Source organism: Rhizobium sophorae (assembly GCF_013087515.1).
GTDB lineage: Bacteria > Pseudomonadota > Alphaproteobacteria > Rhizobiales > Rhizobiaceae > Rhizobium > Rhizobium sophorae.
In genome coordinates this window covers 1-55790 of record NZ_JABFCN010000034.1, presented here as the reverse complement: position 1 = coordinate 55790, position 55790 = coordinate 1, and the positions used below count along the sequence as shown (strand labels likewise).

General features: G+C 58.1%; 60 protein-coding genes and 2 pseudogenes. 45 read left to right on the top strand and 17 right to left on the bottom strand.

All coding sequences use genetic code 11. The annotated features are described in order from the left end of the window. Positions 1–87 precede the first annotated feature (87 nt). The 5 genes from G9X64_RS20380 (at position 88) to G9X64_RS20360 (ending at position 5443) form a co-directional block, all read left to right on the top strand. Positions 88–786 carry a GntR family transcriptional regulator gene (locus tag G9X64_RS20380; protein WP_168312562.1) on the top strand — a complete coding sequence of 233 codons (699 nt, stop codon included), beginning with the start codon at positions 88–90 and terminating at the stop codon, positions 784–786. A 104-nt stretch (positions 787–890) separates the two neighbouring features. Beyond that, positions 891–2252, top strand: coding sequence for an aspartate aminotransferase family protein (locus tag G9X64_RS20375; RefSeq protein WP_171377328.1), 1362 nt, complete (start codon positions 891–893; stop codon positions 2250–2252). Positions 2253–2254: 2 nt separating this feature from the next. Beyond that, complete coding sequence (locus G9X64_RS20370; RefSeq protein ID WP_171377327.1) at positions 2255–3964, top strand: acetolactate synthase catalytic subunit; 1710 nt, start codon at positions 2255–2257, stop codon at positions 3962–3964. Beyond that, on the top strand, positions 3961–4737 hold the full coding sequence (fabG, locus tag G9X64_RS20365) for a 3-oxoacyl-ACP reductase FabG (RefSeq protein WP_171377326.1): 777 nt from the start codon (positions 3961–3963) through the stop codon (positions 4735–4737). Before G9X64_RS20370 ends, fabG begins: the two co-directional genes overlap by 4 nt. A gap of 37 nt (positions 4738–4774) precedes the next feature. Next, positions 4775–5443 carry a winged helix-turn-helix transcriptional regulator gene (locus tag G9X64_RS20360; RefSeq protein ID WP_171377325.1) on the top strand — a complete coding sequence of 223 codons (669 nt, stop codon included), beginning with the start codon at positions 4775–4777 and terminating at the stop codon, positions 5441–5443. Between the two features lie 87 nt (positions 5444–5530). Here the strand turns inward: G9X64_RS20360 and G9X64_RS20355 are convergent, their stop codons facing one another. Beyond that, positions 5531–5884, bottom strand: coding sequence for a MarR family transcriptional regulator (locus tag G9X64_RS20355; RefSeq protein ID WP_171377324.1), 354 nt, complete (start codon positions 5882–5884; stop codon positions 5531–5533). Between the two features lie 91 nt (positions 5885–5975). Here G9X64_RS20355 and G9X64_RS20350 point away from each other — a divergent pair, with 91 nt between their 5' ends. From G9X64_RS20350 to virB11, 13 genes are read left to right on the top strand one after another with little or no spacing between them, the layout of a single operon-like run. Beyond that, positions 5976–6515 (top strand): hypothetical protein, encoded by a 540-nt coding sequence (locus tag G9X64_RS20350; RefSeq protein ID WP_171377323.1) that lies wholly within the window; start codon positions 5976–5978, stop codon positions 6513–6515. A 3-nt stretch (positions 6516–6518) separates the two neighbouring features. Beyond that, positions 6519–7181, top strand: coding sequence for a lytic transglycosylase domain-containing protein (locus G9X64_RS20345; protein ID WP_171377322.1), 663 nt, complete (start codon positions 6519–6521; stop codon positions 7179–7181). Continuing rightward, positions 7178–7477 (top strand): TrbC/VirB2 family protein, encoded by a 300-nt coding sequence (locus tag G9X64_RS20340; protein WP_171377321.1) that lies wholly within the window; start codon positions 7178–7180, stop codon positions 7475–7477. The genes G9X64_RS20345 and G9X64_RS20340 overlap by 4 nt, the downstream gene beginning before the upstream one ends. Before the next feature lie 5 nt (positions 7478–7482). Beyond that, positions 7483–7818 (top strand): VirB3 family type IV secretion system protein, encoded by a 336-nt coding sequence (locus tag G9X64_RS20335; protein ID WP_171377320.1) that lies wholly within the window; start codon positions 7483–7485, stop codon positions 7816–7818. Continuing rightward, positions 7811–10177, top strand: coding sequence for a VirB4 family type IV secretion/conjugal transfer ATPase (locus G9X64_RS20330; RefSeq protein ID WP_171377319.1), 2367 nt, complete (start codon positions 7811–7813; stop codon positions 10175–10177). The genes G9X64_RS20335 and G9X64_RS20330 overlap by 8 nt, the downstream gene beginning before the upstream one ends. Then, the gene (gene virB5 / locus G9X64_RS20325) at positions 10177–10872 is read left to right on the top strand and encodes a P-type DNA transfer protein VirB5 (protein ID WP_171377318.1); all 696 of its coding nucleotides are present in this window, start codon (positions 10177–10179) and stop codon (positions 10870–10872) included. Before G9X64_RS20330 ends, virB5 begins: the two co-directional genes overlap by 1 nt. Then, positions 10869–11102: an EexN family lipoprotein gene (locus G9X64_RS20320; RefSeq protein WP_171377317.1), complete on the top strand. Its 234-nt coding sequence runs from the start codon at positions 10869–10871 to the stop codon at positions 11100–11102. Before virB5 ends, G9X64_RS20320 begins: the two co-directional genes overlap by 4 nt. A gap of 3 nt (positions 11103–11105) precedes the next feature. Continuing rightward, positions 11106–12026, top strand: a complete 921-nt coding sequence (locus G9X64_RS20315) for a TrbL/VirB6 family protein (protein ID WP_171377316.1) — start codon at positions 11106–11108, stop codon at positions 12024–12026. Between the two features lie 52 nt (positions 12027–12078). Next, positions 12079–12360 carry a hypothetical protein gene (locus G9X64_RS20310; RefSeq protein ID WP_171377315.1) on the top strand — a complete coding sequence of 94 codons (282 nt, stop codon included), beginning with the start codon at positions 12079–12081 and terminating at the stop codon, positions 12358–12360. A gap of 1 nt (position 12361) precedes the next feature. After that, entirely contained in the window at positions 12362–13033 is a 672-nt protein-coding gene (locus G9X64_RS20305; RefSeq protein ID WP_168312567.1) for a VirB8 family type IV secretion system protein, read from the top strand. Further along, a complete protein-coding gene (virB9, locus tag G9X64_RS20300) occupies positions 13030–13887 on the top strand; it encodes a P-type conjugative transfer protein VirB9 (protein ID WP_171377314.1) in 858 nt (285 codons plus the stop codon). Before G9X64_RS20305 ends, virB9 begins: the two co-directional genes overlap by 4 nt. 9 nt (positions 13888–13896) lie before the next feature. Next, on the top strand, positions 13897–15069 hold the full coding sequence (gene virB10 / locus G9X64_RS20295) for a type IV secretion system protein VirB10 (protein WP_171377313.1): 1173 nt from the start codon (positions 13897–13899) through the stop codon (positions 15067–15069). An 8-nt stretch (positions 15070–15077) separates the two neighbouring features. Continuing rightward, complete coding sequence (gene virB11 / locus G9X64_RS20290) at positions 15078–16127, top strand: P-type DNA transfer ATPase VirB11 (protein WP_171377312.1); 1050 nt, start codon at positions 15078–15080, stop codon at positions 16125–16127. Positions 16128–16218: 91 nt separating this feature from the next. Here virB11 and traG read toward each other — a convergent pair whose 3' ends face one another. From traG to G9X64_RS20275, 3 genes are read right to left on the bottom strand one after another with little or no spacing between them, the layout of a single operon-like run. Further along, complete coding sequence (gene traG / locus G9X64_RS20285; RefSeq protein ID WP_168312571.1) at positions 16219–18132, bottom strand: Ti-type conjugative transfer system protein TraG; 1914 nt, start codon at positions 18130–18132, stop codon at positions 16219–16221. Next, positions 18132–18359 (bottom strand): conjugal transfer protein TraD, encoded by a 228-nt coding sequence (locus G9X64_RS20280; RefSeq protein ID WP_168312572.1) that lies wholly within the window; start codon positions 18357–18359, stop codon positions 18132–18134. The genes traG and G9X64_RS20280 overlap by 1 nt, the downstream gene beginning before the upstream one ends. Beyond that, positions 18349–18636 (bottom strand): TraC family protein, encoded by a 288-nt coding sequence (locus G9X64_RS20275; RefSeq protein ID WP_168312573.1) that lies wholly within the window; start codon positions 18634–18636, stop codon positions 18349–18351. The genes G9X64_RS20280 and G9X64_RS20275 overlap by 11 nt, the downstream gene beginning before the upstream one ends. A 216-nt stretch (positions 18637–18852) precedes the next feature. Here G9X64_RS20275 and G9X64_RS20270 point away from each other — a divergent pair. The 3 genes and pseudogenes from G9X64_RS20270 to G9X64_RS20260 all read left to right on the top strand — a co-directional run. Further along, positions 18853–19399, top strand: a pseudogene (locus G9X64_RS20270) (MobA/MobL family protein); the annotation flags it as partial. A gap of 212 nt (positions 19400–19611) precedes the next feature. Further along, on the top strand, positions 19612–20049 hold the full coding sequence (locus G9X64_RS20265) for a DUF4174 domain-containing protein (RefSeq protein WP_168312574.1): 438 nt from the start codon (positions 19612–19614) through the stop codon (positions 20047–20049). A gap of 43 nt (positions 20050–20092) precedes the next feature. Further along, positions 20093–20287 (top strand): hypothetical protein, encoded by a 195-nt coding sequence (locus G9X64_RS20260; RefSeq protein WP_130674713.1) that lies wholly within the window; start codon positions 20093–20095, stop codon positions 20285–20287. Here the strand turns inward: G9X64_RS20260 and G9X64_RS20255 are convergent. Both G9X64_RS20255 and G9X64_RS20250 read right to left on the bottom strand, forming a co-directional pair. Further along, on the bottom strand, positions 20259–21140 hold the full coding sequence (locus tag G9X64_RS20255) for a LysR family transcriptional regulator (RefSeq protein WP_130674714.1): 882 nt from the start codon (positions 21138–21140) through the stop codon (positions 20259–20261). The genes G9X64_RS20260 and G9X64_RS20255 overlap by 29 nt on opposite strands. Further along, positions 21137–21451 carry a putative quinol monooxygenase gene (locus G9X64_RS20250; protein ID WP_168312576.1) on the bottom strand — a complete coding sequence of 105 codons (315 nt, stop codon included), beginning with the start codon at positions 21449–21451 and terminating at the stop codon, positions 21137–21139. The genes G9X64_RS20255 and G9X64_RS20250 overlap by 4 nt, the downstream gene beginning before the upstream one ends. Before the next feature lie 192 nt (positions 21452–21643). On the opposite strand from G9X64_RS20250, the gene G9X64_RS20245 reads away from it, so the two are divergent. The 8 genes from G9X64_RS20245 to G9X64_RS20210 all read left to right on the top strand — a co-directional run bounded on the left by G9X64_RS20245 (position 21644) and on the right by G9X64_RS20210 (position 30423). After that, positions 21644–23140 (top strand): CoA-acylating methylmalonate-semialdehyde dehydrogenase, encoded by a 1497-nt coding sequence (locus G9X64_RS20245; protein WP_168312577.1) that lies wholly within the window; start codon positions 21644–21646, stop codon positions 23138–23140. Positions 23141–23482: 342 nt separating this feature from the next. Then, positions 23483–23965: an iron-responsive transcriptional regulator RirA gene (gene rirA, locus G9X64_RS20240; RefSeq protein WP_003545647.1), complete on the top strand. Its 483-nt coding sequence runs from the start codon at positions 23483–23485 to the stop codon at positions 23963–23965. 338 nt (positions 23966–24303) lie between these two features. Next, entirely contained in the window at positions 24304–25899 is a 1596-nt protein-coding gene (locus G9X64_RS20235; RefSeq protein ID WP_171377311.1) for an ABC transporter substrate-binding protein, read from the top strand. 87 nt (positions 25900–25986) lie between these two features. Continuing rightward, positions 25987–26991 carry an ABC transporter permease subunit gene (locus G9X64_RS20230; RefSeq protein WP_017959055.1) on the top strand — a complete coding sequence of 335 codons (1005 nt, stop codon included), beginning with the start codon at positions 25987–25989 and terminating at the stop codon, positions 26989–26991. 9 nt (positions 26992–27000) lie between these two features. Next, positions 27001–27891: an ABC transporter permease subunit gene (locus G9X64_RS20225; protein WP_171377310.1), complete on the top strand. Its 891-nt coding sequence runs from the start codon at positions 27001–27003 to the stop codon at positions 27889–27891. After that, complete coding sequence (locus G9X64_RS20220) at positions 27891–28907, top strand: ABC transporter ATP-binding protein (RefSeq protein WP_168314408.1); 1017 nt, start codon at positions 27891–27893, stop codon at positions 28905–28907. Before G9X64_RS20225 ends, G9X64_RS20220 begins: the two co-directional genes overlap by 1 nt. Then, positions 28904–29857, top strand: coding sequence for a peptide ABC transporter ATP-binding protein (locus G9X64_RS20215; RefSeq protein ID WP_171377309.1), 954 nt, complete (start codon positions 28904–28906; stop codon positions 29855–29857). The genes G9X64_RS20220 and G9X64_RS20215 overlap by 4 nt, the downstream gene beginning before the upstream one ends. A 26-nt stretch (positions 29858–29883) precedes the next feature. Beyond that, complete coding sequence (locus G9X64_RS20210; RefSeq protein ID WP_171377370.1) at positions 29884–30423, top strand: gluconokinase; 540 nt, start codon at positions 29884–29886, stop codon at positions 30421–30423. Here the strand turns inward: G9X64_RS20210 and G9X64_RS20205 are convergent. The 3 genes from G9X64_RS20205 to G9X64_RS20195 all read right to left on the bottom strand — a co-directional run bounded on the left by G9X64_RS20205 (position 30413) and on the right by G9X64_RS20195 (position 33289). Next, the gene (locus G9X64_RS20205) at positions 30413–31660 is read right to left on the bottom strand and encodes an NAD(P)/FAD-dependent oxidoreductase (RefSeq protein WP_171377308.1); all 1248 of its coding nucleotides are present in this window, start codon (positions 31658–31660) and stop codon (positions 30413–30415) included. The genes G9X64_RS20210 and G9X64_RS20205 overlap by 11 nt on opposite strands. Positions 31661–31736: 76 nt before the next feature. Then, positions 31737–32240, bottom strand: a complete 504-nt coding sequence (locus G9X64_RS20200; protein ID WP_171377307.1) for an isoprenylcysteine carboxyl methyltransferase family protein — start codon at positions 32238–32240, stop codon at positions 31737–31739. Further along, complete coding sequence (locus tag G9X64_RS20195; protein ID WP_171377306.1) at positions 32237–33289, bottom strand: type III polyketide synthase; 1053 nt, start codon at positions 33287–33289, stop codon at positions 32237–32239. Before G9X64_RS20195 ends, G9X64_RS20200 begins: the two co-directional genes overlap by 4 nt. Positions 33290–33456: 167 nt before the next feature. Here G9X64_RS20195 and G9X64_RS20190 point away from each other — a divergent pair, with 167 nt between their 5' ends. From G9X64_RS20190 to G9X64_RS20165, 6 genes are all read left to right on the top strand, one after another. Further along, positions 33457–33993, top strand: coding sequence for a tetratricopeptide repeat protein (locus tag G9X64_RS20190; RefSeq protein WP_171377305.1), 537 nt, complete (start codon positions 33457–33459; stop codon positions 33991–33993). 48 nt (positions 33994–34041) lie between these two features. Then, the gene (locus G9X64_RS20185; protein WP_171377304.1) at positions 34042–34647 is read left to right on the top strand and encodes an RNA polymerase sigma factor; all 606 of its coding nucleotides are present in this window, start codon (positions 34042–34044) and stop codon (positions 34645–34647) included. After that, positions 34644–35453 (top strand): anti-sigma factor family protein, encoded by an 810-nt coding sequence (locus tag G9X64_RS20180; protein WP_171377303.1) that lies wholly within the window; start codon positions 34644–34646, stop codon positions 35451–35453. Before G9X64_RS20185 ends, G9X64_RS20180 begins: the two co-directional genes overlap by 4 nt. Positions 35454–35841: 388 nt before the next feature. Continuing rightward, positions 35842–37125 carry a nucleotide sugar dehydrogenase gene (locus tag G9X64_RS20175; protein WP_171377302.1) on the top strand — a complete coding sequence of 428 codons (1284 nt, stop codon included), beginning with the start codon at positions 35842–35844 and terminating at the stop codon, positions 37123–37125. Beyond that, on the top strand, positions 37125–38111 hold the full coding sequence (locus G9X64_RS20170; protein WP_171377301.1) for an NAD-dependent epimerase/dehydratase family protein: 987 nt from the start codon (positions 37125–37127) through the stop codon (positions 38109–38111). Before G9X64_RS20175 ends, G9X64_RS20170 begins: the two co-directional genes overlap by 1 nt. 250 nt (positions 38112–38361) lie before the next feature. Continuing rightward, entirely contained in the window at positions 38362–39249 is an 888-nt protein-coding gene (locus G9X64_RS20165) for a GumC domain-containing protein (protein WP_171377300.1), read from the top strand. On the opposite strand, the gene G9X64_RS20160 is transcribed toward G9X64_RS20165, so the two are convergent. The 7 genes from G9X64_RS20160 to G9X64_RS20130 are packed head-to-tail and all read right to left on the bottom strand — an operon-like array spanning position 39230 to position 46641. Next, a complete protein-coding gene (locus G9X64_RS20160; RefSeq protein ID WP_171377299.1) occupies positions 39230–40624 on the bottom strand; it encodes a lipopolysaccharide biosynthesis protein in 1395 nt (464 codons plus the stop codon). The two genes, G9X64_RS20165 and G9X64_RS20160, sit on opposite strands and share 20 nt — an antisense overlap. After that, the gene (locus G9X64_RS20155) at positions 40621–41910 is read right to left on the bottom strand and encodes a hypothetical protein (protein WP_171377298.1); all 1290 of its coding nucleotides are present in this window, start codon (positions 41908–41910) and stop codon (positions 40621–40623) included. Before G9X64_RS20155 ends, G9X64_RS20160 begins: the two co-directional genes overlap by 4 nt. A 57-nt stretch (positions 41911–41967) precedes the next feature. Then, a complete protein-coding gene (locus tag G9X64_RS20150; protein WP_171377297.1) occupies positions 41968–42810 on the bottom strand; it encodes a class I SAM-dependent methyltransferase in 843 nt (280 codons plus the stop codon). A 3-nt stretch (positions 42811–42813) separates the two neighbouring features. Next, positions 42814–43539 (bottom strand): acylneuraminate cytidylyltransferase family protein, encoded by a 726-nt coding sequence (locus tag G9X64_RS20145; RefSeq protein ID WP_171377296.1) that lies wholly within the window; start codon positions 43537–43539, stop codon positions 42814–42816. Then, the gene (locus G9X64_RS20140) at positions 43511–44461 is read right to left on the bottom strand and encodes an NAD(P)-dependent oxidoreductase (RefSeq protein WP_171377295.1); all 951 of its coding nucleotides are present in this window, start codon (positions 44459–44461) and stop codon (positions 43511–43513) included. Before G9X64_RS20140 ends, G9X64_RS20145 begins: the two co-directional genes overlap by 29 nt. Next, positions 44445–45611, bottom strand: a complete 1167-nt coding sequence (gene neuC, locus G9X64_RS20135; protein ID WP_171377294.1) for a UDP-N-acetylglucosamine 2-epimerase — start codon at positions 45609–45611, stop codon at positions 44445–44447. Before neuC ends, G9X64_RS20140 begins: the two co-directional genes overlap by 17 nt. Next, on the bottom strand, positions 45604–46641 hold the full coding sequence (locus tag G9X64_RS20130; RefSeq protein WP_210259703.1) for an N-acetylneuraminate synthase family protein: 1038 nt from the start codon (positions 46639–46641) through the stop codon (positions 45604–45606). The genes neuC and G9X64_RS20130 overlap by 8 nt, the downstream gene beginning before the upstream one ends. A gap of 245 nt (positions 46642–46886) precedes the next feature. Between G9X64_RS20130 and G9X64_RS20125 the strand changes: the two genes are divergently transcribed. The 10 genes and pseudogenes from G9X64_RS20125 to G9X64_RS20080 all read left to right on the top strand — a co-directional run. Further along, positions 46887–48008 (top strand): polysaccharide pyruvyl transferase family protein, encoded by a 1122-nt coding sequence (locus tag G9X64_RS20125; RefSeq protein ID WP_171377293.1) that lies wholly within the window; start codon positions 46887–46889, stop codon positions 48006–48008. Between the two features lie 10 nt (positions 48009–48018). Then, positions 48019–49284: an O-antigen ligase family protein gene (locus G9X64_RS20120; protein ID WP_171377292.1), complete on the top strand. Its 1266-nt coding sequence runs from the start codon at positions 48019–48021 to the stop codon at positions 49282–49284. Between the two features lie 5 nt (positions 49285–49289). Further along, positions 49290–50402, top strand: coding sequence for a glycosyltransferase family 4 protein (locus tag G9X64_RS20115; RefSeq protein ID WP_171377291.1), 1113 nt, complete (start codon positions 49290–49292; stop codon positions 50400–50402). Further along, positions 50399–51370: an NAD-dependent epimerase/dehydratase family protein gene (locus G9X64_RS20110; RefSeq protein ID WP_171377290.1), complete on the top strand. Its 972-nt coding sequence runs from the start codon at positions 50399–50401 to the stop codon at positions 51368–51370. Before G9X64_RS20115 ends, G9X64_RS20110 begins: the two co-directional genes overlap by 4 nt. 16 nt (positions 51371–51386) lie before the next feature. Beyond that, positions 51387–52157 (top strand): glycosyltransferase family 2 protein, encoded by a 771-nt coding sequence (locus G9X64_RS20105; protein WP_210259702.1) that lies wholly within the window; start codon positions 51387–51389, stop codon positions 52155–52157. A 183-nt stretch (positions 52158–52340) separates the two neighbouring features. Further along, positions 52341–52751 (top strand): IS66-like element accessory protein TnpA, encoded by a 411-nt coding sequence (tnpA, locus tag G9X64_RS20100; protein ID WP_171377289.1) that lies wholly within the window; start codon positions 52341–52343, stop codon positions 52749–52751. Then, the gene (gene tnpB, locus G9X64_RS20095) at positions 52748–53095 is read left to right on the top strand and encodes an IS66 family insertion sequence element accessory protein TnpB (protein ID WP_046631527.1); all 348 of its coding nucleotides are present in this window, start codon (positions 52748–52750) and stop codon (positions 53093–53095) included. The genes tnpA and tnpB overlap by 4 nt, the downstream gene beginning before the upstream one ends. A 45-nt stretch (positions 53096–53140) precedes the next feature. Further along, a complete protein-coding gene (gene tnpC, locus G9X64_RS20090) occupies positions 53141–54796 on the top strand; it encodes an IS66 family transposase (RefSeq protein ID WP_171377288.1) in 1656 nt (551 codons plus the stop codon). Positions 54797–54804: 8 nt separating this feature from the next. Then, positions 54805–55080, top strand: a complete 276-nt coding sequence (locus tag G9X64_RS20085; RefSeq protein ID WP_080954139.1) for a hypothetical protein — start codon at positions 54805–54807, stop codon at positions 55078–55080. Between the two features lie 30 nt (positions 55081–55110). After that, a pseudogene (locus tag G9X64_RS20080) lies at positions 55111–55209 on the top strand (IS5/IS1182 family transposase); the annotation flags it as partial. Between the two features lie 110 nt (positions 55210–55319). Here the strand turns inward: G9X64_RS20080 and G9X64_RS20075 are convergent. Then, positions 55320–55790: polysaccharide biosynthesis protein (locus tag G9X64_RS20075; RefSeq protein ID WP_171377287.1), on the bottom strand; the 471-nt coding region annotated here is incomplete at its 5' end.

The window sequence follows — 55790 nt, the reverse complement described above, 5'->3', positions numbered from 1 at the left end:
ATGCTGTCACATTACGTGATCAATTTTTGCGTAATGCATTTTTGTTGCAACAAAAATGTGAAGATGTCAACTCGTGGGGAGTTAATTTTGAACGAGAATACAACTGGAGAAGAATCATCGGTGTCGGATTTGCAGTCTGGGCGCCTCAGCGACTTCGCCTATTCATCTATCAAGGAGCAACTCACGCGGGGTGCTTACAAGCCCGGTCACAAGTTACCAATCCGTTCGGTTGCCGAAATGCTGAACGTTGGTGCCACGCCGGCGCGCGAGGCGATCAACCGACTGGTCTTTGAGGGTGCGCTCGTCATGGTGGGTCCTAAAACCGTCATCGTTCCGCATCTCGATCTTGCTGCACTCTACGAAGTCACGCAGATGCGGCTTGCGCTCGAAGGGTTGGCGACGGAAAAGGGCGCGCTTCGCGCGACCAATGATGTAGTGGACAAGCTCTTGTCGCTGCAGGAGAAAATCACACTTTCGCTCGACGAAAAGCGCTACGGTGATGCTCTGCACGATAATAAGGAATTCCACTTTGCGATCTACCGGTTGTGCGAGATGCCCCACCTCCTTTCGACCATTGAGGCTCTGTGGTTAAGGGTCGGCGCTTCGTTCCACGACCTCTATCCAGAGTTTGCGGAAGCAAAATACGGTGTCCACAACCACCTGGCCGCGATAGAGGGGCTGGTGGATAAAGATCCCTCTGCGGTCCGTGCCGCAATGGAAAACGATATTCGAGACGGCTATCGGCGCCTTAAGAAAGCAGCGCAAGAGCGTCTCAAGCGGCAATAACATCGCGACCGGATTTTTTTGTTGCAACTTCTTTCGGTTCATGATTTTTGTTATAACAAAATTATGAAGGGTTGCGCCGCGACCCGTTTGCCGGAGAAGATTGAATGTTTCATCCTGATATCTTGCGCAATGACCGGGGATTTCCCCGGTCGCGGTCCGAACATTTTTTCAAAAAGGGTCGCCGCGTGTTTCCGACCGGGATCACGCGGGTCACGGTGGATCACGAGCCCAGCCCGCTTTACATTTCGCGCGGGGAGGGAGCCTACCTCATCGATGTTGACGGCAATCGCCTTCTCGACCTCAACAATAATTTCACGACGCTGATACACGGCCACGGCTTCCTTCCTGTTGCCGACGCGGTTGCGGATCTGCTTCATCGCGGAACGTGTTTTTCCAATCCGACCGAGCACGAGATCACGCTGGCAGAGCTATTGATCGAGCGCATTCCGGCGATCGAACATATCCGTTTCGTCAACAGCGGGACCGAGGCGGTAATGTTTGCGATCAAGGCCGCCCGCGCGTTCACCTGCCGACCGGGCATCGCACGGATAGAAGGCGCCTATCACGGCGCTTACGACTGGGCGGAAACGGGGCAGGCGGTGTCGCCGGCTATATGGAACGACCCATTGCGCTCGCTGGCCGTACCAGCCTATCGCGGTATGCCGCCTTCGGTAGGTGAGGAGGTGACCGTTATCCGCTTCAACGACATCGCGGATCTGGAGCGCCGGATTGCTTCGGCTGCCCCTTCACTGGCCTGTATCCTGATCGATCCGATGCCGAGCCGAGCCGGGCTGATAGCTCCCGAACCGAGCTTTTTTGCCGCTGTCGAGGCGATCGCGAAGCAATACGGAATTCTCATCGTTGCCGATGAGGTCCTCAATCTGCGGCAGTCATATCTGGGGGCTTCGGCCCGCTATGGTCTCCACCCGGACCTGGTCGCCGCCGGAAAAATCATCGGCGGAGGTTTTCCCGTCGGGGCGATCGGCGGGCGCAAGGAGGTAATGCGGGTGTTCGCAAGCGACAGTGGTAAGCCACTGCTGCCGCAAGGCGGCACGTTTTCGGCAAACCCCGTATCGATGGTCGCTGGCCGTGTTGCTATGGAAGCGATGACGGATGGCGCTTTCGCTTCACTCGAGAGCCTTGGCGATCGCATCCGGGCTGGGCTTCGAACGGAAATCGAACGCCACGGTGCAGCCTTCAGCGTGACGGGCGCGGCATCCTTATTTCGCATCCATCCGAAAGGAAAGCAGCCAACGGACTTCCGCGAAGCGTATCTCGCGCCGGAAGAGACCGAGTTGATGGCGCGCCTCTCCAGACATTTCCTCAATTGCGGCATCCTGCTTCCCCATGGTGCTGCGGCTTGCCTTTCGACGGCAATGACAATTGCCGACGGTGACGCCGTCATCTCAGCCTTCGCAGACTTCCTTTCAATCCTTGAAGTAACTCCAACTGAAGCAGGCATGTGACCATGGCAACTGATCATCTAACCGTCGCCGAGCGGATCGCTCTTTCCCTCAAGAGGCACGACGTCACCCATATTTTTGCTCAGAGCCTGCCTTCGGCGGTTATCCTCTCGGCCGAAGCAATCGGCATCCGCCAAGTCGCCTACCGACAGGAAAACATGGGAGGGACCATGGCCGATGGCTATGCGCGCCTGTCCGGCAAGGTCGGAGTAGTAGCAGCGCAGAACGGACCAGCCGCAACGCTTCTCGTTCCGCCGCTGGCCGAAGCGCTGAAGGCGAGCGTTCCGGTCGTTGCTCTCGTCCAGGATGTCGAACGAGACCAGGCCGATCGTAATGCATTCCAGGAGCTCGATCATCTTACCCTATTCCAATCCTGCACGAAGTGGGTGCGCAAGGTGCTTGTTGCGGAGCGCATCGACGATTATGTCGATGCTGCCTTCACGGCAGCCGCCTCGGGCCGGCCAGGACCGGCAACTCTCCTGCTCCCCGCCGACCTCTTGCGAGAGCAGATAGCCCCTTCTCCCTTTCGTCGTGAGGCTGTCCTAGGCCACTGGCCGCTCGATCGGTTGCGCGCGCGCGATAGCGACATCGAGCGTGCGGCCTCGATGATCACCGCAGCCCACGCACCCATTGTCATCGCTGGAGGAGGCGTCCATGCAAGCCATGCCGCCGGTGAGCTTTCCGGGCTACAGGACGAAGCCTCGCTTCCCGTGCTGACAACCAATATGGGAAAGGGCGCGGTCGACGAATACCACCCGCTGTCAGCCGGCGTTCTCGGCACTCTCGTCGGGCCAAGATCGCTTGGACGCCATACACTTGCGCTTGTCGAAGAGGCCGATCTCGTCATTTTGGTCGGGACACGAACCAATCAGAATGGCACTGACAGTTGGCGCCAAATTCCCCGGTCCGCGTCAGTCATCCACATCGACGTCGATCCCACCGAAATCGGACGTACCTACGAGGCGGTCCGATTGGCGGGCGATGCGTCGGAAACCATCAGCGCGCTGCGTAGCGCGCTCGCCCGACGCGATCTGTCGCACCGCGCATCGCAGCGCGAGAGGTTGACAGCTCGGATCGCTGGTTTCTGGCGCTCGTTTGAAGTTGAGCGCCAATCTGTTGCTCGTTCGGAGAAAAGTCCGATCCGCCCCGAGCGGGTTATGTCCGACCTGCAGCAAGTGCTTACCGCAGATACGACCGTTGTTTCCGATGCGAGCTATTCCTCGATGTGGATAGCCGGCCAGTTGCGGGCCCTTTCCCCGGGTATGCGCTTCCTGTCGCCGCGGGGCCTTGCTGGACTCGGGTGGGGCTTGCCACTTGCGCTCGGCGCAAAAACGGCAAAGCCGGACAAACCAGTCGTTGCTATCGTGGGAGATGGAGGTTTCGCGCACAGCTGGGCGGAGCTGGAAACCATGGTTCGGAGCAAGCTTCCCATACTCATCATCGTTTTGAACAACGGTATCCTCGGCTTCCAACGTGATGCCGAAACTGTCAAGTTCGGCAGCTTCACGACTGCTTGCAGCTTCGCCGACGTCGATCATCGGCGGATTGCCGAGGCTTGCGGCTGCCCGGCAGTCCGCATCTGCGATCCCGCGGATCTTCCTCGATACCTCGAGCGCGGCCTGCGTGAAGAAGGTCCCTTGCTGATCGAGGTAATAACAGATGCGGCCGCCCATCCGCCACTTTCGCTGTTTGCTGCAATGGATCAAGCGGCATGAGCCGTGGTTGCATCTCACGTGTTGCGGTGGTCAGCGGTGGCACGACCGGGATCGGTCTTGCCACTGCGTTTCGTCTGCTCAGGGCCGGTCATCGGGTTGCCGTCTTCAGCCATGGCGAAGCAAGCGTCATGGCCGCGGGCGCCGCGCTCGCCGAGGCATTTGGACCAGAGCGCTCGCTTGCGAGAAAGGTTGATCTCTGCGAACCGGTGGCAGTCGATTCGTTTTTCGGCGAAGTCGCCCGTGTCTTTGGCGCACCTGGGATCCTCGTCTGCAACGCGGGGATCTCGCCGAAAGGTCCCGACGGCCCTCGTCACGTCGCCGACCTTACCCTTGAAGAGTGGAACGACGTGCTCGCCGTCAACCTGACAGGGACGATGTTGTGCTGCCGGGCCGTTCTGCCTGCCATGAAGGAAAACGGTTATGGGCGCGTTATATTCGTTGGATCTCTTGCCGGCCGGACGAGACCACGGATCGCGGGCGCGAGCTATGCGACGTCCAAAGCTGCACTTTCAGGATTGTCCCGCGTGCTGGTCTCTCAATATGGTCCCTACGGCGTAACATCGAATGTCGTGGCGCCAGGTCGCATCCTGACGCCACTGACAGGCTCCCCGCAAAGCAAGACCAACATCGACGCGCTCGCCCGTATTCCAGCCGGCAGGCTCGGTGCTCCGGACGACGTCGCCGCGGCGATCGCGTTCCTGGCATCGGAGGATGCCGGGTTCGTCAATGGAGCCATCATAGATGTCAACGGTGGCGAGTTCGCGCCGAGCTGAGCTTGCCGTTTCGTCACGGGGGGAAAGGGCGATAAACATGGCTCCGATCATTCTGGTTTGCTCGCAGGACGCCGAGCTTTATCTGCTCCTCGCGCACATTCTGCGTGGTGAGGGTTTCGAGACTCGTCTTGCTGCAAATGACGACGATGTCGTGGACGCTTGCGCATCAGCAGAGCTTTCCGCTGTCGTCTTGGATTGTGCAGGCTGGCCGAGTGATGTTGCGCCCTTATTTGCGCTTTTGAAGGATTCAGGGCTTCCGGTAGGTGCACTTGTCAGCGAGGACACACGTGCACAGCACCTGCAATTGATCAAGGCCGGGCTCGACGAAGGCATCACGCGCCCTTTGTCGCCTTCAAAGCTTCTCGCCTTTCTCCACGGCATAAGCCCGCGGTGGGAGGCTTCGACTTTGCCAAATTTTGCTCCCGTCGAGGTTGTCTTCGCGCGGCACGCCGTCGTGGTTTCAGGCAAGACAATAACGCTCGCGCCTATGGAGGTGAAAATTCTTAGATTTCTATTAGAAAGGCAGGGTCAGATCAGTTCCCGCGAGCAACTCATTGAGGCGGTTTGGCCCGATCCGCACACAGTGGAAAGCCGGACGGTTGACGTGCATATCGGCCGGCTCCGAAAAGCGTTTGCAGGACTCCGCAATTTGAGGATTCGCACCGTTTATGGGGCGGGTTACGTTCTTGACTACCACGACCATTGATGCCGCATATCATGGTCTCTGACGGGCTTGCGGGGGCCGTTTATTGCAATTCAACGACTCGGGAAATTCGTCGCTTTAATTCCTTGGTCACGCAGCTCCGAACGAGCTCAGCTTCTCTAGAAGCTCCTCCGAAATCTCGAACTGGCGCGCCGTTCCACGCCCCATCGAATTCTTGACAATCCTCTCATCCAACATCCCCCGTTTGACCAAGAGATCGACCGTCTCCTTGACGCCACTGCGCGTCAGAGCCGTAATTTCCATGATACTGGAAAGAGTTAGATTTTGATGCGCCTGGTTCATGCTGTAGAGGATCGTCATCATACCGACCTGCTTCAGCCTTGCTTGAGGCGTCTCGTCGTCGAGGGGATGATCGAGGATCTCATGCAGGATGAGACCTGAGAAAGCCAGATTCCGCCATTGGGTCGTGAGTGCTCTTGTCATGTTATTTTACTGTGTTATATAAATCGGTATAAGTTGCTCTACGGGCAAACCACCTCTTCCGCAATGGGATGTCCTTTGGAGGGTCGTCTTCATGAAAAACCTTCTGCTAAACTCAGTCGTGGCTGTCTGCTGCATATTGCCACCTTACCTTACTTCACCTGGCAGGGCGCTAGCAAATGACTGGGGTTGCGAGGTTATCCTATGCCTCTCCAACCCCGGAGGCCCGACGCAATTTGCAGAATGCCGGCCGCCGATCGAGAAGCTCTGGCGCGAGCTTGCCGAGGGGCATTCGTTCCCGACATGCAGCGGCGCCACTTTCCACAGTTCGCGTCCGGGCTATGAGCCGTATTACTGCGAAACCGGGTACCGGCTGGAAAGCAATTATGGTCCGCGCGGGCAAGAAGGAACCTGCGTGTCGACAGCCCTCCAGCCCGTGAGCGATGCATTTTGCCCTCATGTCGGGGACGGGTATAATTTCAGCAACGGCTCGGTTCTGTCCCCGCGATGGCAACTGCTGGATGGACGGCGTCAATGCATGGGCTACTCGACGGCCCGCCCGAACGTCAGATCGCAGCCGCATTATGTCGACGTCACGATCGACGGGGCAGCGACGCAGCGGGTATGGTACTGATCGATGGCCGTCACGTTCGTGGATCTCGCCCAGAACTGCGCGCCCGTGGTGGACGTCAGGACGCTGGCCGCCGTCATCAGTCTCGAGAGCGGCTTCAAACCCTTCGCCATTCGTATCAACAGCGGCCCACCGCTTGAGCGCCAACCCGTATCAAAGGCGGAGGCAATTGAACTCGCGACCTCCCTCGTTGCCGATCGGCAGGACATCCAGATCGGCCTCGGCGGCATTGGCGAGGCGGAGTTGCGCAGACTCAAGCTTTCGATTTCGGATGCGTTCGATCCCTGCCTGAACCTCAAGGCGACGGCCACCTTGCTCGACGGCTATTATCGCCTGGCCTTGCGCGCCGGCGCCGATGCGAAGCAGGCCGAAAAGGTGATGCTTCAGTCCTATTACGGGCGTGACGATCCGTCTGTTGGCGAAATGATCAAATATGACGAGCAGGTCCGCCAGGAAATGGTCCACCTGCCTTCCGACCTGACCTCTCTCGCTATCGCCGAGCCGCATGAAAAAGCCCCTCGCGCGGATCGGCCAGTCAGCCGGGAGACATCCCCGCCCGAACGATTCCTTTCCCAATCCGGTGAAGCCGCATCATGGGACGTCTTCGGCGCCCGGCGGTCATCCCAGGTTCTCGTGTTTCAGAATGATCAATCGGAGCATAGTGAATGATCTCGAAAGCAAACCTTCGCCCTGTCGCGGCCTCTCTCCTGATGGCAGCAGCCATCGTTGTCTGCCTGGTGGAGCCGGCCTTCGCCCAAGCAGCCGGCGTCGAAACCGTCCTGCAGAACATCGTCGACATGCTAACCGGCAACATCGCCCGACTGCTCGCAGTGATCGCCGTCATCATCATCTGCATCGCCTGGATGTTCGGCTACATGGATCTGCGCCGCGCCGGCTTCTGGATCATCGGCATCGGCGGGATTTTCGGCGCGACGGAACTCGTCAATACGATCGTCGGAAGCTGATCATCATGCCGACCGCCGCGATCGAGGAGGATATCCTGTTCCTTGCCTGCACCCGCCCGGCGATGGTCGCCGGCGTGACGATGGAGGCGATGGGCGTGAACGTCATGCTGACGACGATCCTCTACATCACCGCGGGATCAATTGCCTACGCGCTTGTCGGCGTGGTGTTCCAGTTCATATTCCGGACGCTCGTCAAGCACGACCACAACATGTTCCGGATCCTGATCTCCTGGATCGAGACGCGCGGCCGGTCGCGCAACGCGGCCTATTGGGGTGGCGCCACGCTCTCACCCCTGGCGCTCATCCGGTGTTATGACGAAAGGGATTTGAGCCTTGCCTAGCATCGCAACGCTTCGCTCGCGTGAACTCGGGCCGGAAACCTTCATTCCGCACGTCCGCCATGTTGATGAGACAACGATTGCGCTCGAATCCAGGGCGCTGATGGTGATGCTCGCGCTCGATGGCATATCCTTCGAGACCGCCGATGTCCTGGATCTCAACAGTCTGCACCGCGACCTCAATACGCTCTATCGCAACATCGCCGATGAGCGCCTGGCGCTCTGGACACATGTCATTCGCCGCCGCGACAACGACTATCCGGACGGAGAGTTCGCCAATCGTTTTTCGCAGGGGCTGAATGCAAGATACCGCGAACGCATGATCGGAGAGGATCTGTTTCGAAACGATCTGTACCTCTCGCTTGTCTGGCATCCGGGCCGCGATCCCGCCGAAAAAGCAGCCAACCTTCTTTCGCGCCTGCGCAGGGCGCGCCGGACCGGCGTCGAAGTCGACGAGGTTGCCCTGAAGCACCTGCAGGACAAAGTGTCGGACGTGACCGCCGGGCTGAAACGCTTCGAGCCTCGGGTGCTCTCCCTCTACGAGCAGGACGACATCGTCTTCTCCGAACCGAGCGAGGTTCTGCATCAGATCGTCGGCGGCCGGCGGGAGCGCGTTCCGCTGACCGAGGGCAGGATATCCTCGGCGATCTATTCGGATCGGGTGATCTTTGGGCGCGAGACCATCGAGATCCGTCATGAGGCCGAAAGCCGCTATGCCGGCATATTCGGGTTCAAGGAATATCCGGCGACGACCCGCAGCGGCATGCTCGACGGCATCCTGACGGCGCCGTTCGAACTCATCCTGACGCAGTCTTTCGCCTTCGTCTCGAAAGCCGATGCGCGCACGATCATGGGGCGAAAACAGAACCAGATGGTGAGCGCCGGCGACAAGGCAGCGTCGCAGATCGAAGAACTCGGCGATGCCATGGACGACCTGGAATCGAACCGCTTTGTGCTTGGAGAGCACCATCTGGCGCTGTCGGTCTTTGCGCCTTCGGTGAAGGAACTGACTGATCATATGGCGAAAGCACGGGCCTACGTCACCAACGGCGGCGCGGTCGTCGCCCGCGAGGATCTTGGGCTCGAAGCGGCCTGGTGGGGGCAGGTGCCGGGCAATTTCCGCTATCGTGCAAGATCGGGCGCGATCACCTCGCGAAATTTCGCGGCGCTCGCCCCCTATCATTCCTATCCCGCAGGCAAGAAGGACGGCAATGAATGGGGACCGGCCGTCGCCATGCTGAAGACAGCCTCCGGCTCGCCCTTCTATTTCAATTTCCACCATAGCGACCTTGGCAACACCTTCGTCTGCGGCCCGTCGGGCACCGGCAAGACGGTGTTCCTCAACTTCATGCTCTCCCAGCTCGAAAAGCATGATCCCCACATGGTCTTCTTCGACAAGGATCGCGGAGCCGACCTGTTCGTCCGTGCCGCGGGCGGGACTTACCTGCCGCTTCGAAACGGTGTCGCCACCGGTTGCGCGCCGTTGAAGGCACTTGAACTCACCCCGGAGAACAAGGTGTTCCTCGCCCGCTGGGTCGGCCAGCTGGTCGGATCGCCAAAGCGCGAACTGACGGTCTTGGAGCTGCGCGACATCGCCTCGGCAATCGATGGCCTGGCGGATCTGCCGGTCGAAAGACGCTCGATCGGCGCCCTGCGCACCTTCCTCAACAATACCGACCCCGAAGGCATCGCATCGCGGCTCAGGCGCTGGGAGAGGGGAGGGTCGCTCGGCTGGGTGTTCGACAACGGGACCGACGACATCGGGATCGGCGCCAAGTTGATCGGATACGACATGACCGACTTCCTCGACAATGAGGAAATCCGCACCCCGTTGATGGCCTACCTGTTCTTTCGCATCGAGCAGTTGATCGACGGGCGGCGCATCATCATCGTGATCGACGAGTTCTGGAAGGCCTTGCAGGACGAAGGCTTTCGCGACCTCGCGCAGAACAAGCTGAAGACGATCCGCAAACAGAACGGGCTGATGTTGTTTGCGACCCAAAGTCCGCGCGACGCGATCGCCTCGCCGATCGCCCACACGATCATCGAGCAGTGCCCGACGCAGATCTTCCTTCCCAATCCGCGCGGCGACCATGCCGATTACGTCGACGGGTTCAAACTGACGGAGCGCGAGTTCGAACTTCTCTCCCGCGAGCTTTCGGTCGAGAGCCGACGCTTCATCGTCAAGCAGGGGCACAACAGTGTCGTCGCCGAACTGAACCTCAGGGGTTTCGATAACGAACTCGACATCCTGTCCGGTCGAACGGCGAACGTCGAACGCGCCGAGGCGATCCGGGCGGAGGTCGGCGACCGTCTCGAAGACTGGCTGCCGGTGTTTCAGCAAAGAAGGAGAACGGATTGATGGAAAGGGTCAGATTAAGGTGTGCACTCTTGATGGCCATGCTGTCGCCTGTTGGAACCGCATTCGCACAGGGCATTCCTGTTATCGATGAGACGGCGATCGCCAAGCAGATCGAGAGCATCACCCAGCTTAAATCCCAGCTCGACGCGCTCAATCACCAGCTTCAGCAAGCGCAGCAGCTATACGCATCGCTGAACAAGATCACCAATATGGCCGATGTCGCCGGTCTCCTGAACGATCCGTCGATCCGCAAGGCATTGCCGCAGGATTTCAAGGACATCGAAGGGCTGCTCAAAGGGGCGGGCACCGGTGTCTTCGGTAGCTCCGCCTCGAAATTCCTCGACGCGAATTCGACCTATCGCACCAACGCCAATGATTTCTATGCGCAGGAATTGGCCCGCGCCCAGAACCAGAATGCCGGCCAGATGAGCCTCGGCCAGCAGATCTACGATGCCGCCACCAAGCGCATCGCCGGTATCGATGAGCTGCGCCAGCAGATCTCGGGTGCTGCGGATGCCAAGGATATCGCCGATCTTCAGGCACGGCTGCAGGCCGAAACCGCGTTTCTGCAAACCGACGTGCTGCGCATGCAGGCTCTGCAGATGGTCCAGCAAGCACAGGTTCAGGTCGACGACCAGCGCAAGGCCGAGGATTGGCGCAAGCGCCTGGATGCGATGGGAGAGGCGCTCAAATGAAACATCTCCTGCTCGGCATCGTCATGCTCACACTTTCCGGCTGCTTCGGTCGGGGGGACAAGATCTATACCGTCGACGAGCTCATGGCCGATGAGGCCCTGCTGGCGAAGATCACAAGCGAATGCCGCAACAACCCCGGCGCCTTGCGTCAGACGCCCAACTGCCAAAACGCGGAGGCGGCGGACTGGAGGGTTCGGCTTCAGCTTCCGCGTAAATCGCCAGGAGGCTGAGTGATGTACCAGGTCTTCAGCTTCGTCGATGGCCAATTCAAGTCGCCGCTGGAAAATTTCATCTCGTCAGGCACCTCGAACATCGCCAGCTGGATCAGCGGCCCGCTCACCGCGGCGCTGACGCTCTACGTCGTGTTCTATGGCTATCTTGTCTTGCGGGGCTCGGTCCGGGAGCCCATTCTCGAATTTGCGTTTCGGGCGATGAAGCTTGCGGTCATCGTCATGCTGGTGCGCAACGCCAGCGAATATCAGACCTATGTTACCAACATTTTCTTCGAGACGCTGCCGCGCGAGATCTCACAGGCGCTGAACTCGGGGACGGCACCCAGTGCCTCCACCTTCGACAGCCTGCTCGACAAGGGCCAGAATTGCGCGCGCGAAATCTGGGCGCGTGCCACTTGGCCGGCCGACATTGTCACCGGCATCGGCGGGATGATGGCCATCGGCGCGAGCTTCACCGTGGCGGCGATCGGCTATATCGTTTCGCTCTATGCCCGGCTGGCGCTCGCCATCGTGCTGGCGATCGGCCCGATCTTCGTCGCACTTGCGATGTTCCAGTCCACCCGTCGCTTTACCGAATCCTGGATCGGCCAGCTCGCCAATTTCGTCATTCTCCAGGTCCTGGTCGTCGCGATCGGTTCACTGTTGATCAGCTGTATCGACACGACCTTCACGGCGGTCGAAAGCTATACCGACGTCATGATGCGCCCGGTCGCCCTTTGCGCCATCTGCCTTGCCGCCCTTTACGTCTTCTACCAGCTGCCCGGTATTGCCTCCGCACTTGCCGCGGGCGGCGCGTCGCTGACCTACGGCTATGGTGCTGGCCGAGACGCCCACGAAAGTACGCTCGCCTGGGCAGCCACCCATAGCGCCAGAGCGGTTGGGCGGGGCGCCCGTTTCGTCGGCCGGCGCCTCAGATCTTGAGGGGCCGGATGACGACTTCTCCACGACAAACGTTTCAGAGGTTTGCGTTCAAATGATCCGCATTATCGTCTCGCTTCTCCTTGCCATGGAGCTCATCGGCTGTGCTGCGATGTCCCGCCCTTTGCCCAAATGCGACGGCTATTCGCGCCGGCCGCTCAACCGCTCCATGTGGCAATCGGAGGACAACAAGCCGGCCAAGCAAGACGACGCCGACGCTGTCCAGCCGACTGCGACCGGCCACATGTTCCATGGGGAGCGGCCGCCGACGGAGGAGCCGCCCGCCTTCGCGCATTTCGATGCCGTGGGTTCCTATCGGCAGTGCCAGGAGGGGTAAGATGGTGAGAACGGACAGTCTGAAGAGCTATTTCGAAAGAGCGCGCCGCTTCGATCAGGATCGGCTGCTGCAGGTGGAGCGGTCGGCGCGCATCGCCTGGTCCATCGCGATCGCCGCAAGCATGCTTGCCGCCGCTTCGATCGTCGCGGTTGCCGGCCTGACGCCGTTGAAAACGGTCGAGCCCTTCGTCGTGCGGGTCGACAATTCGACCGGCATCGTCGACGTCGTCTCGGCGCTGACTGCGACCGCCGGCACCTATGACGAAGCGGTGACCAAGTACTTCGCCGCCAAATATGTGCGGGCGCGGGAAGCCTATCTCTGGAGCGAGGCCGAGGAGAATTTTCGCACCGTCGCGCTGCTCTCGACCCAGCCGGAACAGACGCGTTTCGCGGCAATTTATCGAGGCGCCAATCCGGACTCTCCGCAGAATATCTACGGCCGCGGTGCAACGTCGCGCATCAACGTCGTCTCGATCTCGCTGATCAACGCCAATGTCGTATCTGTGCGCTATACCAGAACCGTCACCCGCGGTGACGACGTCAGGACCACCCACTGGGTGGCGACACTCACCTTTTCCTATGTCAACGTGCCGATGTCCTCGACCGACCGGCTGACCAATCCGCTTGGTTTTGCCGTCAGCGAGTATCGCGCCGATCCGGAGGCCATCAATTGAAGCCGAGTTTCCTGATCGCCCTGACCATGGTCGCCAGCCTCTCCACGAAGGCGCTGGCGCTCGATATTCCGCGCGGCGCATCGCAGGATAGTCGCGTCCGTTTCATCGACTACCAGCCCTATAACATCACCAAGATCGTCGGCACCTTGCGCTCCTCGGTGCAGATCGAGTTCGCCGCCGACGAGGAGATCGCCCACGTCGCGCTCGGCAACAGCGTCGCATGGGAAGTGGCGCCTGCCGGCAATATCCTGTTCCTGAAGCCCCGCGAAAACCAGCCGGTGACCAACATCTCGGTCGTCACGACCCGGCGGGACGGCTCGACCCGCAGCTACCAGATGGAGCTGACGGTTCGCGATGGCACCGTCGAGGCAGGGCAGAACACCTACTTCTATGTGAAGTATCGTTATCCCGCCGACGAGGCCGAACGCCGGAGACTGGAGGCCGCTGCCCGTACGCAAGCAGCTCAGGCCGGCCAAGCGGACAAGGTCCTTGCTCTTCACGAGGCCTATGGCCCACGCAACTGGCGCTATTCGGCGCAAGGGGCCGTGTCGCTTGAACCGCAGGCCGTCTACGACAATGGCAAGGTCACCACCTTCGCCTTTGTCGGCAACCAGGAAATGCCGGCGATCTACATGGAAAATTCCGATGGCAGCGAGAGCCTCGTGCCGAAATCCGTCGATAACAACCTGGTGCTGGTACACGCGATCAGCCGCAAGTTCATCCTGCGCAGGGGAGGCGACGTTCTCTGCGTCTTCAACGAGGCCTATGATCGTATCGGCATCAATCCCGATACGAATACGACCTCACCCTCTGTCGAGCGCGTCGTGAAGACGCAGGCAGCGGCAGGACAATAGGAGGACGTCATGGCCGAGGAAGACAGCACCCACATTCCCGGGGAGCGCGCGGAGACGACGACGGGCCGCGGCCTCGACAACAATCCGACAGTGAGACGTGGTGCGGTGGCGCTGGCAATCATCGCCTTCGTCGGCTTTGCGCTCTGGTCGATGCGCGGCCAGGATGAGCCCGCCGACGGCGTCCAGCCCGAACGCGTCATCATCCGGCAGACATCGGATTTCGAGCCGGCAAAGGAGCCGGTCGAACCGGTTGCCACGACGTCGGAAACAATTCTGCCGACGCCCGGGATGCCCGAGCAGGCGGGCGAGGATGAGAAGCTTCTCGACGCCGCCCGCCGCGCGCCGGTCATCGCCTATGGTGGTGAAAAGTCTCCCCAGTCTCCCCGAGACCAGAATGCCAGCACCGATGCCGCTTCGAACTACGTTCCGTTCGGAAATAATCCGGGCGGTCTCGGTGCCCAGGCGGAAAACGAGGACCAGCGCTTCAATCGGCTGTTGACGCCGACACAACTGCAGGGCTCGCGCGCCGGAACCCTTGGAAATCGCGACTTCATTGTCGCCATGGGCACCTCCATTCCATGCGTCCTGGAGACGGCACTGTCCTCCGACCAACCCGGATTCACGAGCTGTGTCATCAATCGCGACGTTCTTTCGGACAACGGCCGCGTCGTGCTGATGGAAAAGGGCACGCAGGTCGTCGGTGAATATCGCGGCGGCCTTCGCCGCGGCCAGAAACGCCTGTTTGTGCTCTGGAACCGGGCAAAGACACCGAAGGGCGTGATCATCACCCTGGCGTCGCCGGCAACCGATGCCCTTGGACGTGCCGGTGTCGACGGCTACGTCGATACCCATTGGTGGGAGCGTTTCGGCAGCGCGATCCTTTTGTCGATCGTCGGCGACGCGACCTCCTACGCCAACAGCCAGCTGCAGGATAGCGATGTCGAGGCGGACAACACGACGAGCGCCGGCAAGCAGGCCGCAACCATTGCCGTCGAACAGTCGATCAATATTCCGCCGACCCTGTTGAAGCATCAAGGAGAGCTGGTCTCGATCTTCGTGGCGCGTGATCTCGACTTTTCGAGCGTCTATCGGCTTCGTGTGACCGAACCGCGCAACCGCGTCTTCGATCGGGCGGTTCTTGGCGACTTCAGTCCAGCCTCAACGACCCTGGTCACGAAATAGAGCCGCTCATGACAGAGGGAGCCGACTCCGGCGTCGTGCGCGAGCTGCTGGTACCGCTGTCGCCCTTTCTCCGCGACAAGTCCCTTTACGAGATCATCATCAACTGGCCAACCCAGGTGGTCACCGAGGGGACAGTCGGGTGGCAGACCCACGATCTGCCGGATCTGTCGTTCGACAAGCTGATGCGTCTCGCGCGCGCTGTCGCCAGCTATTCCAACCAGTCGATCGACGAAACCCGACCTATCCTCTCGGCAACGCTGCCCGGCGACGAGCGGATCCAGATCGTGATCCCGCCGGCCACGACAAAGGGAACGGTCAGCGTCACGATCAGAAAGCCGTCGTCGGTGTCGCTGAGCCTGAACGATCTTGATCAAGGCGGCTTGTTCGCCGAGGTGGCAAGGGAAGAAGCAGACGTCTCTGCAATCGACCATAGGCTCCTGGACCTCCATCGAACGGGTTCATACCAGGCCTTTCTTCGAGAAGCGGTCCATGCGCGCAAGAACATCATCATCTCCGGGGCGACGGGCTCCGGTAAGACGACGCTTTCAAAGGCGTTGATCCGCCATATCCCTTCCAGCGAACGCATCATCTCCATCGAAGACACGCCCGAGCTCGTCATCCCGCAGCCGAACCATGTCCGCCTCTTCTACTCCAAAGGTGACCAGGGACTGGCAAAGGTCGGGGCGAAGGATCTGCTCGAATCCTGTCTGCGCATGCGACCCGATCGCATTCTTCTGCAGGAGCTGCGCGACGGCACTGCGTTCTACTACATTCGCAGTGTGAACTCAGGTCATCCGGGTTCGATCACCACCGTCCACGCCGACTCGGCTAGGCTTGCCTTCGAACAACTGACACTGCTGGTGAAGGAATCCGAAGGCGGGCGGGACCTGGAGCGAAACGACATACGCGAGATGCTGAAGATCGCGATCGACGTCATCGTCCAGTGCAAACGCATCGATGGTCGATTTCGGGTGACCGAGATCTATTATCGGGCCGCCGCGATCGGTCCAAACGGTTCATCAAGCGGAGAAGGCTTGAGCTTTTTAACCTCGCGATAGGTATGATCGTCCTCGAGCAAAGCTTCGATCCTAGCTTCTCAATAGGGAGCCGGCACGCTTCCGAAAGATAGCCATGCGACGTGTGAGATCGTCAAGTCCGCACGAAGCGATTGGCCTTTGCTTGCGCGTCCATATCCTTCCGCCGGAAATAAATCGCTCGGCCGCAGCGGATCGGGCTGTGGCCCTGCACGATGATGATCTGCTCGTCCTTGCGCATCGACTGGGTGATCTCGTGCGGCATGATCAGCGGCCGGCGTTGGAAATTGACACTCTCGGATTTGCGCGTGCCGCCGCCTTTCGTGTCCCAGCCGATGTTGCGCGAACGCCCCTGTACTTCAACCGTCATTTCCCCGCATTGGGCGGAAACATTGCGCGCCGTATCGAGCGCCTTAATCGCGGCGTATGAGGCGAAAGCGCAGCCATCGATCCATGACGTCGCGCCATCCTTGCCGAAGTGCCGCTCCAGCTGCCCGACCGATTGATAGAGCAGCATCATGCTGATCCCGTACTTGCGACCGCGATCGCGCGCTTCTTCCAGCACTCGCATATAGCCGAGTAGGTCGACCTCATCGAGCATGAAGAGCGCTCGGCGGCTGAAGCCGCCATCGGCCTGGACCATCGCATTGATCAAAGAGCCGATGATGACGCGCCCGATGCCGGGATAGGAGCGCAGGATCGACGCCGGGATATTGAGGAATACGTCCGTCTTGCCGGTGACGATATCGCTCGACCTGAAAGCGTTGCCGCAGACGAGCGCGGCGTAACTATCCAATGAGAGCCATTGTGTATCCTTCGACGCCGTCGAATAGACACCCGAAAAGGTTTGCTCGGTCATGTTGGTGAAGACACCGAGCGTTTCGCGGATAAAGACAGTTTCCGAGTGTTCCTGAATGTCGCGCAGCATGGCGAGGACGGAGGGTTCCGGCTCGGACACGATCTGGCGCAGGCTGCGTAGGCTTCGCCGGCCGGCATATTCCGGCGACAGCATGACATGGGCGAGCAGTCCGGTCAGGAGATTGTGCGCCTGGTTCTGGAAGTAGGAGCCGGTCGAGGATTCAAAACGCAGGCTTTCGGATAGAAGCATGTGGGCGATGCCGACGATGTCTTCCTCCTTTCGCTTCGAATGCTCGATTCCGTCGAGGACATTGAAGCCCATGATCGGGTTGGCCGGATCGAGCACCATGACCTCGCGTTCGAGAACGCGGGTGCGATGCTCGACCACCATCGGCGCGACCTCGGTGGAAGGATCGAGGCAGATCAAAGGGCCGGTATAACGCAGTGCGGTCGGCAGGACGTTGCTGGTCGTCTTGTATCCACCCGATCCGGCAAAGAAGAGCATATGGGTGGAATCGAAGTCTTGGCTGTAGGTGAGGAGTGGCGCCTTGCCGCCCTGTCCCCACGTGCTGCGATCCTTCGGATCGAAGGGCACTTGGTGGACGGTTTCCTTGTCGACGCGGTAACGCTCGCCGACGACGATCTCGCCTTCGGGCGGAAAGAGCTTTGCCGCCGCTGACATCGAAAGCCAATCGGCATCGCCAAAGGTTCCGCCCCTTGCCCGCTTGACTGCCTCGGGCACGACAACGGAGATCCGGGCGGCGACTGCCACGGCCATAAAACCCGCCAGGGCACCGATGACAGCAATGAAATCCAGGTAGGAAAGGGCCTGGTTCCACGTGACGATGCCGCGCTCCACCGACGGGACCAGGCGCCCATACTCGCGCAACGCGTAAAACCCGGCGATGACTAGAAAGCACAAGAGGCTGGCCACGGCGATCGGCCGCCGGCGATGCAGCGGCAACGCCCAGACGGTCAGAAATCCTGCGAGCGGCCCGAACAGGAGCGCCGGCACGGGTGCCGCTCGCAGGAACCAATATTCGATCTTGCCGGATAGGCCGTAGGCCAGTGCCGTCCATCGCCAGCCGGTGATGTAGACGGTGATCGCTGTCACGACGATAGGCACGAAGACCAGCAGCAGGCTCGGATGAAATCGACTCTTCAACGCCATCAGGCGTTCTCCTCGACGCGCGGGGAAGAAGGATCGAGCGAAGCCCTGAACACCTCTTTGCCGATATCGCGCAACCGCCAATGTTCTTCCGATCCCGTTATCACCCTCGCCAATTCGATGAGGCCACCGAGCAGAAACGCCCGGTCGGCCTTTGATAGGCCGGCCTTCACGACGATGCCGCCGAGCAAGAACTTATCGCGGGCTTCTTTTTTGCGGTCAGCCGTCATGTGAAACTTCCGACGTCGATCCAGCGCCACCAACTGCTGGTGGGCGTGTTTGAGGAGATAGGCCACCAGCCCCTTTCTTCTCCTCTTTGCAAAATCGCGCGGCGATCTCTTCGAAGATCCGCTCGACTTCCTCATCAGCGATCTCCATTTCCGCCAGCCCGGACTTCGTCGCCGCGCGGGCAAACCGCTCGGCCGATTTAACTATCAGAATTCGCCGACGTTCTCGCAGTCTCTCAATCTGCGCATCGAGATCAGAAATCGATGATTTTACGGCCATTGGTGACTCCTTTCCTGAAAATAGCCCCTGAAGATCGATTATACTAACTAGAAAGCAATAGTTAAACGGGCTTTTGTACCTGCCCCAAAACGTCGCAGCCGAATTTTCGGCCGATGGCCGTCTTCTGGAAAAGCGGTATCGGCCCTTCGGTCCGATCGGTTTGAGGGCGCAATATACGTCGCTGTCGCGACGTGCTCGGGAGATCAGGAGACGGCAGTGGCGATCATGTTCGTCAGGGCGCAGGTGATCAGCAGGGGAGCGGGACGCAACGTCGTCTCGGCCGCCGCCTATCGCCACCGCGCCCGGATGATGGACGAACAGGCCGGTACGTCCTTCAGCTACAGGGGCGGGGCCTCCGAGCTGGTCCATGAGGAACTGGCCCTGCCGGACCACATGCCGACCTGGCTGCGGACGGCGATCGGCGGTCGTTCCGTTGCCGGCGCCAGCGAAGTGCTGTGAAATGCGGTCGACGCCTTTGAGAAACGGGCAGACGCGCAGCTGGCGCGTGAGCTTATCATCGCGCTGCCGGAGGAACTGACGCGGGCCGAGAACATCGCGCTGGTGCGGGTTCGTGCGAGACAATCTCACTTCGAAGGGAATGGTCGCGGATTGGGTCTATCACGACAAAGACGGTAATCCGCATGTCCATCTGATGACCACGCAAAGACCACTGACGGGGAGGGGTTTGGACGCAAGAAGGTGGGTCACCAGCGAAGGCGGCGCTCCCTTGCGGATCGTCACCCCTGATCGTCCGAACGGCAAGAACGGCGCCGACCTGATACCGAGAAGCCAACCCCTCTAGTGAGTCCAGGCGTCACCTGGCAATCGTTGAAGGAGAATTCCACGCTCACGAAAGCCTCCGTAGTGCCAAACGAACGGATGAATTTGGGACGCGAAACCAAAAGTTCGGTTCCTATCGCTTCGATGGAACCCATGCCGCACCGGGTCGTTCACCATAGTAACGGGAGAATATGCATGTCGAAAACCCTGCTCTACGGTGCGACGAAGATCGACGAGACCAACAGCGCTTATGCGCCGATCGAAAGTCTCGCCCAGTTCCAGTGGAAGAACCGCGTCTTCGTTGTTTTCGCCGACAGAGATAATTCCCGCGCCGCCCGGCAGGAAAATCAGCTGCTCGCCAGCCGCTCGGCCCTCGATGAGCGTGACCTGGTGGTGCTGAAGGTTTCCGGTGCCGGCGTTCGACCGCTATTCGGTGCAACTGACGGCCTCGACGGCGAAGCGATCCGCCGCGATCTTGAGGCGCCGGAGGTCGGCGAGTTCGCCGCGTTCCTTCTCGGCAAGGACGGCACCGTGAAGCTCAAGGCCAGCGAGCCGATTACCGATGGCGAGCTCTTCGCCATTATCGACAGCATGCCGATGCGCGCTGCCGAATCGCTGAAGCCGGACAAATAACCCCGAACGTCGCGTAAACTGAAATCATGAAAGGGAGGCGGTCATGTCCGTGCCCAACGAACCCATTCCCGATCAGCCGCCAATGCCCGGGCCCGGCTGGAAGCCGGTGCCGCCGATCAAGGAACCGGAGCCGGACAGGCTGCCCGACGAGGCACCCGTTCCCAATCCCGACGAGAACGACGAACCGGCAAAACACACATTCGAGGCTTTTAGAGAAAAATGTGCCGTTCGGCGCTGACGAGTTCCTGCAGGAAATCGGCGACACTCCTGACGCGTAGCAGGTCGCGCGCCGTTTCGTGATAGGTCGTCCAGTAGGCGCGCCGGATCGAAACCTCCGGCAAAATGCGCTGGAGTTCCGGATATTGCCTGGCGATATAATCGTGCAGGATGCCGATGCCGGCGCCTGTTCGTACCGCCTCGGTCTGTCCGATCGCCGTCGAAATCTCGAAGCCTGCATCCCAGCTCCGCATGACTGCGCCGGAAAAATTCAGGGACGCGGTGAAGATCAGGTCTTCGACATAGCCGATGCGGCGATGCGCCTTGAGCGCGTCGACATCGGCGGGTGCTCCCTGTGACGCCAGATAATCCCGCGAGGCATAAAGGCCGAGCGTGTAGTCGGTGAGCTTGGAGGAGACGAGCCGGCCTTGTTCGGGCCGCTCCAGTGTGATGGCGATATCCGCCTCGCGCAGCGACAGTGAGAAAGAGCGCGGCACCGGCACGAGCTGGATCTTCAGCTCCGGATGGCGCTCGATCAACCTGCCCATGCGCGGTGCAAGAAAGGAAACACCGAACCCATCAGGCGCCCCGACACGCACGGTCCCGGCAATTGCCGTATCGGTGTGGCCGAGGCTGGCCTGTACTGCGAGCATTTCCGTTTCCATCCGCTCTGCGGATGCCAGGAACACTTCTCCTTCGGCCGTCAACTCGCAACCATTCGTGCGACGGATGAAAAGCCGCGTCTTCAGCGCCTCTTCCAGCGACGTCAGTCGACGTGAGAGCGTGGCGTGATTGAGCCCCAGCCGCTTCGAGGCGGCAAGGATCTGGCCGGTGCGGGCGACGGCGAGGAAAATACGAACATCGTCCCAGTTCATGGCTTGGCACGCATGGCGATCGGATCGACCTCGATAAGCGTCAACGAGGTCACCATGTGTGCCGTCTGGTTCTTGTACTTAAGGAAATGCGGTGTTCGCAGATGGGCCTCGTATGCTTCCTGGTCGGCGTAGACCTCAAGAATACGGATCCAGTTTGGGTTGTCTCTGATGGAAACAGCGCTCAGGGAAAGGACGCCGTCTTCCAGCGCGAAGGATGCTTCGATTTCTTCCGTGAGCAATGCGCGATAGGTTTCAAGCGTGTCCGGATCGATCTCCAGCTCTGCCATTCTGACGACGGGTTTCCGGCTCATCGGTTTGATCTCCCCAGGGTCTGACTTGTCGACATTTGACTTGTTGGCGTGCAGTGCCAAGTTTGGAAGCAGCCGCAGGGCCTGATGCAATGATAGGGCTATAATTTACGCACAACGGTTGCTTATATCAGCGCATTGATTTGTGCAAATTGAAGTGCGATTGTCGGCCATCCAAAAACAGGAGGAACACCCATGCGTGAGATCGGTCATTTCATCGGCGGCAAGCAGGTTGCCGGCACCAGCGGCCGCACAAGCAACGTCTACAATCCGGCGACGGGCGAAGTGCAGGCGACGGTCGCACTCGCAAGCGTCGAGGAACTGCGCGCTGCCGTCGAAAACGCCAAGGCTGCGCAGCCGAAATGGGCGGCCACCAATCCGCAGCGCCGCGCCCGCGTCTTCTTCAAGTTCGTCGAACTCCTGAACAAGCACATGGACGAGCTTGCCGAAATCCTCTCCAAGGAGCACGGCAAGACGATCGAGGATGCCAAGGGCGACGTCATTCGCGGCCTCGAAGTCTGCGAATTCGTCTGCGGCATTCCCCATCTCGCCAAGGGCGAGTTCACCGAGGGCGCCGGGCCTGCGATCGACATGTATTCGATCCGCCAGCCGGTCGGCATCGGCGCCGGCATCACCCCCTTCAATTTCCCGGGCATGATCCCGATGTGGATGTTTGCGCCGGCGATCGCCTGCGGCAATGCTTTTATCCTGAAGCCCTCCGAGCGTGATCCCTCCCTGCCGATCCGCCTCGCCGAACTGATGATCGAAGCCGGTCTGCCCGCCGGCATCCTCAACGTCGTCAATGGCGACAAGGGTGCCGTCGACGCGATCCTCACCGATCCCGATATCGGCGCCGTCTCCTTCGTCGGCTCGACGCCGATCGCCCGCTACGTCTATGGCACGGCGGCGATGAACGGCAAACGCGCCCAGTGCTTCGGTGGCGCCAAGAACCACATGATCATCATGCCGGATGCAGACCTGGATCAGGCCGTCAACGCGCTGATGGGCGCAGGCTACGGTTCGGCTGGCGAGCGCTGCATGGCGATCTCGGTTGCCGTTCCAGTCGGCGAAGAGACCGCCAACCGCCTCGTCGAGAAGCTGACGCCGAAGATCGAATCCCTGCGCATCGGCCCCTATACCGACGACAAGGCCGACATGGGCCCGCTCGTCACCAAGGAAGCCTATACCCGCGTTCGCGGCCTGATCGACCGCGGCATCGAGGAAGGCGCCAAGCTCGTCGTCGACGGCCGCGATTTCAAGCTCCAGGGTTATGAAGACGGCTATTTCGTCGGCGGCTGCCTGTTCGATCATGTCACGCCCGAGATGGACATCTATAAGACCGAGATCTTCGGACCTGTCCTTTCCGTCGTTCGCGCCGCGAACTACGAGGATGCGCTGTCGCTGCCGATGAAGCACGAATATGGCAACGGCGTCGCCATCTACACCCGTGACGGCGATGCCGCCCGCGATTTCGCATCGCGCATCAACATCGGCATGATCGGCATCAACGTTCCGATCCCGGTTCCGCTCGCCTATCACTCCTTCGGCGGCTGGAAGGCCTCGAGCTTCGGCGACCTCAACCAGCACGGCACGGATTCGATCAAGTTCTGGACGAAGACCAAGACCGTCACCGCCCGCTGGCCCTCGGGCATCAAGAGCGGCGCGGAATTCGTCATGCCGACGATGAAGTGAGCTTCACGACATTCCGATCTGAAATCTGTGATTCGGGGGCTTTTTGGCTCCCGAATTTTTCCTCGTCGTGCTGATTGCCGGCGATATCGGCCGACATCGAGGATGTCCTGAGACAAGGGCGCGGTCTGTTCGCCCTCTCCTATTCCCCCAGTCCGAGGTCAAACTGATGCGCAAGGCAGGCCCGAGCGCAGGCGAGCCAGCCTCGACTACGTCGAGATCCTGGAGCGGGATTGACGTCGCGGCAAATGGCCTCATAAGCTGAATGCGAATTTCATATTTTGGAATTGTTCAAAACTAGCAAACCGCCTATATAGGTCTGAACAGACGAGTCAGGAGAATGGCATGCGGTTGACGAAGCAGACGAACTATGCGGTTCGCATGTTGATGTATTGTGCTGCCAACGACGGGCACTTGAGCCGGATTCCGGAAATCGCCAGGGCCTATGGCGTTTCCGAGCTCTTTCTTTTCAAGATCCTCCAGCCGCTGAACAAGGCCGGTCTGGTCGAAACCGTGCGCGGTCGCAATGGCGGCGTGCGCTTGGGCAAGCCAGCCGCCGACATTAGTCTTTTCGACGTCGTTCGGGTGACGGAAGACAGCTTCGCCATGGCCGAGTGCTTCGAGGATGACGGTGAGGTCGAATGCCCGCTGGTCGACAGCTGCGGTTTGAATTCGGCGCTGCGCAAGGCGCTCAACGCCTTCTTCGCCGTGCTGTCGGAATATTCCATCGACGACCTTGTCAAGGCGCGTCCGCAGATCAATTTCCTTCTCGGAATCACCGGCGAGCCGGCCTATCGCAAACCCGCGATCGTTGCCCCGGCCGCCTGATCAAAAGACCAGGATGAACTTCTGAACCGCGGTTGCCCTGGCAACCGCGGTTTTTGTTTTTGCGGTCATCTCACATAGCCTCCGGACGGGGAAAATGCCGGCTGCGTGTCGCGACGGGCGCGTTTTTATACCAAATGCGACAAAATTTCGGTCTTTTTTGTGCGAATATTTCCGAATGAGGCTGATTTTTGACGGAAAATTTCTAAAATTGTCCAGCTGGAAAAATTTTCTGCGTAGCCCGTTGCTTTCAGTAAATAAATATCGTTCCATCGAGCGTCGACCGAGATGGCAATCTACGGTCTCCAAACATCAAAAAAGAACAACCGGGAAACAATATTATGAAAAAGATCTCTGTCCTGCTGGCAGCGACGGCCTTGATTTCCGTCATGGCGACGTCGGCCTGGTCCAAGACCCTTGTTTATTGCTCCGAGGGCTCGCCGGAAGGCTTCGACCCCAGCCTCTATACGGCAGGCACGACCTTCGACGCGTCGTCGCGCACAGTCTATAGCCGCCTCGTCGAATTCAAGCATGGCGGGACCGAGATCGAGCCGGGCCTGGCTGACAGCTGGAGCGTTTCGGCCGACGGCACGGAATACACCTTCAAGCTTCATCCTGGCGTCAAGTTCCAAACTACCGAGTTCTTCACGCCGACGCGCGATCTCAACGCCGACGACATCATCTTCTCGTTCGAGCGTCAGCTCAAGGCTGACAATCCGTGGAACAAGTATGTCGAGGGCGGCTCTTACGAATACGCCGCCGGCATGGGCTTCCCGGAGCTGATCAAGTCGATCGAGAAGGTCGATGACCTCACCGTCAAGTTCACGCTCAACCATCCCGAAGCGCCGTTCCTCGCCGACCTCGCCATGGACTTCGCCTCGATCGTCTCCAAGGAATATGCTGACAAGCTCGCCGCCGACGGCAAGATGGCGCAGCTCAACCAGCAGCCACTTGGCACCGGCCCGTTCACCTTCGTCGCCTACCAGCCGGATGCCGTCATCCGCTACAAGGCGAACGAAAGCTATTTCAAGGGCAAGGAAAAGATCGACGATCTGGTTTTCGCGATCACCTCTGATGCCGCCGTCCGCGCGCAGAAGCTGAAGGCCGGCGAATGCCACCTCATTCCGTATCCGAATGCGGCTGACGTCGCCGAACTCAAGAAGGACGAGAACCTGACCGTGCTCGAGCAAGCCGGCCTGAACGTTTCGTATCTCGCTTACAACACCTTAATTGCTCCCTTCGACAAGGTCGAAGTCCGCAAGGCGCTGAACATGGCGATCAACAAGCAGGCGATCGTCGACGCCGTCTTCCAGGGTGCCGCAGCCGTTGCCAAGAACCCGATCCCGCCGACCATGTGGTCCTATAACGATGCCGTCGTAGACGACAAGTATGACCCCGATGCGTCGAAGAAGATGCTGGCAGATGCCGGCGTCAAGGATCTGAAGATGAAGATCTGGGCGATGCCGGTTTCGCGTCCGTACATGTTGAACGCGCGCCGCGCCGCAGAATTGATGCAGGCCGACTTGGCCAAGATCGGCGTCGATGCGGAAATCGTCACCCATGAATGGGCCGAATATCTGAAGCTCTCGTCCGACAAGAATCGCGACGGTGCCGTCATCCTCGGCTGGACCGGCGACAATGGCGACCCTGACAACTTCATGGATACGTTGCTTGGCTGCGACGCTGTCGGCGGTAACAACCGCGCTCAGTGGTGCAACAAGGAATTCGACGATCTGATGACGAAGGCCAAGCAGACGGCCGACGTCGCCGAGCGCACGAAGGCTTATGAACAGGCTCAGCTGATCTTCAAGAAGGAAGCTCCCTGGAATACGCTCGACCACTCATTGGTCTTCGTTCCGATGAGCAAGAAGGTCTCGGGTTTCTTCATGGACCCGCTCGGAATTCACCGCTTCGACGGTGTGGACATTTCCGAATAATAAAAAATCTGTAAACTGCCCGGTCAACGCCGGGTGCGGCCGGCGGTCAGGTTCCCCTGACCGCCGGAAACTATTGGAAAACCTGCTATGTTGCGTTTTTTCATCGGCCGCCTCGCGGTGCTGATCCCGACATTCCTTGGCGTTTCGCTGATAGCCTTCTCGTTCATCCGCATGATCCCCGGCGATCCCGTCATGCTTTTGTCGGGTGAACGTGTGATGGCGCCGGAACGTCACGCCCAGATCATGCACGATCTCGGTTTCGACCGGCCCATATATGTGCAGTATTTCGATTATCTCGGAAAAGTGCTGCAAGGCGATCTCGGCACTTCGATCGTCACCAAGCGGCCCGTTCTCGGCGAGTTCTTCACATTGTTCCCGGCAACGCTGGAGCTTTCGCTCTGTGCCATCATTATCGCCGTCTGTCTTGGCGTGCCCGCCGGCGTCTTTGCGGCCGTCAAGCGAGGCACGTGGTTCGATCAGAGCGTGATGGGTGTTGCCCTCATCGGTTATTCCATGCCGATTTTCTGGTGGGGTCTGCTGCTCATCATCTTCTTCTCCGGCTATCTCGGCTGGACGCCGGTTTCCGGCCGCATCTCGCTGATGTATTTCTTCAAGCCGGTCACCGGATTCATGCTCGTCGACAGCCTGCTGTCGGGGCAGAAGGGCGCTTTCGCCTCGGCCGTCAGCTACCTCATTCTGCCGACCATCGTGCTGGCAACCATCCCGCTCGCCGTCATCGCACGCCAGACGCGTTCGGCGATGCTCGAGGTGCTGGGTGAGGACTATGTTCGCACGGCACGCTCCAAAGGCTTGAAGCCGCTGCGTGTCGTCGGCGTGCATGCGCTGCGCAATGCGATGATCCCTGTTATCACCACGATCGGTCTGCAGATCGGCGTTCTTCTTGCCGGCGCCATCCTCACCGAGACGATCTTCTCCTGGCCGGGTATCGGCAAATGGATGGTCGATTCGGTCTTCAAGCGCGATTATGCCGTGGTCCAGGGCGGCCTTCTGCTGATCGCCGGCGTCATCATGCTGGTCAATCTGATTGTTGATGTTCTCTACGGCTTCATCAATCCGCGCATTCGTCATTAGGAGCGGCCCATGAGCACGGTCACCGTCAAAACCGGCCAGCCATCCGCCGTCGCGGAGTTCTGGCATTATTTCTCCCGCAACAAGGGCGCCGTCATCGGCCTGGTGGTTTTCATCATCATTCTGGTCGTCGCAATCCTTGCGCCGCTCTTTGCGCCGCATCAGCCAAACGAGCAGAACCGCCAGGTGCTGCTGGCCGTACCGTTCTGGATGGAGGCGGGCAGCGCCTCCTACCCGCTCGGAACGGATGCCGTCGGCCGCGATATCCTTTCGCGCCTGATCTACGGCGCGCGGTTCTCGCTCTTCATCGGCGTCGTCGTCGTCACGCTTTCGGTCATTTCAGGCGTGCTGATCGGCCTCGTCGCCGGATATTTCCGCGGCAAGATCGATACGGCGATCATGCGCCTGATGGATATCATCCTGGCCTTCCCGTCGCTGCTGCTCGCTCTCGTTCTGGTGGCCGTGCTGGGACCCGGTCTGACCAATGCGATGATCGCGATTTCGCTGGTCAACCAGCCGCATTTCGTTCGGCTGACGCGCGCCTCGGTCATTTCAGAGCGTGAGAAGGAATATGTGATCGCTTCGCGGGTCGCGGGTGCTGGCACCTTCCGGTTGATGTTCAAGACGATTTTGCCGAACTGTCTAGGGCCACTGATCGTTCAGGCGACGCTCGCCTTTTCGGCCGCGATCCTCGATGCCGCCGCCCTCGGCTTCCTCGGCATGGGCGCCCAGCCGCCGACACCCGAATGGGGCACGATGCTCGCCGAATCCCGTGAGTTCATCTCGCGCGCCTGGTGGGTCGTAACATTCCCGGGTCTTGCCATCCTCATCACCGTTCTCGCCATCAACCTGATGGGTGACGGCCTGCGCGATGCGCTCGACCCCAAACTGAAGAGGTCGTGATGCCACTCCTCGAAATCGAAAATCTGACCGTCGAATTCCAGACGTCATCGGGTCTGTTCCGCGCCGTCGACGGCGTGTCGCTCACCTGCGACAAGGGCGAGATCCTGTCGGTCGTCGGTGAATCCGGCTCGGGTAAATCCGTTGCCATGCTGGCACTGATGGGGCTTCTGCCCTGGACGGCGAAGATCACTGCCGATCGCCTGCAGTTCGACGGCCAGGATCTGCGCGGCATTTCCGCCCGCCAGCGCCGCAGGATCGTCGGCAAGGACATGGCGATGATCTTCCAGGAGCCGATGTCGAGCCTCAATCCGTGCTTCACGGTCGGCTTCCAGCTCGGCGAGACACTGCGCTTCCATATGGGCCTCAACCGGAAGGAACGTCGCGAACGTTCGATCGAGCTGCTGAACCTCGTCGGCATTCCGGCGCCTGAAGACCGCCTGTCGAACTTCCCGCATCAGATGTCCGGCGGCATGAGCCAGCGCGTCATGATCGCCATGGCACTCGCCTGCAATCCGAAGCTTCTGATCGCCGACGAGCCGACGACCGCGCTCGACGTGACGATCCAGGCACAGATCCTCGATCTGCTCGTGCGCCTGCAGAAGGAGCACGGCATGGCGCTGGTGCTGATCACCCACGACATGGGTGTCGTTGCTGAAACCGCCGAGCGTGTGCAGGTGCAATATGCCGGCCAGAAGGTCGAGGAGCAGCCGGTGAGGGCGCTGTTTCGCGATCCGCACCATCCCTATACGGCAGCCCTGCTCGCCGCTTTGCCGGAGCGCGCCAAAGTCGGCCAGCGCCTTCCCTCGATCGCCGGTGTCGTTCCGGGCCAGCATGGCCGCCCGACAGGCTGTCTTTTCGCGCCGCGCTGCGGCTACGCCACGGTCGAATGCGATCGTGGCGTCGTCCGCCAGGGGCCGGAGCTCGGGCTGGCGCTGTGCAACTATCCTTTGAAGGATGGCAAGCCGCTCGGGCATCCAGGCGTCATGGCCAATGAAACCGCAGGAGACCTGGTATGACCGGCGCTGTTCTCGAGGGCAGGGATCTCGCCCGCTTCTACACCGTCAACCGCGGTCTCTTCAAAGCCGATGCCACCGTCAAGGCGCTGAACGGCGTCAGCTTCAGTCTCTATTCCGGCAAGACGCTTGCCGTCGTCGGCGAATCCGGCTGCGGCAAGTCGACGCTCGCCCGCCTGGTCACGATGATCGAGGATCCGACGGCCGGCGAATTGCTGATCGACGGCAAGCCCGCCCGCGTCGGCGACCGCAGCCTGCGCAGCCAGGTGCAGATCGTCTTCCAGAATCCTTACGGCTCGCTCAACCCGCGCCAGAAGGTCGGCGCGATCCTCGACGAGCCGCTGAAAATCAATACCGATCTCGATGCGGCCGCCCGCCGCCGCAAGGTGGAGGAGATGATGGCCCGCGTCGGCCTGCGTCCGGAGCATCACGGCCGCTATCCCCATATGTTCTCCGGCGGCCAGCGCCAGCGCATCGCCATTGCCCGCGCCCTGATGCTGCGGCCGAAAGTGCTGGTGCTCGACGAGCCGGTTTCGGCCCTTGATCTGTCGATCCAGGCGCAGGTGCTGAACTTGCTGATGGACCTGCAGAAGGAGATGGGCCTTGCCTATCTCTTCATCTCGCACGGCCTCTCGGTCGTCCATCACATCGCCGACGAGGTGATGGTCATGTATCTCGGCCGCCCGATCGAAACCGGTCCCGCCGCCGAGGTCTTCGCCCGGCCGCGTCATCCCTATACGGCCGCCTTGCTGTCGGCCACGCCGATCGCCGATCCCGAGCGCGAGAAGCACCGCATCCGCTTGCAGGGCGAATTGCCGTCACCGCTGAAGCCCCCCTCCGGCTGCCACTTCAATCCGCGCTGCTGGAAGGCGCAGGACCATTGTCGCCAGGTTTCTCCCGAATTAAGAGGAGAGGGGGCACAACAATATGCCTGTCACTTCCCGCTCGATTGAGCAGGAGATATGGCGTGGGAGAAAACATGCAGGATGAGCGGATGAACAAACCCCATGCGATTATCGTCATGGGCGTCAGCGGCTGCGGCAAATCCTCCGTCGGCGAGAAGCTCGCCGAAGCCCTGCACTTGGCCTTCGTCGAAGGCGATGCGCTTCATCCCGCCGCCAATGTTGAGAAGATGTCGAAGGGCATTCCGCTGACCGATGAGGATCGGATGCCCTGGCTCGACCGCATCGGCGAAGACATCAAGGCCTCGTTGGAGAAGAGCAAGGGCATCATCGTTTCCTGCTCGGCGCTGAAGCGCCTCTATCGCGACAGGCTGAGGGCTGCCGCCGGCGGCAATCTGTTCTTCGTCTATCTCGAAGGTTCCAGGGCGCTGCTGATGAAGCGTATGGGCGAGCGCAAGGGACATTTCATGCCGGTCTCGCTGCTCGATAGCCAACTGGCGACGCTTGAGGTGCCCACAGGCGAGCCGGGCGTCGTCACCGTCGATATCGACGACACGGTGGACGGCATCGCCGGAACGGCGCTCAAGAGCCTTGCAGCACTCGGTATTACGGCTTGAAACGCTGCGGCGAATAGGCCGCGATATCGATGAACGGCGTCTCGCCGGTGATGAGTTCGGCAAGCACGCGGCCGGTCACCGGCCCGAGTGTCAGACCGTGATGGGCATGGCCGAAGGCGAACCACAGGCCCAGATGGCGCGGCGCCTTGCCGATGATCGGCATCATGTCTGGCGTGCATGGGCGCGCGCCCATCCAGGGTTCGGGATCGAGCCTGCCTCCGAGCGGGAAGATGGTGCGCGCCACGGCTTCGGCGCGGTCGAGCTGGACCGGCGTCTTCGGCGCGTCGAGCGTTGCAAACTCCGCTCCTGTCGTCAGGCGGATGCCGCGGTTCATCGGCGCCAGGAGATAGCCGCGTTCGGCATCGAGCGTCCAGTTGTTGAGCACGGCATTGCCCTCGGCGGCATAATGCATGTGATAGCCGCGCTTGACGCCGAGTGGGAAGGAATAGCCAAGCCGGCGCGTCGCAACGGCCGCCCAAGGGCCGAGTGCCATCACTGTATCCTCGGCTTCGAGCGGTCCTTCCCCAGTCATGATCTTCCAGCCGGAGCCGGATGGACCGAGCGAGGCGGCATCACCCGTGACGAACTTGCCGCCGAGGCTCTCGAAATAGCGGCGATAGGCCGAAGTCAGCGCATGCGGGTCGAGCACCGACCAGGGATCGCGCCAGCGGATACCGCCGGCGAAATCGCCGGTCATATAAGGTTCCATGCGGGCGATATCGGCCGGAGCCAGGCTGTCATACTCCACCCCGAATTCGCTCTGCCAAAGTGCTGCCTCGGCAAGAGCGGCGTCGCGTTTGGCTTCAGTGCGGAAAAGCTTCATCCAGCCGTCCTTGCGGATCAGCTCTTCGGCCTGCGACGCCTCGATCAGATCTTTGTGTTCGACAATCGAATTTTCGATCAGCGGCGCATAGGCCCGGGTGATGATCGCGTGACGCCGGGCATTGGAGTTCCACCAGTAGCGGGCGAGAAAAGCGATCTGGCTCGGCAGCGTCCGCAGGTGATAATGCGCGTCGATGCGGTTATTCACAGCATAACGCAGCAAAAGCCCGAGTTGCTGAGGAAAGCCGTAAGGCGCGACACCTTCGCGCTGGATCAGGCCGGCATTGCCGAAGGAGGTTTCGTTGCCCGGATCCTTGCGGTCGATCAGCGCCACCTGCCGGCCGCGCCGCTGAAGATGGATGGCCGTGGAAACCCCGACGATGCCGGCGCCGAGCACGATTGCGTTCTTCGTCATTTCCGCTTGCATTCCGCTTTGTCTATCGGGGTGAAAATGCCCGTGCCGATACCGCGACGCAAACGGAAAATCGCCTTCATTTCAAAATCATTGCGCTTTTCAGTGCGGCATTTTCGGCCTTTACGCGGACATAGAGGACAAGCGCGTTGAGAAGGGAAAAGACGATCGCGTAAAGCGGCAGGCCGAAGGCGAGGGGAAGGGCGGCGATCTCGCCGACGACGATTGTATAGTTCGGATGCCGGAGGAAGCGATAAGGCCCCGATCTGACGAGCGGCGCACCTGGCAGGATGATGATACGCGTCGTCCAGCGGCCTTTCAGCGTCGCCAGCACCCAGAGCCGCAGCACCTGCAGCCCCATGAACACCAGAAACCAGAAGAGCGCGATCGGCCTGCCGGAGGCAAGCAGCCAAAGGCCGATGATCCAGCCGGCATGCAGCGCCACCATGACGGGATAATGCTCGGGTGCCACCTCTTTGGCGCCACTGGCAAGCAGCGCCGCCGTGTTGCGCCGGGCAAGCACCAGCTCCCCCAGCCGCTGCAGCGTCACGAAGGCCAGAAGCGCGATCGACGGCCACATCATGCGATCCTCCTGAGCGTCACGCAGCTGGCCGAAAAGCCCGGCCCCATGGCGATCATCGCAGAGCGCTCCGGCAATCCGGCGCGGATTGCCCGCTCCAGCACGAACAGAATGGTCGGCGACGACATGTTGCCGTATTCGGCAAGCACCGCGCGCTCGTGATCGAGCGTGCCCGGCACCAACGACAGCGCGCTCTCCATTGCGGCCAGCACCTTCATGCCGCCGGGATGGCAGATGAAACGGCCGATATCCTCCACCCTCAGCCCGTTGCGCGCCAGAATGGCCGTCACGGCCGGGCCGAGCTCCTTTTCGGCAAAGGGCGGCAGCGATTGCGCTAGCACGATGCCGAAGCCGCCGTCATCGATCTTCCAGCCCATGATGTCGAGCGTGTCGGGAAAAAGATGCTCGCCGGTCGATTCCACTTCCGCCAGCCCGTCTTCGCCTGATCGCAGCACGCAGGCAGCAGCGCCGTCGCCGAAAAGCGCCGTCGCGATGATGTTCGGCCGTGTCAGTTCGTCCAGCCGGAAGGCCAGCGTGCAAAGCTCGATCGAGACGAAAAGCACAACAGTCCCCGGCCGGTTTCTCGCCAGCCGCGAGGCGATCGCAAAGCCCGACACGCCGGCGGCACAGCCAAGCCCGAAGACCGGAACGCGTTCGATGTCGGGTCTGAAACCCATCCTGCGGCTAAGCTGCGCATCAAGGCTCGGTGTTGTAAAACCGGTGGAGGAGACAGTCACGACACAGTCGACATCGCCGGCCTCAAGCCCTGCCTGGCGAAGGGCGGAGCTGGCGGCCTCGACGAAAAGCCCGCCCGCCACCTCTGCAAAGGCCTGCATCCGGTCCTGCCAGCCATGGGGCTCGTCGAACCAGGCAAGCGGCCGCGCCGCATGGCGCTTGTCGATGCCGGCGCTATCGAAGACGCGGGCAAGATGGCGGAAATCCTCGAAGCGGTCGGCAAACAATCGGGCCGAGGCTTCGACCGCCTGTTTTTGGAAAATGATATGTTCGGGTGCGGCGACGGCGAGGCTGACGAGTTTCACGGTATCGGTCACAGAATTCTCCTTGTCGTTCCCGGCGGAACGAAAAACACGCGGTGCCGATGATTTATTCGACCTCGTCTGCTTCACGAAGCAGTGATGAAGAAAATGGAGACGCCGGCGAATAAAGCCAGATGCAGCGGTGTTCTCTCCTCGCAACGTCACCTTTGAGGAGTTTCCCCATGACGATCACGACAATCCGTATCGCTTCCATCCTTCTCGGCGGCTGCCTCGCCGCTTCAGTTCTCTCCGGCCCGGTCTTTGCGATCGGCGATGACAGCAGCACCACGCCCACCTGCAAGAAGGGCGAGATCTACGACCAGAAGACCAAGAAATGCGTCAAGCAGCAGAGCGCCAACGTCTCCGATGAGAACCGTGCCGACTACGCCTATTCGCTGGCCAAGGCCGGCCGCTATGAAGAGGCGCTTGCCATGCTCGACACGGTCAAGGACCAGAACACCGCCGAGGTGCTGAACTATCGCGGTTACGCCACCCGCAAGCTCGGCCGCACCGACGAGGGCATCTCCTATTATCTGCAGTCGGTAAAGATGGACCCGCAATATGCCAAGGTCCGCGAATATCTCGGCGAAGCCTATGTCATCAAGGGCCGGCTCGATCTCGCCAAGGACCAGCTGAAGTCAATCAAGGCGATCTGCGGCACGACTTGCGAGGAATATCAGGATCTGAACGCCGCAATCCTCAACCCCTCGAAGATCTGATCAGCAGGCCATGGGGCGGGAAAATGGAAGCACGAAAGGGATGTGAGAATGTCGGTCGCGCGCACCCATTTTCCTGCCTATAGTCACGCGAGAACGGAATCGCCCGTTCACGCGGCGGTTTCGACAAATGCAGGATCGGCGGAGGCGGCCATCGCGAGCGAAGCGGATATCAGGAGCGGCCTGACGGAAAATCTGGCAAGGCTCTGGCGTTATGGTCTCGTTCTCTCGCATCAGCGCGATGTCGCCGACGACCTGGTGCAGGCGACCTGCCTTCGCGCGCTGGAGCGCGCCGATCAGTTCATCCCCGGCACCCGGCTCGACCGCTGGCTGTTTTCGATCCTGCATTCGATCTGGTTGAACGAGATCCGCTCCCGCCGGGTGCGCCAGGGCCAGGGTTTCGTCGATGCCGGGGAGACGCTGACCTTCGACGGCGCGCACGACACCGAAACCCATGTGATGGCGGGTCAGGTGCTGAAACAGGTGAATGCGCTGCCCGAGGCGCAAAGGACGGTGGTTTTCCTCGCCTATGTGGAAGGACTTTCCTATCGCGAGGTTGCGTGCATTTTGGATATTCCGATCGGAACCGTGATGAGCCGGCTGGCGGCTGCCCGCGCCAAGCTCTCCGACGCCGGACCGGAAGGGGGACGGCAATGACGACGAAACACACCATTCCCTCCGACGAGGACCTGACCGCCTTCATCGACGGTGAACTGACGGCTGAAGATGCCGCGCGCATTCAAACCATGGTGAACGAAGACGAGAGAACCGCCGAACGGCTGGAATTCCTGGCGCGCGCCAACCTGCCCTTCGAGCAAGCCTTCGCCCCGCTCCTATCGGAAGCGCCGCGCGAGAAGCTGGCGGCGATGCTCGCCGTCATCCCTGTGCAGCAAAGCGCAAGATCCGGCCCCGCGCCCGCATTCGCCACTCGTCGCCGCTTCCTCGGCGCGCTCGCCGCCTCGCTGATCGCCGGCATCGCCATCGACCGCGCTGTCATCGGCATCGGCATCGGCAAAGGCTTTTCGGCCAAGGACGAAAACAGCGAATGGCGCGCCGTGGTTGCCGACTATATCTCGCTCTATACCGCCGAAACGCTCGCCGGCCCCGTCCCTGGCAGGGAGGACCAGGCCGCCCAGCTCGCCGGTCTTGACGAGAAGCTCGGCCTCTCACTCTCCCCCGAAGCCGTCTCGCTTCCGGGCATCGATTTCAAACGCGCCCTGTTGCTGCAATATGATGGTAAGGCGCTCGCCCAGATCGCCTATCTCGACCCCGAAACCGGGCCGATGGCGCTGTGCATCGTCAAGTCTGACGCGGGGCCGAAGGCGGCGGACCTCGAAAGCCGCAAAGGTATGAATGTCGTCTACTGGTCGAGTGCGACGCACGCTTTCATGCTGATCGGCCACGCGGCGGCGGAGCGGATGTCGGCGATTGCGAGCGAGGTGCGGGGGAGGGTGGCGGCGTGAGGACTATGCGAGATAATCGACCACTGCCGTTTTTCAAATCAGGACGGCGTTGATCGCATCTTCTATGAGGCCGGCTTGACCTCCTGAGGATGGGTACGAACGAGCTGTTCACACCTCGAAATAAGGTGCGGGATATTGCCCCAGTCAACAGGTCTGCTGCCCAGCGGGACGGATGTTCGGCTTCATGTTCCGTCCCAGCCGAACCAAGTGGACACGCACTTCAAGGGGAAATTTATCCGTCGTCTTGCTTGTTATAGATCCCACCTTCTCACGAGTTAGGTCTCCGGCAAAGCCGGGGCGGTTCAGCCGTCATTCTGAGCCTAGCTTTCTTCGAAGATATCGTTTAGGTGCCATGCAAGGTGTGGTGGCAAAGAATTATGAGGATGACATGGTGGCCCGAAAGATAGCTGTCATCGGTCTCGGATATGTCGGCTTGCCGGTCGCGGTGGCTTTGGCGGAAAAGTTTCCCTTGGTGGTGGGATTCGACGTCAAAAGATCCCGTATTGAGGCCCTGAAATCTGGCAAGGACGTGACCGGCGAGGTCGACAGTACGGTACTGCATAGTTCATCTCTTAAGATGACCTATGATATTGCCGATGTAAAGGAGTGCAACTTTTATATCGTAGCAGTTCCCACACCTATCGATGACAACCGTCAGCCGGATCTCAGGCCGCTCATTGCAGCGTCCCGCACGGTGGCTTCGTTGCTCAAGGTCGGCGATATCGTCGTTTTCGAATCGACGGTATTCCCGGGCGCTACCGAGGACATATGTGGTCCGATTCTTGCCGAAGTCTCGGGGCTTCGCCAAGGCATGGACTTCAACCTGGGCTATTCGCCTGAACGCATCAATCCAGGTGACAAAAGGCACACGCTCAAGACGATCACGAAGGTGGTGTCGGGAGATACGGCGGAGAGCTTGGACGAGATTGCCGCCGTATATGAAGCCGTTGTTGACGCCGGTGTCTACAGAACATCATCCATCAAGGTGGCGGAAGCGGCAAAGGTTATTGAAAATACCCAGCGCGACTTGAACATCGCTCTCATGAATGAGCTTGCTATCATCTTCGAGCGAATGAATATTCGAACCAGCGAGGTCCTGGCTGCTGCCGGTACCAAATGGAATTTTCTTCCGTTCAGCCCCGGTCTTGTCGGCGGACACTGTATTGGGGTTGATCCATACTACCTGACCGCAAAGGCTGAATCGCTGGGATACCATCCGCAAGTCATCTTGTCCGGGCGACGTATCAACGATGGCATGGGCGCCTTCGTAGCCCAGAAGATGATTAAGATGCTGGTTGCCGCAAAGCGTCCGCTGAATGATGCGCGGATTGGCATTTTCGGACTGACGTTCAAGGAAAATATTCCCGATCTGAGGAATAGTCGCGTCCCAGATATCATCAAGGAACTACGCCAGTTCGGCATCGAGCCCATAGTACATGATCCGTTGGCTTCAGCTGAAGAGGCTTGCGAGGAGTATAATGTGGTGCTGCGGCCCCTCATGGAGTTCAAGCAACTGGATGGGTTGATCCTCGCGGTTCCACATGAGAGCTACGTAAGTGAATTCAATTCGCACATTGCCAAGGTTGTCGAGGGCGGTGTTATCATCGACGTCAAATCTGTCCTCGACAAAGACACTCTCGATGCATCTAAGCGCCTGAACTGGAGCCTCTAATGAGCAAGGTTCTTGTAACGGGAGCCGCAGGCTTTATCGGTTTTCATACCGCGTGCCGTCTGCTTGAGCGAGGTGAAACTGTCGTCGGCTACGATATAGTCAACGATTATTACGACCCAACACTCAAGTACGCGCGGCTAGCGGAACTTGGGAAGTTCGAGAATTTCACATTCATCCGTGGTGATATCTCGAACAAAGCAGCGATGGAAAAGGTCTGGGCGGAGCACGGACCGTTCAAGCGCGTTGTTCACCTCGCCGCGCAAGCCGGAGTCCGCTATTCTCTTGAGAACCCATACAGCTACATCACGAGCAACTGCATGGGGCATATTACCGTACTCGAAATGTGCCGACACACGGAGGGCTTCGAGCATCTCGTCTATGCGAGCTCAAGTTCCGTATATGGCGGCAATCCCGAATTGCCATATTCAATCCAGCATGACGTCAACCGCCCGATCTCGCTCTACGCTGCGACAAAGCGCTCGGATGAACTGATGAGCTACTGCTACAGTCATTTGTTCGGCTTAAAGCAAACGGGTTTGCGTTTTTTCACCGTCTATGGCCCGTGGGGTCGGCCTGACATGGCGCTCTTTATTTTTACAAAGGCAATTGCTGAGGGTAACAAGCTGCCAGTTTTTAACGACGGCCTGATGAAACGCGATTTCACGTTTATCGACGACATTGTCACCGGCATTCTGGCCTGCTTGGACAATCCTCCGGAGCCTGAAAAATCTGAGCCTCCGGCACGGGTGTTCAACATTGGCAACACGCGGAGTGAAAATCTTATGGATTTCATTGCGATCATTGAACAAGAAATGGGGCGGAAGGCCGATATCGAATACCTTCCGATGCAGCCCGGCGATGTCGAAGCCACTTATGCTGACGTAACCGAGACAACCGAGGCTGTCGGATATAGGCCGACGACCAGTATAAACGAGGGCATCCCGAAGTTCGTTTCGTGGTTCAAGAAATACCACAATATCAACTGAGCATCTAGGCGCCGGCGGTCTTGGTGGAGTCGAGGATGTCCTTGGAATTATGGCTGTCGCCCGGCTTGAGCGTCGGCAGATGCTGGCTGACCTCGGCACTGAATCCCTCGACGTCTCCAAAGCCTGCTAGGCCGTCAGTATTGCCCGGCGAACTGGGTAGACAACTTTGACGAAACCTATAAAACTAGAAGGCGATAGGGTACGGCGTTGCAGGAGACACGCCGATTCATACTATATGGAGTTTGCAAGCTTGAACACTACAAGAACGGACACCGTTGACAGTAGCAGCAATCCCGGCAATGGCGTAGATGTGCTAGATGTCGTCCTCATTGTCGCGAAATCAATTCGCGTTATGATTGCGATTCCGCTGTTAGGTTTTTCCATCGTATTGGCCTTTTTTTTCCTGCTGCCCGCGCGTTTTGAATCCGAAGCTTTGGTTCGCATGCCTATCGAAAGGACCTTGCTGCTCCAGTCAGCCAGCTTTCTCGACGACGCAGTCAAGACCAATCAGTGGCTCTTGGCGCAATACGACAAACAATATCAAGCGAGAGAGAAGTTCAGAAAATCTTTGAGGGTTGTCAATATTTCAGGAACGGACATATACCGCCTGCAGTATATCGCCGACACCCCCGCTCATGCAGAACAGGCATTATCATCAATTTTAGCACAGCTCCTGGCTGCATCAAGGCCGTCGCCAGACAGACAGGAAGAACTTAAGACAAAGTTGCTATCGCAAACCAACCTTCAGCAGACCCTGCAAAAATTGCTGGAGCGATTGAGCGGCTCTATCCCAGTTCAGGAAAATCCGGCTACCGAGGTCTCGGGGCAGGCTGTGGTTGCCATTGCAGATGCACTAGAAAAATTCAATCAAGCCATTTTAGCCACAGAGACGTCTTTGAAAGGAAGCGTGTCGGCTTCGGACATACTACAGGCGCCCACTCGCCCGGATGAACCTTTGGCAAAAGGCAGTCTTGCGAAAGCAATCGGCGTGGCTGCGGTTTTGTTTTTGATCATGCTGATGTGGGCGTTCGTCCGGGAAGCCTTCCAGAGAGCCGCGCTGGATAAGAGCGGCCTTAAGAAAATTGAACGCATCAAATCACTGCTTTCCGCTCGTCGAGCTAGGAGCTTGAAAGCATAGCTGCGACGATTGCTGCAGCGATAACGAGGCCGCCATATAAGATCGCAGATTGTGGTAGATCGACATGAGTACCAAAACCGGCGGTCTTGTAATACGGAACCGCCATTAGAATATGGGCCGTGCCAAAGGCGAACGCCACAGCGGTAGGACCAAGAACGAAAATCAGCACCAAGCTCGCGACGAACATTACTCCAAGCGTACATGCGCTCAGTGAGAGCATGGTAAAAGTTCGGGACTGCATGAACAGCGAATGTTGCGCAGGCAGAGTCAAAAAGCGACAGAAATGTCCTGTCGCTACGCCAATTGACGCTGCTACGGCCGTCGCAAGCTGATCGTGATCATTTGTGATGAGATAAAACAGTGGCCATCCCACCAAACACAGACCGATCACGGGTAACGCAAGAATCTTGACGCCGAGATGCATCGCTTCCTTGCCCGTTTGAGCTGCGGAATAGATACCGTGACTGGATTTCACCGCTAGCACGCGCGCGGAATATGATGACCAGAAGGATGTGACAACGACCGCCATTCCACTTCCCACCATTGATCCAAGCGCATAATGGCCTTGAAACGATAGACTGGCGAACCGGCTGAGAACGATCCGATCCGCATTGAGCAGCAACGATGTCATCAGAGAACTAGGTAGCAGAGGAAGAGAGAAATAGACGCCGCGGCGAAGACTTTTCACGTCGAAGGAAAACTTGAACTCACGCAAGGTCAAAAGAATGTTGACGAGTGCACCTGTAGATTCAGCTGCTATCAGCACCTGCAGCGCGCCAACAAGGCCGAGGTCTGCCCAAACTACCAAGCCCAGCCCAGGCAGCAGGATGACGCCATAGAGACCGGTAAGTTGCAGCACTTGCCAAGGTCTCTCCTGAACCTTGGCAACGGACATCAGCAGCGTCCGGAATGTTGCAAAAAGCCACCAGAAGATCGCCCAGGTAAAGGCGGGATCTATTGGTATATCGACATTCGGAAAAAGTGCGCGGATCGTGGAATCGCGAAAAATCCACAGCAGACCCAAGAGACCGGCCTGCGTGAAAGCTCCTCCCAACACGCTAGTCCATATCAACTTGTGGCGATCCGCCTCATCCGTTGCCGCGTAGAAGTGTAGCAACGATTGCGAGAACAGAGTCGTCCCGAAAACTTGCATGAATGACCCGGTCTGGACGAGAATCGTGTAGAAACCCCACTCCTGAGCGGTCAGCGTCCTCATCATCAGAGGTAGGGATAGAAGCGGAAATAGTTGGGCAAGGACACTTGCGAGCGCAAACTGCAGGCTGTTTGAAATGATAACCGACGAGTCGTTTCCCTCTCCGAGACGCGCCAAACTGCGGCGAACTTTTTCGCCTGCGTTTAGTTTTTCAGGATTCATTGAAATAGCCGCCGCGCGATATGGCCAATCGCTTCCTCAGCAGTTTGCTCAGGGGAAATCCATTCGAATAGATAGTTGCAAAATGACTGGGCCTGATCCGTATTTTTTATAGAATTCGCTATCTTGTTGACAGGATCATCGTCTGCCGAAATCCGGCATAGAAGTTCCGGTTTGCTGAAGAAATGCCTATCGAGATGCACCCACCGGTTTGCTTGCGTAAGCTCGGGAAACCTAGCTTGGTCGTTTAACCGCAATTGAATGATCGGGATTCGAGCCGCCGCAGCGTCAATTGCGAATGTTGTTCCCAAGTTGACAACGGCAAAACAGCGAGACAGGAGTTCCAATCTCTCCGCATTGTATTGCTCGTCTAGAAAATACCCGGTGGAACCGTCATTATCCTTGTAACCGGCGACGCTGACGTGAGTGCCCTCGTCGAGCAGATAGTCGAATTCGCCACGCATGCCATTGGGCTTCGGCTTGACGATCAGTTCGATACCCAATTTCCTAGTGGCTTCGCTTATAAGCTTGAGCAACCGCAGTTCCGCAGCAAAAAAAGTTGGGTCAGATCTCTTGCTGAAGGATGCTGGGTAAAGCACGGCAGTCTTGCCAGCGGTTTGCTTTTGATGCCCCTCCAGAACGTATCTCAGCTTGAAGGGATAGCCGATACGAATATCCTCATCGCCCTGGAATTCACGCCAATCTCTTTCGAGCGCGCGATTCCAAACGAAGGCCGTATCCGAACGATAGCCCATTGGGGCTTTCGGTGGGTGATCCCAGCTTTCCATCAAGGATACAACATCAAGATCGGGGTGGCACAAAAGATGACGGACATCCGACCGCGTGACTACCAGTATCCTGTTGCTCGGAAAAACCTTCGGCACGAAGGGACCATAGAGGCGCTCAAGATAGGCATTGATCTCCTGTCTTGGTGCGCTGGGGAATGCCGATCTCAATCGAAGAGAAATCCCAGCAGGTCCGGCTTTGGAACACGCCGGATCCCATTCTCGAAAACGATAGGTATCGGAAAATCCGGGCCCGGCAACAAGCAACTCTGTATATCGGTGCGCAAGACGCATTATGCGCGCCTTAGCTACCAATTCATTGTAGCTGCGTGTTCGTGAAGCCGTCCATCTCAACCGTTGTTCGACAAATTCCCTGTATCGGTCAGGAACGAAAAGAATCGTCTCCACGCCTGCATCATCTAGCCTCTGCAGCGTCGGCTCGACGGCATTATAGTTTATAAGCGTGCTCGCCAGCACGGTGATCGCATTCGACGAAACGCTCACACTGTTCCTCATTCCAAGTTGGAGCACGGCACGCAAGGGAGATCGGGACGGCCGCGGTCAGGCCTTTTGTCCCCACACGAGGAATGCCTGACCATCTCCTTCCTGGCAAAGCCAGGGGTTCTTACCTGTCTGCTGATGCCGCCTTTTAAGAACCATTTCGAAATGCTTTACGAGAGCGTGTTCAGCATCTGGCGGCAGCAGCGTGAAGGGAAAATCAGGAGAATTGCTGATCATCGGAAGTGGATATGTCCCGCTGGCGCCGACATTCTTCAAACCTGCGGCACCCATCGCAGCAAGGTAGGGTGGAGACAGCTCATCGGATCTAAAAAGCGGCGTTTTCGCCTCAGAAGGCATCAGCGGTAGAATCGCCCGAAGAATATCGCAAATCCATCCATAGTCCTTCTGCACGTTCTCAGGGATATGTGGAACGACATAGCCGATGAACAGGCCATTTGGGGCGAGAATCCGCACTTGCTCGGCTATGGCGCTTTCGATCTTCTCAAAATGCTCCAGGAGACCAATGGAGAACACCAGATCATAAGCGCCTGTCTCGAACGGCATGTCGAGGCAGTCGCCAACCTCGAATCTTGCGTTCAGCCCGTGTGCACCGAATGCAGCACGCGCAAGACTGATCGCAGCCGGGGAAATATCGAGGAGAGTGCAATCCCAACCCGCATCGGCAAAATATGCGCTTAAAGATCCGCGCCCGCAGCCGACCTCGAGAACCCGTTTGCCAGCGAGGTTTGCCGGTAGTAGCTCCTGGAAAGTCTTCCAATGTTGACGAAAGGCCAGCTGGATCTGATTTTCAGGTTCGCCGCGAGTCCAGTGCAGGTAGTGAGCCTCCTTCGCGGAACTCCAATTGCGTTCGAAGCTGTCGCCGTCGCCACGATATTTGGCCATGAGTTATCTCCTCAAAAGAAATTCTGCCATCTGGAAATCACGTTCTTCGTCGATGGTCAGCGCACGCTCCTCAGAGACGACGAGGCAGAATATGCGCTCCCCATAAATCGACCGCCGCTGAATAAGTGTTTCCGTGCTGATTACATAGACAAGCCCGGTTCGGATGAAATAGTCAGGCAAATCCTGCCTACGTGACATTCGTTGCTCTGCGTCCAGCAACCATGTCACCTCGTCGTCCGCCGAAAGGGAAAACATCGTTGCCGGGTGCCTTTGACCGGCGTGAAAGCCGGTTACCACCGTATCCGCTTGCTTGGCGATTGCCATTGCTACAGCGGCATCGATATCGCCTGCCGTGACCGTGGGACTGGTCGCCTGCACGAGCGCGACGTAGTCGTAATCTGAATCACCTTCTCTTGCCAAGGCATCCAGCGCATGTAGGATCACGTCCACGACAAGGCTGGTGTCTTGCGAAATTTCCGCCGGTCGTATCCACGGCACTTCCAGCCCACTCGCCGCCGCCGCTCGCGCGATCTCGTCGTCGTCTGTACTACAGATGGCGCGGCGCACGGATGAAGATGCAGAAAGCGCCTCTCCCGCCCAACCAATCAGGGGCCGGCCGTTCAGCGGTCGCACGTTCTTTCCAGGTATTCCCCGCGACCCGCCCCGCGCCGGAAGCAATCCAAGAACCTTTTTTTCCACGTCAGCCGCCAAACTTTCTAAATGCCACATCCGCGATACTTTCCTCTGTGACATGCATCGCGTCAGAGGTACAGCCTCCGATATGAGGAGTGATCAGCACATTGAAGCCGTCTTTTGCAGCTTTGACCAAGGGGGACTCCGCTATCCAATCCACGCCCTCGTCTTCGTCCCTCAAAACATCGACGGCAACACCCCCCAGCTTTCCGTTTCGAAGAGCGTCAGCGAGAGCAGCTTCGTCGATCAGCCCGCCACGCGCTGTGTTGATGACAAGGGCATGAGAACGCATCGCAGCAATCTCCGAATTCCCGAGAAAACCGCGATTTGCTTCCGTCAGCGATGCATGGATGGATATGATGTCGGCCTCCTTCAATAGAGGAATCAAATCCGATCTGCGCGCATCCAGTTCAGCAAATCTCTCTTGCGGCTGATGCGGATCATATGCGACAATATTCATGGAAAGCGCCTTCGCATAGCGCGCCATATGTCCCCCGATTCGGCCGAGACCTACAATCCCCAAGGTCATCCGTGACAGCTGTCTAGATCGAAATTTATTTCTATTCCAGTTGCCATTTCCGACCACGTCTCTCAAGGCTGATGGGACAGCCCGCAACAGCGCTATCATAAGCCCCAGAGTAAGCTCGGCGGTCGATGTGACGTTGTTGATCGCATCCCGACACTCTGCCAGCGAGATCACCTCGATGCCGCGGCAGCGGCACTCTTCCACGTCGATGTGCGTGAGGCCGGTTGTCGGTGAAATCACTGCACGCAGCGATGGGAAGCGATCGAGCAGTTTTCGATCTATCCTATAGGCCAGCCGAACAACGAGGATCGACACCTCTCCCTCGGATTCCGCCTGTGCCAACCAAACCTTGCCCATTTGCCGGTAGGTTGCCAAAGCATGCGGACTGTAGTTTTCGGGCTCAAGGATTAGGGTGTTAGTTTTCTGATACATAGTGCAGCATTTTCTGCCGGTAGGGCTGGAAACTCTTGATCTTCTCGATCATGCGCATGCTTGCTTCGCCATCACCATAGAGGTTGGAGATTGGATAGCGACCGTGTGTGACCTGGGACCTAATGGCATCCATGATCGATCGTTTCTGTGGTGGGACAGCGATCAGATTTCCGCCGTGTTCCCGGCCGGTCTGCCTTGCTCCCACCAGGACAACGGGTGTTCCGGAAAACGTACTGTCCCTGATGAAGCTCGATGAGTTCCCGATAGCGCATATCGTCTTCTTGAGACACTTCTGGAACGTTATCGGATCGAGGTTTTTAACAAGGTGCAGCCAATCAGCCCTGTTATGCTCGCGATAGGTCCGCAAAGCCTTGGATATGTCATCGGCACCCGCGTCGATATTGGGCCAGATCCAGAGGGTTGGTTGTGCCAGTTCGGCCAGTGCATCAATAAGTTGCTGAATCTGCTGCCGCTCACTGCCGAAATGCGTTGTCACCGGATGATATATCACGAGAAAGAATGGATTATCCGCACTTAGCGGCCCACCTACTCCAGTCTTCGCGAACAGGTCGGCGGGCAAACTCGTGTCAAGAGACCTGATATAGTCGCCTGACGGACACCCGACATTGAAAACGGTGTCAGGCCTCTCACCCATTCTCGTGATGAACTCCGCGGATCGCTTCGTCGAGGGAAAATGTAGGTGGGCGAACTTTGTAATCGCGTGACGTGCGCTTTCGTCGATCGAGCCGGAAACCTCGCCGCCCTGAATATGGGCAAGAGGGATGTTCATATAAGCGGCGGCAATCGCAGCGGCGAGAGCTTCGTAACGATCCCCGATCAGCAGCACCATGTCGGGCTGAAGACGTTGAAATTCGGTCGAGAATTCTATCACGCCCAAACCGATGCTTTTCGCCATCGTTGCCGGGATAGAGCCCTCGACTTCCAGAAACACTCGACCGTCAATCTTGAAGCCATCGGCGCTAACAATTTTCTCGGCCTGACCGAAACGCTCAAGCAACATGGTGCCCGCGCATACGGTAAGGAGGTCAAGGTCGGGATCTGCCTGTATAGCGCGCATTACAGGATGCATGCGCCCGTAATTTGCTCGATCCACCAGCACTGCGCAAACTCTGCGAACTGACTCAACCATCTAAATCACTCTCTTTCAGTTGCTCATCGGCGCGATAATCGCGTTTGAGTATCTTGCCTACAACATCGTCAAGCATTCGGGCGGGCATGCCGGTTCCCGGCTTTTTCAATGCAATGTCCCGGAGATTCAATTTGTGCCCCTTCTGCAGGTCCGTCTTGCAATACAAACTCTTGCCGAAAAGAATGCTCAACTCCTTTTTGTCCCGAGCCTCGACATCCTTATCCACCGGAGCCAGCATCATCGCTTCCGTGAAACGAATGCCGTCAACGAGCCGCCGGAGTTCCTCCGTCGTAACAGAGGCGGGCACATCAGGCCCGAAACACTCCTTGGAGAAAACCGTATGCACCTCTATCAAGTTCGCGCCTAGCGTCACCGCCGACAGACTGGGATAAATGGTGCCGCTATGATCTGACAGGCCCACGGGCACGCCATATCGCGATTTCATATCGCTGATTAGGTTCAAGCCAATCTTGTCAGGCGGGCACGGATAAGCCGTGGTGCATTGAAAAACCGCAATCTCCGCACCATTGTTTCTTACGACCGAAAAGGCGTCGTCCAGATCCGACCAGCTCGACATTCCGCTCGACAGAAGGACGGGTTTTCCAGTTCGCGCCATCATCTTCAGCATCGGAAGATTGCCGACCTCCCCAGATCCTACCTTCCAGGCAGGAACGCCAAGTCTGTCCAGCAGCTCCACGGCTTCAAAAGAAAACGGTGTTGATAGAAATATCAAGCCTCTCTGTCGCGCATGATCAAAGAGGCCTGCCCACTGCTCACTAGAAAATTCCATCCGGCGCCAGTAGTCGTAACGGGTGGCATCCTGTGGAAAAACCCTCACACGGAACTTTTCGTCAGGGGTCGACTCCGCCTCCGCTATATGGGTTTGGAACTTGACCGCATTTGCGCCGGATTTTGCGACGGCGTCGATATAGGCATGGGCGGCACCGAGACTTCCGTCGTGGGCCTGGGCAACTTCCCCGATTACGAAACATGGGAAGCCGTTGCCAATTGGGGATTCTTCAATCTTCAAAGCGTTCTTCCAGGTCGAATTGCATTACCTCGATGAAAGTCCGCAGAGATGCTAGGCGAACCTAATCTTGTCCGGACCTCTCGACGGAATTAGGGCTTGATAGCGCACGCAAGCCTCTCATGGCAAGCGTGACACGGTTACACGAGTGTTACGCGTGTCGGTAGTTTGACCTCCCGAGATATATATCCTAATGCGTGAGCATGCGCGCCGCTAATCAGCGTTAACAGCTAGTGAAGGAAAGCCCAATGACATCTCCAAGATACCTTGTCAGCGGCCCTTACGGCAGTGGCAACCTTGGTGATGACGCGATCGCTCTAGAGATTTTGAATCAGATCGAGCGACACGGCGGAGTAGTACATCTTGCAGGAATTGATGCCCGTCGCTTTTTAAAATCGACAGGGAGGAAGGTCGGATTCGTTCAGAGACTCAATCTGCGAGGACTGAACGTCTCTGTGGTGGGAACGCTGTGGAAGTGTGATGTGGTCGTCATCGGCGGAGGAGAACAATTTTCGGAACCGCGCCTCGCAAATCCGTTGTGGGGACATCTCGCGACAAATTTTCAGCTTTATTTGCTGGCAAAGATTTTCCGAAAGAAATTTGCTGCCGTAGGCGTTGGAGTAAGCGATGGGCTATCGTCGCTCGGACGCTTTGCGATGCGCCGAATTGCGCTCGGAGCCGATTTTTTCAGTGTTAGGGATGAAGGATCACTCCAGCGTCTAAAGGCTCTTGCTCCAGGCGCAGATATCCTTTTGTCCGCCGATCCCGCGTTTCTTGGAGAACGAATTGATAAGGAAGAGGCCCGCTGCCAACTCTGTCGGCGATTCGACATTGAATCTTCGTCTAAGATTGTCGTTGTGATGCCGTCCAACGACAAGTTCCACTCGATGGCCTATATTGAACAGCTTAACGCGTCTGTGAAAAAGCTGAACGAAGCGGGGGTCGAGGTCATTTATGCTGTATCGGATTCCCAGGAAGGCTATGATAGCGAGATCTTCAACAAGGGACTGCTACATACATCCAAAAGGACGCGTTGGGCTCCGCCCGCCTCTCTGTCTCTCGTGCAACTGATTGAGATGATCACCGCCGCTGATTGCCTGGTAAGTTCCAGAATGCATCCCTTGATATTTGCCACATGCCAGATGACACCATTCGTATGCCTGTCCCGTGCTGGTAAAATGGATGCCTTCATGAAGATATTAGGTGATGACAGCTATTTGAGAATGAACTTCACCCCAGTCCAGCTCGTAGAGCTTATCATGACGAAATTGAATGCTGCCACGCCTGAGATCTATGATCCAAGTGTCATCCGCGCTCGAGCAAAAGCCTCTGCACAGTTCGACACTCTCGCAAAACTTGCCTTCAAATAAGGTGGCGTCAGTGGCCCTGAGCAAAAACATTTTCGCACTCTTGCTGTTTGTCATTGCGCTCTGTCTCAACTTCGATTTTGTTCTGCAGGTATTCGCGGGAAAATCGGTTGTCCTTAATTTCTGGGCACTGATACCGGTGTTGATGGTACTGTTTTACCTCCCGTGGAACCTGTTTAGATGCGATACATCCTCGATTACCCTGGTGATCTGTCTCTTTTCATTGGTGCTTGTGGCAAGCGGCGTGCGAAATATGCTGATGGTCGGTCCAACCGGCTTTGTTTGGGGATTTCTGTCATATGGCCTGTGGCTGGGACTTTTCCTTTGGACACAAAAACAATCGCCGCGATTTCTTTTCAAAGTGATCGTCAACCTTTTTCTCTTTTCTGCGCTCCTTCATGCGTCTGTGGCATTGTATGAACTTCTGTCCGGCCAGGCACTCATAAAGTTCGTGACCATTGGGCCTTCGGTCGAACGCCGCTATGGAATTTCATTCAGTCTTGCCGTTTTGGGACTGCAGCTAGGTTGCGGCGCACTTGCAGCCCTTGCAGCCTTGCGTCTATGCCAGTCTCTGACACAAAAGGTCTTAATCGTGCTCTGTTTTTATCTTATCGTGATGGCGCTTTACGCTTCAGCGATCAGGGCGCCGCTTCTTTATCTTTTCATGGCCGCGATCGCAGTCACCGTCTTACGATATTTATCCCGTGTCACAAATATTATGAATGTAATGCTCGTCGCGGCCCTTATTATTGTTAGCGCCATTGTATTGGATCGATTGGGCGAAGTGAACCTCAATTTCGTCGGCTCTGCGTTCGAATTGTCCGATAGCGGCAACATGGGAAGGTTGGACCGCTATTCAGCGTCAATAAGTCTTTTAATGGAAAACTGGTGGGCGCCGATTTTCGGCTATGGCCCCGCAATGCTGACCCAGATCCCCGTCTCCTTCGGATTGGAGGATTTCGGGACCGAGAGCAGTGCCCTGAAGACCGTTCTCGAACTAGGGGCTCTAGGAGTATTACCTCTGATGATCCATGTGTCGGTGCTTTCCATGCGACTATTCGGCGCTGACGGCCTGGCAATCATAAAGGCGAACATCGAAGCCTTCGCCATGATGGCTTTCATCGCACTTGAATGTCTGACGAGCGAAATATTTAAATCCTGGATAGGTTCTTTCTATTTTGTGCTCGTTCTGGGCCTGATAACTCGGTTGACGCTGTTTCCACAGACGGCGGACGTGGAAGACCGATCACCTGACCGTCGGTTCAAAAGCAGGATCTAATAGTTGTGAGATATGCGATTAACGCGCTTTTCGTGCGATGGGGTATCAATGCGGGTACCGAGACTTACGTCACAAACATCGTAAGGCCCTGGTATGAAAACCAACCTAGTGGCTGCGAGTTTATATTCTATTGCAATCAGTTGCCGCCTTGGTGGAAAGGCGACCGTCCTTGGTTTCGAGCCGTAATTCTGCAAAGGGCAAAGCGGGTTGGTTGGCGGATCTTCTATGAGCAGTTATGGCTGCCGCTCGTCGACCTCGCCAGTTGCGATGCACTCTTCGCTCCGGGATACGTTGGAAGTGCACTCCTGAAAAAACGCCAAGTGATCACTGTTCATGATGCTTTTGCGTGGTTGTATCCGGGCGAAATTGGGCACCTGCGCAGTCTATACTGGCGGGTTTTTATCCCTTTGTCGTTGCGATCGCGAAATTCTTTGATCACTGTATCTGCAAGCACGGCCGCTGATCTCAAACGGCTCTGCCACATTGATCACCAACAAATTCATGTCATCCATGAGGCGGGGTCTCATCTTTCAGCAATGAACGAAGGCGGCGCCATTCTCGAGCGCCTTGGATTGGAGGCTGGGAAATATTTCCATTGTGTTGGTTTTTTCAAGAAGATCAAGAATCCATATACAATATTGAAAGCTTACCGCGCTTACTGCGCAACAATTGGCAATAATTCTCCAAACAAACTTGTGCTTGTTGGCCATGTTGGAAACGACGTGGGACGGGAAATAGCGGAATATGCTTCTAAAATCCCAGGTGTAATCCTGGCAGGACGATTGCCTGACGCTTCCCTTTCAGATCTTTATCGCAATAGCGCCGCCCTGATTTTTGCCTCCCTTTATGAGGGATTTGGAATTCCCATCCTGGAGGCACAGGAACTTGGCTGCCCTGTTGTCACATCACAATCCTCCTCGATGCCGGAGGTTGCTGGAGACGGCGCTTTATTCGTAGATCAAAATAGTGCTTCTGAGATAGCGACAGCCCTTTCGAAGATCTCGGAGAAGGCTGAGGCAGAGGCACTCGTTGGTAAGGGCAAGCTCAATTATGAGAAATTTTCATGGCAGGAGGCAAGCAGTATGACGCTTGATGTCCTCCGAAGGTTCAAGAGATGAAACGAAAAGTCATCATCACTGGCAGCAGCGGCTTTATAGGGAGAAGCTTGGTGCCGTATCTTCTGCAGCGAGGCTATGACGTAATCGCTTTGGATAAAACCGTCGACAATGCTCCTGAATTTGAAGCCGGTCACCAGTGCAATCTGCTGGATCGGGAACGATTAATCCACCTGTTTACCGAGATCAGACCAGATGCCGTCATACACCTAGCCGCGAGGACGGATTTGGACGAAAAGGTGAATATTGAAGGTTACGACGTCAATATCAATGGCGTTCGAAACCTTATCGATGCGGTTAAGGCCGCAGGGACGGTGAACCGGGTTCTTTTCACGTCGTCCCAGCTCGTATGCAAAGTAGGGTATATCCCCCGATTCGAAGAGGATTACAGACCGAACACGCTGTATGGCGAGAGCAAGGTGCGGGGCGAACAAATCGTCCGAAATTCAGATCTTCACGGGATAACCTGGTGCATTCTACGCCCGACGACAATCTGGGGGGAAGGAATGTCTCCCCACTATCAACGACTTCTGCAGGCGCTCAAACGCGGCAGGTATTTCCACGTGGGTCGAGCGCCGCTCTTTAAATCCTACGGCTATGTCGGAAACGCCATTTACCAATACGCCAAATTTCTGGAAGCCGCTTCAGAACACATCGACGGCAGGACATTCTATATTGCCGATTATGCACCCCTGTCTCTTCGCGAATGGACCACAATGTTGGCGGGCACGCTTGGAGGTCGTAGGATCATAACCCTCCCCAAAAGCGTTTCCACCCTTATTGCGAAGGCAGGCGATGGACTTAATGCTCTCGGGATCAAGCGTTTCCCCTTCAACTCGTTTCGCCTCAATAATATCCTCACCGAATATCAGTTTGACATGTCAGAGACGAAAAAAATCTGTGGGCCGTTGCCATTCTCCATGCAGGATGGCGTAAAGCGAACTGCACGCTGGTTTCTTGGTAAAACGTAAAGGTTTCGCAGCTGAGATGGCTCTGAAGATTTCCATTATCACACCGACTTTCAACTCCTCGCCTTTCATCATTGACAACATGCAATCCGTGCGTCGCCAAGTCTATACCGATTGGGAGCAAATCATTGTGGATGGGGCATCGACAGACGACACACTCGCAAAAATCAAAACTCTTTCCCTCGCAGGAACCAAGCTCGTTTCGGAGCCAGATGAGGGAATTTATGATGCGATGAATAAGGGTATTGCGCTTGCTGAAGGTGATGTTGTCGGGTTTCTGAACTCGGACGATTTCTATGCGCATGATCAGGTTCTTGCCAGGATTGCAAGCATAATGGCTGACACTAGTGTCGATGCTTGCTATGCCGATCTTGACTACGTCGATAAGTGCGATACTCAGAAAATCACAAGGATGTGGCGTTCGCAGCCCTACCACGACGGGCTGTTCGAAAAAGGTTGGATGCCGGCGCACCCGACATTTTATGTCCGCCGTGACATTCTCAATCGGTCGGGAGGCTTTGATCTTGCCTTCCCGCGCCAGGCGGATTTCGAGCTATGCATGAGGCTTCTGGCAAAATACAGAATCCAAGCGCGATATTACGAGGATGTTTGGGTCAAGATGCGCACCGGGGGGGCATCTAACAACTCCGTCTCAGGAGTTCTCAAGGGAAATCTGGAAGCCTATCGAGCATGCAGGAAGAACCAGCTCCAGATTAACGTCATGTTCATACCTATAAAAATTGCGTCACGCATACCACAGTTTGTAGCTGCGTTTCTCAACAGGCAATAAGGCAATAGGTTACGCAGCGCACTCATAAACCGGGTTTGCAAAGCGAGACTTTGTTTATTAATGCCCCGATTTGGAGGCCTCTCATGACCCGTCGCCGGTTTGATCGTAAGCGTCCGGTGAGGGCCGCCTTGCGAGGTTGATGCGAACATTGGAAGTCCTAGTGCAAGCACTAGGGATAGTCCTATGACGAAGCATCCAATTGAAGTCATCACGTCTGTCGAGCGCCGTCGGCGGTGGTCTCGCGAGGATAAGGAGCGGCTCGTTGCAGCCTGCCTCGAGCCGGGAGCGGTTCTTTCCGAGATTGCGCGATCGGCCGGCATCCACGTGAGCCAGCTCTTTCGGTGGCGCAAGGAACTCTGCCGGATCGAGGAGCCGTCGATGCAGGTATCGAGCACCTTGGTGCCCGTGATCGTTTCGGAGGCCGCGCCTGCAGCCCAGCCCGCTGCCTTGGAAGCGCCGGCCCCATCGCAGCCCCGCCGGAAGCGTAGCGATGTGACAATTGAGCTGGGCCGCGGTCGCCGTGTCCGCGTGGACAGCGACATCGACACGGAGGCGCTTGGCCGCATTCTCGATTGTGTGCTGGGTCGGCGATGATCCCGGTTCCGAATGGGGTGAAGGTCTGGTTGGCAACCGGCCATACGGACATGCGCAAGGGCTTTCCGGGTCTGTCGCTGATGGTGCAAGAGACGCTGAAGCGCGATCCGATGTGCGGGCATCTGTTCGTCTTCCGCGGTCGTGGCGGTGGCCTGATTAAGGTTATATGGCATGACGGCCAGGGAGCCTGCCTGTTCACAAAAAAGCTAGAACGCGGACGCTTCATATGGCCATCGGCAGCCGACGGCTCGGTGGTGATCACGCCGGCGCAGCTCGGTTATTTGCTAGAAGGGATCGACTGGCGAATGCCGCAAAAAACCTGGCGACCGACCTCGGCCGGATAAGCAAAAACACTGGAATGGCGGGGTCGAATATGATTCCATTGGCCCATGAACGATGCGACTGAACAGCTTCCTGACGACCTTACCAGCGCACTTGCGGCCTTGGCGGAGGAGCGTGCCCGGCGCATCACAGCCGAGGCGGAAGCAATGATCGCCAAGGCGGAAGCCGCCAGCGCAAAGGCACTCGTGTCGCATTCCGAGGCGCTGATTGCGCGGTTGAAGCTGGAGATCGACAAGGTTCGAAGGGAGCTCTACGGCAGTCGGTCCGAGCGCAAGGCGCGGCTCCTGGAGCAGATGGAGCTGCAACTCGAGGAACTCGAAGCAGACGCCGGCGAAGATGAACTGGCGGCGGCGATCGCAGCCAGTGCCTCGACCGTCAGGGCCTTCGAGCGCAAGCGTCCTTCACGCAAGCCGTTTCCCGAGCATCTCCCGCGCGAGCGTGTCGTCATCACTGCCCCGACAAACTGCTCCTGCTGCGGCTCGGCCAAGCTGTCGAAGCTCGGCGAGGATATCACCGAGACCCTGGAGGTCATCCCTCGTCAGTGGAAGGTCATTCAGACCGTGCGGGAGAAGTTCTCCTGCCGCGAATGCGAGAAGATCACCCAGCCGCCAGCACCCTTCCATGTGACACCCCGCGGCTTTGCCGGCCCGAACCTTCTGGCGATGATTCTGTTCGAGAAGTTCGCCCAGCATCAGCCGCTCAATCGCCAAAGCGAACGCTATGCCCGCGAGGGCGTCGACCTCAGCCTGTCGACGCTTGCCGACCAGGTCGGCGCGTGTGCCGCAGCCCTCAAGCCAATCCATTCGCTGATCGAGGCCCATGTCCTGGCCGCCGAGCGGCTGCATGGCGACGACACGACCGTGCCGATCCTGGCGAAGGGAAAGACCGATACGGGCCGCATCTGGACCTATGTTCGGGATGACCGATCGTTCGGTGGGCTGTCACCGCCCGCCGCCCTCTACTACGCCTCGCGGGATCGGCGGCAGGACCATCCCGAGCGTCACCTGAAGACCTTCACCGGCACTTTGCAGGCAGATGCCTATGGCGGCTACAATCCGTTGTTCAAGGCAGATCGCAATCCTGCGCCCCTGACGCAGGCACTGTGCTGGGCACACTCGCGCCGTAAATTCTTCGTGCTCGCAGACATCGCCGCGAGCGCCAAACGTGGAAAGATCGCCGCGCCGATCTCGCCGATGGCGCTGGAGGCCGTCAAAGGGATTGACGCCCTGTTTGACATCGAGCGGGAGATCAACGGCCTTGCCGCCGAGCAGCGACGGGAGCACCGTCGCAGGGACAGCCAGCCGCTTGTCGAAGAACTGCACGATTGGCTCCAAACCGAGCGGGCAAAGCTGTCGCGCAGTTCTCCCGTCGCCGAGGCAATCGACTACATGCTTAAGCGCTGGAATGGCTTTGCCTCATTCCTCGACGATGGCCGGATTTGCCTGACGAACAATGCCGCCGAACGTGCGCTGCGAGGCTTCGCGCTCGGCAGGAAGTCCTGGCTCTTCGCCGGATCGGATCGTGGTGCCGATCGCGCCGCATTCATGGCGACACTGATCATGAGCGCCAAGCTCAACGACATCGATCCGCAGGCTTGGCTTGCCGACGTCCTCGCCAACATTGCGGACACGCCGATCAGCAGGCTGGAGAAATTGCTGCCGTGGAACTGGACACCGACGCAAACAGCAGCCGTTGCGGCATAGGATCAACGATGGATCGCAAAACCAACCGAGCTATCATTCGGAAAATATTGCTCACCGAGTGGGACCCCATCGGCGTGTCGGGCATTCCTGAAGCGCAAGACGAATATGATGCCTATGCCGATACCGTCTTTGACATGCTGGTCAACCAAACCGCCTCAGTTGATGCCATCGCGCAGTATCTCTTTAAGATCGCAACCGAGCATATGGGGCTTTCACACCCAGGACTTGCTAAGCGTTGCGACAAGGCTGCAAGAGCTGCCGCGGCATTCCAGTCAGACCTCTGAGCCTGCAGGGCCAGATGCGGTACTCACCGCATGCTTACGTTTGATCTCACCGATTTCGAATGAACTGTCATCCAGCCGTTGTTGCCGAATAAGCCGCGCGGTGTGCCACGCGTTGACGACCGGCGGGTGTGACCTGATGTGGTGGACGGCCTCCGCTCCCGGCATCGCAATATGCCAAAGTGTGGCAGTCGAAGCCACATCAGGAGAGGCGTCCATGTGCTTGCGCCCGTCGTCCAAAGCTAATTCTCCCCAGCTTGAAGCTGGCCGTTGACCTCTTCAGGCTGCCGTATTGGCTCGGCGCCGGTGAAAGCCAGATCCGAGACCTCACCTGTTGACGAATAGCCGGAAACAAGGTCCGCCAATGTCGCACGTGCAGCAATCATATCGTTCCGGTCCAATGCCGCGTTGAGCGCGTTGAGCCTTCGCGACAGCTCTGGCCAGGACAGGAAATCCTCGCGCGCCTTCATAATCCGAGGATGTTCGGTTGTTTCAGGATTATCCCCGATCAGCAGTTCTTCATAGAGCTTCTCGCCGGGCCTGAGACCGGTAACGGAAAGCTCGATATCGCCCTCGGAATTGTTCTCGTCGCGGACCGTCAACCCGGAAAGCTCTACCATTTTGCGGGCGAGATCTGCGATGCGAACGGGCTCCCCCATGTCGAGCAAGAAGACATCGCCGCCGTCGGCCATCGCGCCGGCCTGTATGACGAG

Excerpts from the sequence above, each read along its gene's own strand:
- G9X64_RS20375 (WP_171377328.1), top strand. The coding sequence starts at position 891 with ATGTTTCATCCTGATATCTTGCGCAATGACCGGGGATTTCCCCGGTCG.
- G9X64_RS20370 (WP_171377327.1), top strand. The coding sequence starts at position 2,255 with ATGGCAACTGATCATCTAACCGTCGCCGAGCGGATCGCTCTTTCCCTC.
- fabG (WP_171377326.1), top strand. The coding sequence starts at position 3,961 with ATGAGCCGTGGTTGCATCTCACGTGTTGCGGTGGTCAGCGGTGGCACG.
- G9X64_RS20360 (WP_171377325.1), top strand. The coding sequence starts at position 4,775 with ATGGCTCCGATCATTCTGGTTTGCTCGCAGGACGCCGAGCTTTATCTG.
- G9X64_RS20355 (WP_171377324.1), bottom strand. The coding sequence starts at position 5,884 with ATGACAAGAGCACTCACGACCCAATGGCGGAATCTGGCTTTCTCAGGT.
- G9X64_RS20350 (WP_171377323.1), top strand. The coding sequence starts at position 5,976 with ATGAAAAACCTTCTGCTAAACTCAGTCGTGGCTGTCTGCTGCATATTG.
- G9X64_RS20345 (WP_171377322.1), top strand. The coding sequence starts at position 6,519 with ATGGCCGTCACGTTCGTGGATCTCGCCCAGAACTGCGCGCCCGTGGTG.
- G9X64_RS20340 (WP_171377321.1), top strand. The coding sequence starts at position 7,178 with ATGATCTCGAAAGCAAACCTTCGCCCTGTCGCGGCCTCTCTCCTGATG.
- G9X64_RS20335 (WP_171377320.1), top strand. The coding sequence starts at position 7,483 with ATGCCGACCGCCGCGATCGAGGAGGATATCCTGTTCCTTGCCTGCACC.
- virB5 (WP_171377318.1), top strand. The coding sequence starts at position 10,177 with ATGGAAAGGGTCAGATTAAGGTGTGCACTCTTGATGGCCATGCTGTCG.
- G9X64_RS20320 (WP_171377317.1), top strand. The coding sequence starts at position 10,869 with ATGAAACATCTCCTGCTCGGCATCGTCATGCTCACACTTTCCGGCTGC.
- G9X64_RS20315 (WP_171377316.1), top strand. The coding sequence starts at position 11,106 with ATGTACCAGGTCTTCAGCTTCGTCGATGGCCAATTCAAGTCGCCGCTG.
- G9X64_RS20310 (WP_171377315.1), top strand. The coding sequence starts at position 12,079 with ATGATCCGCATTATCGTCTCGCTTCTCCTTGCCATGGAGCTCATCGGC.
- G9X64_RS20305 (WP_168312567.1), top strand. The coding sequence starts at position 12,362 with ATGGTGAGAACGGACAGTCTGAAGAGCTATTTCGAAAGAGCGCGCCGC.
- virB10 (WP_171377313.1), top strand. The coding sequence starts at position 13,897 with ATGGCCGAGGAAGACAGCACCCACATTCCCGGGGAGCGCGCGGAGACG.
- virB11 (WP_171377312.1), top strand. The coding sequence starts at position 15,078 with ATGACAGAGGGAGCCGACTCCGGCGTCGTGCGCGAGCTGCTGGTACCG.
- traG (WP_168312571.1), bottom strand. The coding sequence starts at position 18,132 with ATGGCGTTGAAGAGTCGATTTCATCCGAGCCTGCTGCTGGTCTTCGTG.
- G9X64_RS20280 (WP_168312572.1), bottom strand. The coding sequence starts at position 18,359 with ATGACGGCTGACCGCAAAAAAGAAGCCCGCGATAAGTTCTTGCTCGGC.
- G9X64_RS20275 (WP_168312573.1), bottom strand. The coding sequence starts at position 18,636 with ATGGCCGTAAAATCATCGATTTCTGATCTCGATGCGCAGATTGAGAGA.
- G9X64_RS20265 (WP_168312574.1), top strand. The coding sequence starts at position 19,612 with ATGTCGAAAACCCTGCTCTACGGTGCGACGAAGATCGACGAGACCAAC.
- G9X64_RS20260 (WP_130674713.1), top strand. The coding sequence starts at position 20,093 with ATGTCCGTGCCCAACGAACCCATTCCCGATCAGCCGCCAATGCCCGGG.
- G9X64_RS20255 (WP_130674714.1), bottom strand. The coding sequence starts at position 21,140 with ATGAACTGGGACGATGTTCGTATTTTCCTCGCCGTCGCCCGCACCGGC.
- G9X64_RS20250 (WP_168312576.1), bottom strand. The coding sequence starts at position 21,451 with ATGAGCCGGAAACCCGTCGTCAGAATGGCAGAGCTGGAGATCGATCCG.
- G9X64_RS20245 (WP_168312577.1), top strand. The coding sequence starts at position 21,644 with ATGCGTGAGATCGGTCATTTCATCGGCGGCAAGCAGGTTGCCGGCACC.
- rirA (WP_003545647.1), top strand. The coding sequence starts at position 23,483 with ATGCGGTTGACGAAGCAGACGAACTATGCGGTTCGCATGTTGATGTAT.
- G9X64_RS20235 (WP_171377311.1), top strand. The coding sequence starts at position 24,304 with ATGAAAAAGATCTCTGTCCTGCTGGCAGCGACGGCCTTGATTTCCGTC.
- G9X64_RS20230 (WP_017959055.1), top strand. The coding sequence starts at position 25,987 with ATGTTGCGTTTTTTCATCGGCCGCCTCGCGGTGCTGATCCCGACATTC.
- G9X64_RS20225 (WP_171377310.1), top strand. The coding sequence starts at position 27,001 with ATGAGCACGGTCACCGTCAAAACCGGCCAGCCATCCGCCGTCGCGGAG.
- G9X64_RS20220 (WP_168314408.1), top strand. The coding sequence starts at position 27,891 with ATGCCACTCCTCGAAATCGAAAATCTGACCGTCGAATTCCAGACGTCA.
- G9X64_RS20215 (WP_171377309.1), top strand. The coding sequence starts at position 28,904 with ATGACCGGCGCTGTTCTCGAGGGCAGGGATCTCGCCCGCTTCTACACC.
- G9X64_RS20210 (WP_171377370.1), top strand. The coding sequence starts at position 29,884 with ATGCAGGATGAGCGGATGAACAAACCCCATGCGATTATCGTCATGGGC.
- G9X64_RS20205 (WP_171377308.1), bottom strand. The coding sequence starts at position 31,660 with ATGACGAAGAACGCAATCGTGCTCGGCGCCGGCATCGTCGGGGTTTCC.
- G9X64_RS20200 (WP_171377307.1), bottom strand. The coding sequence starts at position 32,240 with ATGATGTGGCCGTCGATCGCGCTTCTGGCCTTCGTGACGCTGCAGCGG.
- G9X64_RS20190 (WP_171377305.1), top strand. The coding sequence starts at position 33,457 with ATGACGATCACGACAATCCGTATCGCTTCCATCCTTCTCGGCGGCTGC.
- G9X64_RS20185 (WP_171377304.1), top strand. The coding sequence starts at position 34,042 with ATGTCGGTCGCGCGCACCCATTTTCCTGCCTATAGTCACGCGAGAACG.
- G9X64_RS20180 (WP_171377303.1), top strand. The coding sequence starts at position 34,644 with ATGACGACGAAACACACCATTCCCTCCGACGAGGACCTGACCGCCTTC.
- G9X64_RS20175 (WP_171377302.1), top strand. The coding sequence starts at position 35,842 with ATGGTGGCCCGAAAGATAGCTGTCATCGGTCTCGGATATGTCGGCTTG.
- G9X64_RS20170 (WP_171377301.1), top strand. The coding sequence starts at position 37,125 with ATGAGCAAGGTTCTTGTAACGGGAGCCGCAGGCTTTATCGGTTTTCAT.
- G9X64_RS20160 (WP_171377299.1), bottom strand. The coding sequence starts at position 40,624 with ATGAATCCTGAAAAACTAAACGCAGGCGAAAAAGTTCGCCGCAGTTTG.
- G9X64_RS20150 (WP_171377297.1), bottom strand. The coding sequence starts at position 42,810 with ATGGCCAAATATCGTGGCGACGGCGACAGCTTCGAACGCAATTGGAGT.
- G9X64_RS20145 (WP_171377296.1), bottom strand. The coding sequence starts at position 43,539 with ATGTGGCATTTAGAAAGTTTGGCGGCTGACGTGGAAAAAAAGGTTCTT.
- G9X64_RS20140 (WP_171377295.1), bottom strand. The coding sequence starts at position 44,461 with ATGTATCAGAAAACTAACACCCTAATCCTTGAGCCCGAAAACTACAGT.
- neuC (WP_171377294.1), bottom strand. The coding sequence starts at position 45,611 with ATGGTTGAGTCAGTTCGCAGAGTTTGCGCAGTGCTGGTGGATCGAGCA.
- G9X64_RS20125 (WP_171377293.1), top strand. The coding sequence starts at position 46,887 with ATGACATCTCCAAGATACCTTGTCAGCGGCCCTTACGGCAGTGGCAAC.
- G9X64_RS20110 (WP_171377290.1), top strand. The coding sequence starts at position 50,399 with ATGAAACGAAAAGTCATCATCACTGGCAGCAGCGGCTTTATAGGGAGA.
- G9X64_RS20105 (WP_210259702.1), top strand. The coding sequence starts at position 51,387 with ATGGCTCTGAAGATTTCCATTATCACACCGACTTTCAACTCCTCGCCT.
- tnpA (WP_171377289.1), top strand. The coding sequence starts at position 52,341 with ATGACGAAGCATCCAATTGAAGTCATCACGTCTGTCGAGCGCCGTCGG.
- tnpB (WP_046631527.1), top strand. The coding sequence starts at position 52,748 with ATGATCCCGGTTCCGAATGGGGTGAAGGTCTGGTTGGCAACCGGCCAT.
- tnpC (WP_171377288.1), top strand. The coding sequence starts at position 53,141 with ATGAACGATGCGACTGAACAGCTTCCTGACGACCTTACCAGCGCACTT.
- G9X64_RS20085 (WP_080954139.1), top strand. The coding sequence starts at position 54,805 with ATGGATCGCAAAACCAACCGAGCTATCATTCGGAAAATATTGCTCACC.